At 59.1% G+C, this 49,496-nt stretch carries 39 protein-coding genes; 15 read left to right on the forward strand and 24 right to left on the reverse strand.

Annotated features, from left to right (window positions below):
* Window positions 1–641: 641 nt before the first annotated feature.
* From ACODR9_RS21650 to recC, 12 genes are all read right to left on the reverse strand, one after another.
* Window positions 642–872: a helix-turn-helix domain-containing protein gene (locus ACODR9_RS21650; RefSeq protein ID WP_488812249.1), complete on the reverse strand. Its 231-nt coding sequence runs from the start codon at window positions 870–872 to the stop codon at window positions 642–644.
* A gap of 726 nt (window positions 873–1,598) precedes the next feature.
* Window positions 1,599–2,204: a recombinase family protein gene (locus ACODR9_RS21655; RefSeq protein ID WP_488812251.1), complete on the reverse strand. Its 606-nt coding sequence runs from the start codon at window positions 2,202–2,204 to the stop codon at window positions 1,599–1,601.
* Between the two features lie 117 nt (window positions 2,205–2,321).
* Window positions 2,322–3,059: a DUF5677 domain-containing protein gene (locus tag ACODR9_RS21660; RefSeq protein ID WP_488812253.1), complete on the reverse strand. Its 738-nt coding sequence runs from the start codon at window positions 3,057–3,059 to the stop codon at window positions 2,322–2,324.
* 684 nt (window positions 3,060–3,743) lie between these two features.
* Complete coding sequence (bfr, locus tag ACODR9_RS21665; RefSeq protein WP_488812254.1) at window positions 3,744–4,217, reverse strand: bacterioferritin; 474 nt, start codon at window positions 4,215–4,217, stop codon at window positions 3,744–3,746.
* 9 nt (window positions 4,218–4,226) lie between these two features.
* Complete coding sequence (bfr, locus tag ACODR9_RS21670) at window positions 4,227–4,697, reverse strand: bacterioferritin (RefSeq protein WP_159874858.1); 471 nt, start codon at window positions 4,695–4,697, stop codon at window positions 4,227–4,229.
* Between the two features lie 286 nt (window positions 4,698–4,983).
* Window positions 4,984–8,613 (reverse strand): ATP-binding protein, encoded by a 3,630-nt coding sequence (locus ACODR9_RS21675; protein WP_488812257.1) that lies wholly within the window; start codon window positions 8,611–8,613, stop codon window positions 4,984–4,986.
* Between the two features lie 661 nt (window positions 8,614–9,274).
* Window positions 9,275–10,156: an NUDIX hydrolase gene (locus ACODR9_RS21680; RefSeq protein ID WP_488812259.1), complete on the reverse strand. Its 882-nt coding sequence runs from the start codon at window positions 10,154–10,156 to the stop codon at window positions 9,275–9,277.
* 126 nt (window positions 10,157–10,282) lie between these two features.
* Window positions 10,283–11,998, reverse strand: coding sequence for an exodeoxyribonuclease V subunit alpha (gene recD, locus ACODR9_RS21685; protein WP_488812261.1), 1,716 nt, complete (start codon window positions 11,996–11,998; stop codon window positions 10,283–10,285).
* A complete protein-coding gene (locus tag ACODR9_RS21690; protein WP_488812263.1) occupies window positions 11,995–12,726 on the reverse strand; it encodes a substrate-binding periplasmic protein in 732 nt (243 codons plus the stop codon). Before ACODR9_RS21690 ends, recD begins: the two co-directional genes overlap by 4 nt.
* Window positions 12,719–14,203: a polyphosphate:AMP phosphotransferase gene (gene pap, locus ACODR9_RS21695; RefSeq protein ID WP_488812265.1), complete on the reverse strand. Its 1,485-nt coding sequence runs from the start codon at window positions 14,201–14,203 to the stop codon at window positions 12,719–12,721. The genes ACODR9_RS21690 and pap overlap by 8 nt, the downstream gene beginning before the upstream one ends.
* Window positions 14,204–14,311: 108 nt before the next feature.
* The gene (gene recB, locus ACODR9_RS21700) at window positions 14,312–17,875 is read right to left on the reverse strand and encodes an exodeoxyribonuclease V subunit beta (RefSeq protein WP_488812267.1); all 3,564 of its coding nucleotides are present in this window, start codon (window positions 17,873–17,875) and stop codon (window positions 14,312–14,314) included.
* Complete coding sequence (gene recC / locus ACODR9_RS21705) at window positions 17,872–21,066, reverse strand: exodeoxyribonuclease V subunit gamma (RefSeq protein ID WP_488812269.1); 3,195 nt, start codon at window positions 21,064–21,066, stop codon at window positions 17,872–17,874. Before recC ends, recB begins: the two co-directional genes overlap by 4 nt.
* Before the next feature lie 92 nt (window positions 21,067–21,158).
* On the opposite strand from recC, the gene ACODR9_RS21710 reads away from it, so the two are divergent.
* The 4 genes from ACODR9_RS21710 (at window position 21,159) to ubiT (ending at window position 24,106) form a co-directional block, all read left to right on the forward strand.
* Window positions 21,159–21,542 carry a SirB2 family protein gene (locus ACODR9_RS21710; RefSeq protein ID WP_488812271.1) on the forward strand — a complete coding sequence of 128 codons (384 nt, stop codon included), beginning with the start codon at window positions 21,159–21,161 and terminating at the stop codon, window positions 21,540–21,542.
* 145 nt (window positions 21,543–21,687) lie between these two features.
* Window positions 21,688–22,704 (forward strand): ubiquinone anaerobic biosynthesis protein UbiU, encoded by a 1,017-nt coding sequence (ubiU, locus tag ACODR9_RS21715; RefSeq protein ID WP_488812273.1) that lies wholly within the window; start codon window positions 21,688–21,690, stop codon window positions 22,702–22,704.
* A 51-nt stretch (window positions 22,705–22,755) separates the two neighbouring features.
* A complete protein-coding gene (locus tag ACODR9_RS21720) occupies window positions 22,756–23,685 on the forward strand; it encodes a U32 family peptidase (RefSeq protein WP_488812275.1) in 930 nt (309 codons plus the stop codon).
* Window positions 23,672–24,106 carry a ubiquinone anaerobic biosynthesis accessory factor UbiT gene (gene ubiT, locus ACODR9_RS21725; RefSeq protein ID WP_488812277.1) on the forward strand — a complete coding sequence of 145 codons (435 nt, stop codon included), beginning with the start codon at window positions 23,672–23,674 and terminating at the stop codon, window positions 24,104–24,106. Before ACODR9_RS21720 ends, ubiT begins: the two co-directional genes overlap by 14 nt.
* Before the next feature lie 69 nt (window positions 24,107–24,175).
* Here the strand turns inward: ubiT and ACODR9_RS21730 are convergent, their stop codons facing one another.
* Window positions 24,176–25,141, reverse strand: coding sequence for a LysR family transcriptional regulator (locus ACODR9_RS21730; protein WP_488812279.1), 966 nt, complete (start codon window positions 25,139–25,141; stop codon window positions 24,176–24,178).
* A 512-nt stretch (window positions 25,142–25,653) separates the two neighbouring features.
* Here ACODR9_RS21730 and ACODR9_RS21735 point away from each other — a divergent pair.
* From ACODR9_RS21735 to ACODR9_RS21765, 7 genes are all read left to right on the forward strand, one after another.
* On the forward strand, window positions 25,654–25,878 hold the full coding sequence (locus tag ACODR9_RS21735; RefSeq protein ID WP_488812281.1) for a hypothetical protein: 225 nt from the start codon (window positions 25,654–25,656) through the stop codon (window positions 25,876–25,878).
* Window positions 25,879–26,099: 221 nt separating this feature from the next.
* Window positions 26,100–26,891, forward strand: coding sequence for a LuxR C-terminal-related transcriptional regulator (locus ACODR9_RS21740; protein WP_488812283.1), 792 nt, complete (start codon window positions 26,100–26,102; stop codon window positions 26,889–26,891).
* A 326-nt stretch (window positions 26,892–27,217) separates the two neighbouring features.
* Window positions 27,218–28,573, forward strand: a complete 1,356-nt coding sequence (locus ACODR9_RS21745) for an aldehyde dehydrogenase family protein (RefSeq protein ID WP_488812285.1) — start codon at window positions 27,218–27,220, stop codon at window positions 28,571–28,573.
* A 69-nt stretch (window positions 28,574–28,642) separates the two neighbouring features.
* Window positions 28,643–28,858: a DUF485 domain-containing protein gene (locus ACODR9_RS21750; protein ID WP_488812287.1), complete on the forward strand. Its 216-nt coding sequence runs from the start codon at window positions 28,643–28,645 to the stop codon at window positions 28,856–28,858.
* Entirely contained in the window at window positions 28,855–30,408 is a 1,554-nt protein-coding gene (locus tag ACODR9_RS21755) for a sodium:solute symporter family transporter (RefSeq protein WP_488812289.1), read from the forward strand. The genes ACODR9_RS21750 and ACODR9_RS21755 overlap by 4 nt, the downstream gene beginning before the upstream one ends.
* A complete protein-coding gene (locus ACODR9_RS21760; RefSeq protein WP_488812291.1) occupies window positions 30,405–31,028 on the forward strand; it encodes a glutathione S-transferase family protein in 624 nt (207 codons plus the stop codon). Before ACODR9_RS21755 ends, ACODR9_RS21760 begins: the two co-directional genes overlap by 4 nt.
* A 22-nt stretch (window positions 31,029–31,050) precedes the next feature.
* Window positions 31,051–32,442 (forward strand): FAD-binding oxidoreductase, encoded by a 1,392-nt coding sequence (locus ACODR9_RS21765; protein WP_488812293.1) that lies wholly within the window; start codon window positions 31,051–31,053, stop codon window positions 32,440–32,442.
* A gap of 9 nt (window positions 32,443–32,451) precedes the next feature.
* On the opposite strand, the gene ACODR9_RS21770 is transcribed toward ACODR9_RS21765, so the two are convergent.
* From ACODR9_RS21770 to ACODR9_RS21790, 5 genes are all read right to left on the reverse strand, one after another.
* A complete protein-coding gene (locus ACODR9_RS21770) occupies window positions 32,452–34,302 on the reverse strand; it encodes a tetratricopeptide repeat protein (RefSeq protein WP_488812295.1) in 1,851 nt (616 codons plus the stop codon).
* Window positions 34,303–34,347: 45 nt separating this feature from the next.
* On the reverse strand, window positions 34,348–36,222 hold the full coding sequence (locus ACODR9_RS21775; protein WP_488812297.1) for a methyl-accepting chemotaxis protein: 1,875 nt from the start codon (window positions 36,220–36,222) through the stop codon (window positions 34,348–34,350).
* A gap of 433 nt (window positions 36,223–36,655) precedes the next feature.
* On the reverse strand, window positions 36,656–38,278 hold the full coding sequence (locus tag ACODR9_RS21780) for a 3-(methylthio)propionyl-CoA ligase (protein ID WP_488812299.1): 1,623 nt from the start codon (window positions 38,276–38,278) through the stop codon (window positions 36,656–36,658).
* 317 nt (window positions 38,279–38,595) lie between these two features.
* Window positions 38,596–39,120, reverse strand: coding sequence for a response regulator transcription factor (locus tag ACODR9_RS21785; protein ID WP_488812301.1), 525 nt, complete (start codon window positions 39,118–39,120; stop codon window positions 38,596–38,598).
* The gene (locus ACODR9_RS21790) at window positions 39,120–40,385 is read right to left on the reverse strand and encodes a sensor histidine kinase (RefSeq protein ID WP_488812303.1); all 1,266 of its coding nucleotides are present in this window, start codon (window positions 40,383–40,385) and stop codon (window positions 39,120–39,122) included. Before ACODR9_RS21790 ends, ACODR9_RS21785 begins: the two co-directional genes overlap by 1 nt.
* Window positions 40,386–40,514: 129 nt before the next feature.
* On the opposite strand from ACODR9_RS21790, the gene ACODR9_RS21795 reads away from it, so the two are divergent.
* Complete coding sequence (locus ACODR9_RS21795; protein WP_488812305.1) at window positions 40,515–40,904, forward strand: hypothetical protein; 390 nt, start codon at window positions 40,515–40,517, stop codon at window positions 40,902–40,904.
* A 186-nt stretch (window positions 40,905–41,090) separates the two neighbouring features.
* Here ACODR9_RS21795 and ACODR9_RS21800 read toward each other — a convergent pair whose 3' ends face one another.
* The 4 genes from ACODR9_RS21800 to ACODR9_RS21815 all read right to left on the reverse strand — a co-directional run bounded on the left by ACODR9_RS21800 (window position 41,091) and on the right by ACODR9_RS21815 (window position 44,047).
* A complete protein-coding gene (locus ACODR9_RS21800) occupies window positions 41,091–42,455 on the reverse strand; it encodes an ATP-binding protein (RefSeq protein WP_488812307.1) in 1,365 nt (454 codons plus the stop codon).
* A complete protein-coding gene (locus ACODR9_RS21805) occupies window positions 42,452–43,114 on the reverse strand; it encodes a response regulator (RefSeq protein ID WP_488812309.1) in 663 nt (220 codons plus the stop codon). The genes ACODR9_RS21800 and ACODR9_RS21805 overlap by 4 nt, the downstream gene beginning before the upstream one ends.
* Before the next feature lie 2 nt (window positions 43,115–43,116).
* Window positions 43,117–43,692 carry a cytochrome b/b6 domain-containing protein gene (locus ACODR9_RS21810; RefSeq protein ID WP_488812311.1) on the reverse strand — a complete coding sequence of 192 codons (576 nt, stop codon included), beginning with the start codon at window positions 43,690–43,692 and terminating at the stop codon, window positions 43,117–43,119.
* Window positions 43,693–43,777: 85 nt separating this feature from the next.
* On the reverse strand, window positions 43,778–44,047 hold the full coding sequence (locus ACODR9_RS21815) for a PepSY domain-containing protein (protein WP_488812313.1): 270 nt from the start codon (window positions 44,045–44,047) through the stop codon (window positions 43,778–43,780).
* Window positions 44,048–44,220: 173 nt separating this feature from the next.
* Here ACODR9_RS21815 and ACODR9_RS21820 point away from each other — a divergent pair, with 173 nt between their 5' ends.
* Together ACODR9_RS21820 and ACODR9_RS21825 are read left to right on the forward strand one after the other, a co-directional pair.
* A complete protein-coding gene (locus ACODR9_RS21820) occupies window positions 44,221–45,162 on the forward strand; it encodes a UDP-2,3-diacylglucosamine diphosphatase (RefSeq protein WP_488812315.1) in 942 nt (313 codons plus the stop codon).
* The gene (locus ACODR9_RS21825; RefSeq protein WP_488812317.1) at window positions 45,150–46,187 is read left to right on the forward strand and encodes a glycosyltransferase family 4 protein; all 1,038 of its coding nucleotides are present in this window, start codon (window positions 45,150–45,152) and stop codon (window positions 46,185–46,187) included. The genes ACODR9_RS21820 and ACODR9_RS21825 overlap by 13 nt, the downstream gene beginning before the upstream one ends.
* A gap of 664 nt (window positions 46,188–46,851) precedes the next feature.
* On the opposite strand, the gene ACODR9_RS21830 is transcribed toward ACODR9_RS21825, so the two are convergent.
* On the reverse strand, window positions 46,852–47,856 hold the full coding sequence (locus ACODR9_RS21830) for an isocitrate/isopropylmalate dehydrogenase family protein (protein ID WP_488812319.1): 1,005 nt from the start codon (window positions 47,854–47,856) through the stop codon (window positions 46,852–46,854).
* 461 nt (window positions 47,857–48,317) lie between these two features.
* Here ACODR9_RS21830 and ACODR9_RS21835 point away from each other — a divergent pair, with 461 nt between their 5' ends.
* Window positions 48,318–49,100 carry a ferredoxin--NADP reductase gene (locus ACODR9_RS21835; RefSeq protein ID WP_488812321.1) on the forward strand — a complete coding sequence of 261 codons (783 nt, stop codon included), beginning with the start codon at window positions 48,318–48,320 and terminating at the stop codon, window positions 49,098–49,100.
* 157 nt (window positions 49,101–49,257) lie between these two features.
* Here the strand turns inward: ACODR9_RS21835 and ACODR9_RS21840 are convergent.
* A partial coding sequence (locus ACODR9_RS21840; RefSeq protein WP_488812323.1) for a hypothetical protein occupies window positions 49,258–49,496 on the reverse strand: 239 nt, incomplete at its 5' end.

Genomic DNA, 49,496 nt, shown 5'->3' on the forward strand with positions numbered 1-49,496 from the left:
ACCTAAAGAGAGTACTAAGGGTATCTTTAGGATATCTTAGTTTGAATCTTACCGGAGACACCCATCCCCTTAGTGTGGGTTAATGGTCCTTCCGCCTCCTAGGCAGGTCCCTTAGGATGTCTCTATATTATAGGTGAGCGTAATTCTTCAGACCTCAACGAGGCACAGGAGCGATCAGGGAGGAAAATGCAGAAGAGGCTATTCGCAGAGCTACCGCAAGGCGTCTAGCATGTGACTGTGAGCACCACGCAGCGTCCTGCACAGCCTCACTTGTAATTACTGGCAGCGTTGCCAGAAGAGAGAACAGCGTTGATTTCGAGAGGGGGCGTGTATTGCCACCATGGTCAAGGGATGCGATACCCGTAAGGATGTCATCCAGTGCCATAACCTCCCTTAGGTTTCCATCCTGTTTGAAGTACGAAAACCCCAGGTATCCCTCAAGGTGTTCACAAACCACACTATTGTCATGCTGCTTTGGTCGGCGAGCCATGTGACTCCTTTCAGATTACGATCTTGTCTACCCTTAGTGTGGGTTAATCGCAAATCAAAAAGAATCATTTAAATTCAACAAGTTACACAACACATCATCAAGTAAATTTCATTCCCACATGTAGCTCTAGAAATGCACAGGGAAAATAAATTTAGCCAGTCCTAGCTACTTGATCACCGAAGCAAAGCAACTCTGAGGGAGGCACACCCAAAGCATCAGCAAGGCGGCAGATGTTTACCAGAGCAATGTTCCTCTGCCCTCGCTCAACACCACCTAAGTAGCTTCTTGCCACCCCGGACTCAAGCGAGAGTGTCTCTTGGCTCCATCCTTTCGCCTTTCTTAGCTGCGCCAGCCTTTTGCCAAATTCCTTTTGCACATCCATGGATCACCCCCACCAAAGAAGGATGATGCTAGGCAGTAGGCTACTATGAGGCGACGCCCTATGAGTGACAATTAGGAGTAAATGATGCTAGAGTATTGTCACTGATAGTAGCCAACAGACAGACTCACAAGCCACTCGCTCACAGAAAGGGCAGCAAATTGTTTATTACGATTGCTTTAACGATGGGGTATCTGATAGCAATTAATGCATGGGTTGAAACTCAAGTTCGATCCAATATAGGAGCCGGTTATGCAAACTCTACACTAGGTTTACTTTCATCAATGGGGGGACTGGGAAGCTGGGCGTGCACCCTACCTGCAGCATATTTCTACGCAACTTCAGATTATGATAAAAATCTTTGGGATGGACTAATATTTATCCTTTGTACATTCGGCGGTGCCATTCTGGCTGGATTAATAAAGTTCCGCACACTATCGTACTTAATCAGCCCCTTCGTACTCTTTACAAACACTACTCTGGTCTATGTCACATATTCCATGAGCAGATAACCCCGTTACAGATATTAGAAGGGCGCTAGGTCAACTTGACAATCCGAATGACGCCAGGGAGATAACCTCAAGACCTTCCACAAAAAAATATGAGCAACTCTCTCTGTTTCATTCCGACTCGCATCATTCAACCCTGTAGGGACAAGCTTTTGAACATCTCGCAGGCCAGCCTCAATAACTACCAGACAGAATGGTCACAAGTTATCCCAGCGATAGACTAAGCGCGTGATGCCTTCAGCGCCCTCTTCACGCTGCTCTCACCGATGCCGAAGTGTTCTGCAGTGGCCTTGATTGTGGCACCAGTCTCAACCTTCCATGCAGCTACAGCAGTGTCATCCACAGACTTGGGCCTACCAGTGTAGCGGCCTTCAGCCTTGGCAAGCTGGATGCCTCTGCGCTGCATCTCCTTGCGGTTCACATAGTCCACTTCACCTTGTGCAGCCATGAAGGCCAGGACAGCATCACGGGTCGCCTTGGCAATTGGATCATCAGCGGCACCATCAAATACCATTCCATTCATGGTGCATCTCACGGTCACCCCACGCTGCATGAGCACCTGCATAGTGTTGTGCAGTTCATCATAGCGGCGGCTGATGCGGTCAAGCCAGCGTACATAGAGGGTATCGCCACGACGCAGTGCAGCCATCACCTTGGGCCACTCTGGGCGGTCTGCGGGGGCTACGTGGTAACCGGAGACACCTTCATCGAAGAAGCAGTCATCACAGCCCAGTGCCTCAGCCTCTACTCGTTGCTGGCTGCTGTTCTGCTCACTGGTAGATACACGACCGTAGTAGATGGAATGGCTGCTGGTATGGGATGTCATGGTGTTTTGACCCTAGTCCAAAAAGTAATAGGGCCAATATTATTCAGTCCAAAATATGAAGTCAACCCTAATGGACCCTATTTGGACCATATTCAGTCCAGTCCCACAGGGTATACCTTATGACTCGCTTTGGGATGGTGCAGCGCCCATGCTGGTAATCAGCTGGATGCACTGATGCAAGCAGGTTTTCGTATGGCTCAGCAGGGATACGGTGGACTCATCCGCGACAGGTGCGAAACGCAGAGTCCCCAAGGGATATGCCCCTGCATAGTCCAGTGCAGATAGCGTGGCATGTGCACCTTGGCGTGATAGGTCTCGATAAACGGTTTGGTAATAAATGAGTAATTCTCCTCTATTCGCCAGTTGATACACATCGAACTTCTCTGGTTCCAATACCTTGGGATAGTTGTGGATCGCTTCCAAGTCAGAGGAGGAGAACAATGTGTTCACGTGATCCCCAAGTTTCTTTAGCTCTGCACGGATCGCGTTGACCTGCTTCTCTTCCTCTCGCTCATCAACTTTGCATAGCTCCTGAAAGTAGTCCGGTTGCTTGAACAAGGCTGAAGATAGGAAAAGGTACTCATATGCTGACCTTAGTGTTGAGGCTGCAGGTATGGGCATGCCCTTTTCACATAGAACCACTGAAGCCTGACAGCAAGTGATGCACTGGCACAAAGAGGTAAGGGCAATCTGAATGGCTGCGGATGGCACAGGCAGAGCCGTACCTAGAAGCTGCTTCATGGCGACCATGGAGGAGACGTACACTGGGCCAAGCGCCTCACTGAAGTCTCCCCTGATCTGGCTTGTCACCTCGGTCAGATCGGACAGAAAGCCAAGTTCACGAAAGTTATCCATAGAATTTCCCTTGCCGTATGTAGTGAGTGAGGCCCCCCCAACGGGGGACATTCGCATCCAGCGCAATCTCGAAGTGGCCTCTCAGAAATTTTTACTGGAATTTTTGACCTGTTTCCACGTTGTGTACCTATTTGTGTACCTAGACGTGTACCTACTGAATCACTACAATCCAGCAGAAATATCAATAACTTACAATAACAAGGATGTCGATCTGTGTACCTAATTCCGAAGCTGAAGGTCACAGGTTCGATCCCTGTCGGGTGCGCCAATAATATCAATAGCTTAATAGTAAGTATTGAGTAAGTTCTTTCTAAATAATCTCCCACACACCCTCTCCTGGGACCATTTTTCAACTTACTGCCCTTCTACTCTTGGCAGCCATACAGCTACGTATTTAAATCTGTCTCCGTTTTTTAAGCTAATCCGACTCCTCCTAGCACTCTTCCAGCTACATCCGATAAATAGAAAAGCGTGGCACAACTGTTACAGCGCCATCAGTCTTGCTTAGCATAAGTGCTGCCAGTTCCGCACCCACACCTATATCCATGCATGTTGTGAGCCTGGCTTTTACGCGGCCAGAGAACCCAACTGACAAATAAAAACAGCCGACGTGCAAGGCATGCAGGCCGACTGTGGCATCTTCATCAGGCCGCCGTCAGCGCATGAGTGCGCTGCGGTGCCGCATCAGGACTGGATCTGGCTTTGCAGGTAGTTGGCCAGACTGACATCCTTGATCAGGCTAAGCTGCGTCTCCAGCCAGTCGATGGTTTCTTCGCAGTGCTCCAGCAGCTCCTGCAGCAGCTCACGGCTGACGTAGTCCTGCTTTTGTTCGCAATGGGCAATGCCCTCCACCAGTTGCGGGCGCTGTACTTCTACTTCGTAGCGTAAATCACTGCGCAAGCATTCTTCCACGGTTTCGCCGATGTGCAGCTTGCCCAGGTCTTGCAGATTGGGCAGTCCTTCCAGAAACAGGATGCGTTCAATCAGCTCGTCGGCCTCTTTCATCACCCGGATAGACTGTTTGTACTGATAGTCGTTAAGCCGCTCCAAGCCCCAGTTGCGGAACATGCGCGCATGCAGGAAATACTGGTTGATGGCGGTCAGCTCGTTACGCAGCACATGGTTGAGCAGCTTGATGACGGTTTTGTCTGCTTTCATGAATATTCCTTACGCCATCTGGCTTTGCAGGTAGTTGGGCAGGCCGGTCAGCTCGATCAGCCGCAGCTGTTTTTCCAGGAAATAGGCATGATCCATTTCGGTATCATCCAGCTGGACAACCAGCATTTCCCGGCTGACATAGTCTTCCGCCTGCTCGCACTGGGCAATGGCTTTTTTCAGTTCGCGCGTGACCTTGTACTCCACCGCCAGGTCGGACTTAAGCATTTCTGGCACGGTGCTACCAATTTGCAGGGCTTCACGCTTGCTCAGATCTGGCTTGCCTTCCAGAAAGAGGATGCGCTGGATGATGGCCTGGGCATGTTCGCGCTCGTGAGCGGATTCGTGCAGCGCTTTTTCAGCCAGCTTCTGCAAGCCCATATCGGCATACATCTCGCCATGCAGCAGGTACTGGTCGACGGCGGTCAACTCGCCTGCCAGCAGGGTATTGAGCAGATCAATAATGTCTTGTTTGCCTTGCATGTGGATAATCCTTCCAATCGTTGTAGGTGACAGCACCGCGAAGTGGCGGGGGTGGATACGGCATCATAGCCCGGTCGGCGGGCCTCTTCGCGGCCTTAATGCGTCAAGATGAAGTGTAGCGGCGATGACAGTGCGCTGTGCATGGCCGCTACATAATCAATTTTGCATGCCGGCGTTTACCGTTATTTTCCAGGTGGTTTTACCCAGTCAGCCTAGCCGGAAAATACTGGAATGTAAGCCATTTTCGCAGGGTTTTACCACGCGGGCATCTACCATGCGCAGCGGCTCAGGATAACCGTGGGCTGCCCATCTGGCGCACCAATACGGCCTGTAGCGCGGAAACGGCCGTGTAAAGCGCCTGAACCAGCGGGTGCTGCTCGCTGATGTCCTCATGCTGACGGCAATAATCTTCCAGCGCCTGGCAGCTATTGATCAGCTGGCTGGCGTTGATAATGCGGGCAGCGCCCTTGATCTGATGCGCCACACGGGCAATACCGGCGGCATTGCCCAGCAACACCAGGGACTGCAACGACTCCATATCATCTCGCAGGCCCTGCAACAGGTGTTCCAGCAACTGCTGCAGCTGCTCGTCTTCCATGAAGGATAATTCATCCAGGCTATAGCTGATGTCGCCTTCTCCAGCCACTTTATTGTCGCGTCCGTTCATATGCTGTTGCAGACAGGCACGCAGACCGGAGAGGCTGATGGGCTTGAACAGGCAGTCGTCCATGCCGGCAGCGCGACAGCGCTCTTTTTCGTCAGGCAGGGCATTGGCAGTAAAGCCAAGCAACAAGATAGGCGGACGCTGTTCCTGTTCCTCTTGCTGGCGAATCGCCTGCGCTAGTTGGTAGCCGTTCATCTCTGGCATGTTGCAGTCGGTGAATATCACGTCGAAGCTACCCTGTTGCCACATCATCAGCCCTTCCCGGCCATGTGGTGCCACTGCAGTCTGATGCCCAAGGTAGCGCAGTTGCTGGGATAGCAGCAGTCGGTTTGCGGCATTGTCGTCCACCACCAGGATGCGCAGCCTGAGTTTGTCGGCCTGCGATTGGGCGACTCCGGCATCCGGAGCGGCTGGTTCGACATAGGGATGATCGGATACCGGCAAGCGCAATTCGATGTCCAGCCGGGTTCCATCATAGGGTTGGCTGCTGAGCGTAAGCGATCCTTGCATCATTTCGCACAGCGTTCGGCTGATAACCAGTCCCAGCCCGGTACCGCTGTGGACATTGCGCGCCACACCCCGCGCCTGGCCGAAGGGCAGGAACAGTCGCTGCTGATCTTCTTCGGAAATACCAATGCCGGTATCGGTAACCCGGATTTGCACCAGCAGTTGCTGATCCGGCAACACGCTCTGGCGGACTCGCACCGTCACGCTGCCCTGGGAGGTAAACTTGATGGCATTGCTAAGCAGATTGGACAGAATCTGCTTGAAGCGCAGTGGATCTAGCATGACCTGCCACTGCACCGGGGTGACCGGATCAATATCCAGAAACAGGCCCAGCTGCTTTTGCCGTGCCAAACCATCAAAGATGCGTACCACAGAGTTGGCCTGTTCCAGCAGATTGCATGGTTCCGGGTTCAGGCTCAGGTGTCCGGATTCGATGCGGACGATGTCCAGAATATCGCCAATCAGCCCCAGCAAGCCCTGTGCCGAATCATATGCCACCTGCAGCGAGGGCTGGTCTACCACGCCATGGTCGGCTTGGCGCAGGGCCAGTTCCAGCATGCCGATCACGGCGCTCATCGGCGTGCGGATTTCATGGCTCATGGTGGCAAGAAAGGTGGTTTTGGCCTGGCTGGCCTTGTCCGCCTGTTCTTTGGCGGCTTGCAGTTCTTCAATCAGCTGGCGACGCTCGCTGATGTCTATCCAGCCGCAGATGACTCCACGGATTACCCCTTCAGTATCCCGGAACGGTTGTATCCAGTGAAAGGCCGACACATGCTGCCGGTTGAGCATGACCTCCCGGTCACGCTGAATCGGCACTCCGTACTCGATGGCAAGTTGATAATCCTGTGCCAGTGTGGTGCGGGTCTTGTCATCAATATCGATAAGGCTGCCAATATTGTCACGATGGCTCATCGCCTCTTCCCGCGTCAGGGCCAGCGCTTGCAGATAGTGTTCGTTACAACTTAGCAATTGGCCTTTCCGGTCCAGCACATAAACGGGATAGGGTGTGACATCGATCAGCGTGGTCATGAAGTTGAGCTGGTCGTTCAGGGCCTTTTCTGCGGTTTGCCGTTTGGCAATCTGCTTGCGCAAGCGGTTATTCCACACCAGTGAAACCAGCAGCAGAATACTGGCCACCACGATAACCAGATAAATCAGGCCCAGGCTGTAGTCATACCAGCTCTGATTACTGGCACCAACATTGGTACGCCAGCGTTCGTTGAACAGGTTATCCAGGTTTTCCGGACCAATGCTGAACAGGGCCTTGTTGATGATGGAGCGCAGGATGACTTCATCCGGCTGCATGGCCAGCGACAAGGCATTGCTGGGCAGGCCGGTGATGTTGACTTCGCGCAATTTGCCATTGAACAGCAAGGGCAGGTAATAGCGGCTGTTCATGGTGGCCACCAGTGCCATGTCTGCCTTGCCGTTTTCCACCATGTCAAAAGCAGAAACCGGGTTGTTCACTTCCTTGAAAACAGCCCCCGGCAAAACTTTTTCCCACCCCATGCTGGCAATCAGCCCCCGGCTTACCGCGATAACCTTGTTGCGCAGGTCGGATACATCCCTGGGTGCATCGGTATTGACCCGCACCACCAGATTGTATGAAAGCGGTGTTACCGGCTCAGACTGCAACAAGCTATTGTGGCTGCCATGAACGGGCACAATCGCCAGATCCGCCTGGTTATGCAGCATCAGCTCCAGGGTATTCTCCAGCGAGTGGGACTTCCTGACTTCCAGACGTACACCAAGACGCGGCGCAATCAAATCCAGCAGCTCGGCGGTTGCTCCGCGCCATACGCCCTGATCGTCAAAGAAGGAAATCGGTGCCAGTGTATGACTGGCGGCCACGCGCAAGACCGGATGTCGTTTCAGCCAGTCCCGCTCTTCTACGGTGAAGGCAATGGGAAACGCGTAGGGCTGCAAGAACATGGCCCCACCGCTCCAGCGCTGGATCAACTGCTGTTGCTGCTGCTCTCCCAATTGCCCCAGTACCTTGTCCACCACGTTTTGCAGCCGGCCTTGAGTCTGGGCGATGGCAAACGACCAATTGCTGTCCCAGCGTGCGCGCCGGATGATGCGCAAGTCATCCACCAGGCTCTGGTTAGCTTCATAGTTGACTCCGGTGGCATCCCCCATGAACAGGTCGATCTGGTGAGCCTGCAGTGCAGCCAATCCTTTGGCTACCGAGTCGAAATAAGCCAGGTCTGCTTCGGGATAGATCTCCCGCACCAGCTTGGGAGGATGGTATAGCGGACGCATGCCGATGCGTACCTTGTGCGGATTAGGCTCTTCATACCCCACCATGATTGGCATATCGCGCAGATAGGGTTTGCTCAGCCGCATTTTGTGAAGCTGCAACTCGAAGGGCGTAACGGCACTGACCAGATCAATCTCCCCCCGGGCAAGCGCCTCCAGAGCTTGCTGGCGGCTGGCATAGTGGAGAACCTGCGGCTTCAACTTCAGTGTGCGGGTGAGATAACCGAAAACATCGGCACTGACCCCCTGGAATGTCCCACTTGCGCTGCTGATATCCAGAGGCGGCAGATCCCTGGCAACCCCCAGTCGCAGACTTGGCCGCGACTTCAGCCATTGCTCATCGTCCTCAGTCAAACCCGGGCTGCCAAGAACATTCAGTGGCCATGCCTGCAACGACAGTGGCTGTGGGGCAAGCACTGCAGCAGCCATGGCAGGAATGGCGAGCAGACAACACCACACGATGAACCCGCGTAAAAATAAGTGCATGAATTTCCCGCTGCCTATGGGGTGAAATACCCCTGTCTGTTTTTATCCATCCATGTGCCGTAGCCATAAAACCTGGGGCTATGCGAGCAGAGAGGCCAGATTGCCTCTCACTGGCCGCTCTGCAGAAGATACGTGGACGCTAGTATTTTTCTAGCAAACATCTTCTGAAGAGTATTGGTGAAATTTCCCAAAAGAACTCAGCATGACTTTTAGACAGTTGCATTTTGATAGCGGAACATGATGGGTACTACCGAGGGCGAAATCAGGCGCGGCTAGCTTCAAAGAGGAAAAAAGCAGAGGCAGGAAATGATTTTCACAGGATGCTGCGGTGGCCTTATTGCTGACCTTCCACTGATGCCATTTTGCGGGTTCGGATATCCACTGCGCGGTGCATTTCTAGCTGGATTTCCTGTTTGTACAAGATACATCCGCTGTACTGCCTTACCAGCCTGGTCATGCCTGGCATGCCAGGGCTGCGCGCATCAACGCTGCTTCCGGTTCAATCAGGTGTCATCAGTACACAGTATGGCTGTTTATTCAACTTTAACTACTTATGCGTACATTTTATTGCATGATGCCAGAAAATACCGCGACGCAGAAAGCAGACAAAGGAAAAGCCGGCAATGCCGGCTTTCTGGTTATCGGTGCCACAGGAATTCTGTCAGCGCTGCGCATGGATGGCGTGGTTCAGCGGGTAACGGACCGCTGCCATTGCCATGGCAATCTCGCTTTCACGCTCCGCCCAGTAACCCAGCCGCAGCAGGCAGTCGATTGCCACCAGCGCAGCATCAATCATGAAGCGCTCGGCCACCAGCAGCGCCTCAACCTCCGCCAGTGACAGGCAAACATGCTCGGCCACTTCGCCATCCTGATTACACGGCTGTTCGCTGCCGGACAGCCACAGGTCGTAGACATGCAGCCATTCGCGATGCAGGCCACGTTGTACCGGTCTTTCCGCCAGCAGCAAACCGGTTTGCGGCAGCAGCTCCAGCCTGTCGGCCGGTATACCGGCCTCTTCCCAGCCTTCACGCTCCAATGCCAGTTCGATAGATTCGCCAGCGGCAATTCCGCCGCCCATCAGGTTGTCCATGCGATTGGGGTCAACCGCCTTGTCCGGGCTGCGGCGGCCTACCCACATTTTCACCTCACCGGCAGCGGTGCGGGTCAGGCCATTCAGGTGCACGGCGCGGCTGGTTAGCCCCAGCGGGCGAAAAGCGGCGCGCTCCAGTTCAAACAGGGGGGTGGAGTCTGGAAGAAAGGCAGTGAAGTTTTCATTACGCCAGCCATTGAGCCAGCCGGCAGCCTGCCAGCGCCGGGCGGCCTGGTTCAACTGGCTGCTGATGGCGGCATAGTCACCGGCCACCTTGCAGATCAGTCCTTCTGGCTGCAAACCGAACAAATCTGCTTCGTTTTCCAGCAAACGCGCCAGCCAGGGCTGGTTGACACAGCCCATGTGCTGCGTACCGATCAGAAGCGGGGTAAATGCACTGCGATCGAAACGGGTGATCTTGGCCAGATACCCCAGAACTCCATCCACTTGCATGATGACTCCGAACAGACTGCCTATTGCGGGAAGGCGCCATCATAGGATGCAGAACCGGTTTTGCCCAACTTTTTCAGCATCTTGCGTGCCAAAAACGAATATTCCATTTGGAAGTGTTGCAGAAATTCACCTGCGCACAGCACCCAGCAAATCAGCCAGCCCGGAATGACGCTCCGGTGCCAGTTGTACGGCATGGGTCCAGACCGCATCGCTGCCGGCGACGGCAAAGCGGCTGCGCGCGCGGGTAATGGCGGTGTAAATCAGCGCCCGGTTAAGTACCGGTCCGGGGCTGGCCGGCAATTGCAGCCACACCGTATCAAACTCCGAGCCCTGGCTTTTGTGGACAGTCATGGCAAACACGGTTTCGTGCTGTGGCAGACGGCCGGGCGCAAACTCGCGCCAACTACCATCGGCGGCAGGAAAAGCCACCCGCAGGCCCTGGGGACGCTCCACGGTAAAGCCGATATCGCCGTTGAACAGGCCGACGCCGTAGTCATTGGCAGTAATCATCACCGGCCTGCCGGCATACCAGTCGCGCTCGGCCTGCTTGCGCCCCTGCTGTTGCAGCAGGCTTTCCATGCACAGGTTCACCTGTGCAACCTGGCTGCGTTCGGCGGCCAGTAGCATGAAGCGGGAAAATGCCGCCTGTATTTCATCCAGAGGCCGGCCTGCCGCAATGGCATCCAGATAAGGCCGATGTTGTTGCCACAACGCGCTCTCTGCCAGCGCCTGCAGCTGCGATATATCGGCATATTGGCCTGCCTGCAGCAACTGCAAAGCAGGCAAAGCGGCACCACGGTTGACCAGACCGGCCAAGGCACCGATGCCGGAATCCGCACGGAAGCGGTGGCTGTGCGTCAGCAACACCACACTATCGGCCAGTGCAGCAATTTTCCCTTCATCAGGCGGCAGCGCACCGGCACCGGCCTGTTCCATCCAGGCCCGCGTTGCCGGCAGATAGGCAAGCTGGCTGCACAAATCGCCCAGCACCGCACCGGCATCCACCGAGGCCAGTTGGTCGCGATCGCCCAGCAAAATCAGCCTTGCCTGTGATGGCAGCGCTTCGAGCAGACGCGCCATCATGGCCAGATCAATCATCGAAGCCTCGTCCACCACCAGCACATCCAGCGGCAAGGGCTGACCGGCATGGAAACGCGCCTGCGCCGCACCAGGCCGCAGGCCCAGCAAGCGATGCAGGGTTTGTGCCTGCTGCGGCAGCTGGTTGCGCACGGCGTCGGCCACTGGCAGCGTGTCACGGGCGCTGCGCACCGACTCGCTCATGCGTGCGGCAGCCTTACCGGTGGGCGCTGCCATGGCCATCACCAGTGGGCGTTCGGCCAGCGTGGCCAGCATGGCCAGCAAGCGCACCACGGTGGTGGTCTTGCCCGTTCCCGGCCCGCCAGAGACCACCAGCAGCCTTTGCCTGGCGGCCAGTGCGGCGGCCTGTTTTTGTCGATCCGGCTGCAGGTTTTGACTGGCGGGAAACAAGGTATCGAGCACCTGCCCAACCTTAGCCGCATCCTGTGGCAAGGTGGCGGAAGCCAGCTGAATCAGGCGGCGGGCCAGGTTTTGTTCGTCAAACCAGTGATGGGCAAAGTATAGGCGGCCAGCTGCATCCAGGATGAGCGGGGCATAGCTGCCCGGCGCGCCCAACAAGGGCGAGGCTTGCAGATTCCGCCGCTCTGGGCGGTGGGCGATGGGCAGACAAACATGACCGGACTGGTTGGCTGCGGCCAGTTCGCTCACCAAGGCCAGGGTGTTGTCATCCAGTGACGGATCCAGCCGCAAAAACAGCTGTGCCAGCTGGGATGGGAGCACTGCTTCGCTGACGGGCTGATTCATCCGCGCTGCTTTTGGAAAATGGCCTTGAGCTTGCCATTGGCTTGTAACTGGCTGATGGCCCGGTTAAGGGCCGGTACCCAGTGGCGATATTGCGGGTGAACCCGCAGCATCACCGCTTGCACGCTGATCATGCCACCCGGTTCGCAGCGCAATTCTTCCGGCAGCATGCCCAGCCGTTCAACCTGACGCCGCTCCAGCACCACGGCTTGCAAGCGGCCCAACCGCAACTTGCCCAGTGCTTCGTTTTCACCTTGTGACAGCTCGTAGCGCACGCCATTACGCTGCAGGTCGGGCTCGAATGCCACCAAGGGCTGCCCTTGCAACAGGCCGATCGTTAGGCCGTGCATATCCTCCAGTGTGCGCGCGGCTCGGCTACTGCCGGTGCGGGTGCATAGCTGGTAGTCCAGCGTGCCGATGGACTGGGTATAAAAACCGCCCACCGGCGACAGGCTGCGCCAGGCGGGATTGACCCCTACTTCCACATCCAGCCTAGCGATTTCAAACAGCTGCTGAATGCGCATCGCCGGGTAGTATTCGATCTCGAAACGCACACCGCTGAGCTTGCCGATCTGCTCCAGCGCCTCGCGGTAGATACCTGCCATCGGGCTGTCCGGCATGAAATTGTAGGGACCAGCATTGTCCACCACCACGCCTGCCCGCAGATTCACCTCGGCCGCCTGCACCGGAGACAGCAGCAGGCAGCACAGCAGCAACAGGAAACTACGCACCAAGCCTGGCCTCCAGCGCCGCGCAGATGGTGCTGAGCACCTTGATGCGGGCGTAATATTTATTGTTGGCTTCCACCAGTGTCCACGGCACCTTGCTGGTGCTGGTGCGATCCACCATATCGCTGACCGCCAGTTTGTAGGCATCCCATTTTTCACGGTTGCGCCAATCTTCCTCGGTAATCTTGAAGCGCTTGAAACCGGTTTCTTCGCGCAGTTTGAAGCGGGCCATCTGTTCTTCATTGCTGATGGCCAACCAAAACTTGAGCACGATGGCCCCGTTTTCACTGAGCTGGTGCTCGAAGTCATTGATTTCATAATAGGCACGCATCCAGTCTGGTTCGCGGGCAAAACCTTCCACCCGTTCTACCAGCACGCGGCCATACCAGGTACGGTCAAAAATGGTGATGCCGCCCTTGCCCGGCACCCGGCGCCAAAAGCGCCACAGCCAGGGCTTGGCGCGTTCTTCCTCGGTAGGCGCGGCCACCGGAATCACCCGGTAGCTACGGGCGTCCAAGGCCTGGGTAATGCGGCGGATGGTGCCGCCCTTGCCTGCGGCATCATTGCCCTCAAAGGCCAGCACCAGCGAGTGATTGCGGAAGCGCTCGTCGCGGGTCAGGCTGTTGAGCCTGCCTTGCAGTTCCGCCAGCCGCTTCTTGTAGTCGGCCTTGTCCATGTTCTGGTTCAGCTGCAGCGTGTCCAGAATCACCTTGTCGTCGATCGGTGCCAGCAGCGGCGGCGCTTCGGATGCTTCCACCACATGGCCGTTCTGGCTCATGCGGTTGCGAATGGCCTGCAGAATGGTCTGGCCCACGGTCAGGCTACGGAAATTGGCGTCCTCGCCATCCACCACAATCCACGGCGCGTAGGCGGTGTTGGTCAGGCGAATCATGTGCTCGCCGTATTTGCGGATGGTGTCGTAGCGCTCCATATTGGCCTTGTCATCCGCTGTCACGCGCCAACGGGTGGCCGGGTCTTTCTCCAGCTCTTTCAGACGCTTGCGCTGCTTGTCCTTGGTCAGGTGGAACCAGAACTTGAGAATCAGCGCACCATCCTGACTGATCATGCGTTCCAGCCGCATGATGTCGAAGATTTCACGATCGAAGGCATCATGGTCGATCTGCTCGTACACCCGGTCGAACAAGGCATCGGAATAGTAGGAGCCAAAGAATATGCCGATACGCCCCTTGGCCGGCAGTTTCTGCCAGTAGCGCCACATCCAGGGCCGGGCGCGTTCTTCGTCGTTGGCACTGGAAAACGCCACGGTGTCGATCAGGCGTGGGTCCAGCCATTCGTTGATCAGGTTCATGGTTTCGCCACGGCCTGCGCCGTCAAAACCGTGGATCAGGATCAACACCGGAAAATCGGCCTTTTCCTTCAGGTCGTACTGCACATCCAGCAGCGCTTCGCGCAATACCGGTACTTGTTCGCGGTAGCGATCCTTATCGATGGCATGGCCGATTTCTGCCGATTCAAACATTCCTGCCTCCTGGGCTGACCCGCAGCCATTATGCGATCCTGCCGCACAGGGCAGGTCTGATCTTTAGCAGTCTACTCTATGCCAATGGCAAGGCAATGCCCAGCATTCTCAGCACAGCAAAGCATCCAGCGCTGCCAACAAACTGGCCGAGGGGCGGTCGTGCCACACCCCCATGCCGGGCTGTCCCATGCCGCGCAGATACAGATAGCGCACACCGGCAAAGCGACTGGCAAAATCCTGACCACGGGCGGTGAAATACCGTTGCAGGGCCACGCAGTAAATCAGGTATTGCAAATAGTAATGCTCACGCGCCACTGACTGCAGCAGCAGCGCAGGGGCGTAGTCCTCGGCCTGGTTACCCAGGTGATTGGACTTGTAATCCGCCAGATAAAACTGGCCACCCGCTTCGAATACCAGGTCGATAAAACCTTTGAGATAGCCATGCACCGTATGGAAATCCAGCCCGGCAGCCGCCTGGCGCAAGGGCTCGGCCAGGCCGTGGGCAGGATCGGTCAGCACCGCGCGCAGACGGGCCACATCCAGTTGCTGCACCGGCAGGGTGAATTCCATTTCCACCAGCCGTTGTCCCGGCCTGACGGCGGACAGGCGCACGCCGGGATCAAGCTCGGCATCCAGCGTCTGGCGCAGCAGTTGCATGGCGGCGGCTTGCCATTCTTCGGCAAAGCCGTGTCGGCGCAATTGTTCGGCCACGGGTGCATGCAAATCGGCATCAGTCATGCCGAAGTCAATGTTCTCGAACATGGCATGCAGGCAAGTACCGGCCCGCGCACCACGCGGAAAGGCAAACGGGCTGTCGGCCGCTACGGCCTCATCCGGTTCCTGGGCCAAGGCCATCTGGCTGCTGTCGTGGTCTGGCCGCTCGGTGGCCTTGCTGGCCTTCCCATGGGTGAGGGAGGTAAAGCTGGCTACTCGCCACGGGCTGTAAACCGTCCGCAAGAACAGGCGCGCACTATAGTCCTGCTCTGCCTCCTGCGCCAGAGGCAATGGATTCACGTCTTGCTCCAGCACCCGCACCGTTAGCGCCTGTGGCAGCGCTTGCTGCCATTGTTGCAGCTGGCTGGCCAGTTGGGCGGCATTGAAATCCAGCTCACGCAAGGCAGGTAGATCAGGACATTGCTGCGCATGCAGCAGCCAGGACAGCGCGGCGGTCTGCATGTCCTTCACCCAGCCCCAGGCCAGGTATTGCCGATGCTGGGCACGCGTCAGCGCCACATACAGCAGGCGTAGTTTCTCCGCCAGCATTTCACTGGCGGCTTGCTGGCGCACTGTGGCATCGGCCAGCACATCCGGGGCCAGCATGGCCTGCTCATTGGCGCGGTAGCGCCAGAAACTGGTATTGCGGCGCTCCAGTGCGCCATCCCACAAATAGGGGCAGAACACCACCGGGTATTGCAGGCCTTTGGAGGTATGGATGGTGACGATTTTCACCAGCGCGGCATCGCTCTCCAGCCGCAGCATGGCGTCCTCGCCTCCCGCCGGACGGGCCACCCGGGCTTCCAGCCAGGCCAGCAAGGGGGCCATGCCGTGGCGGCTGTCGCTTTCGCTTTGCAGCAGCTCGGCCAGATGCGACAAATTAGTCAGCCGCCGCTCGCCATCCGGCAAGGGCAGCAGGCGCAGGGCCAGTTGCTCGCGCGCCATAAACTGCCGCCAGGCACGCATAAAGCCGTGTTCCAGCCAGTACTGGTGGTCGGCGGCATTAGCCAGCAAACGGGCCTCCCAGCGCGCTTCGTCTTCCACATCGGCCAGCAGGCGGGCAGCATCCAGGCCGTACAGCTCGGTCACCAGTGCAATCCGCAGCCGGCTTTCGCTGGCTGGTTCGGCCCAGGCCCGCAACAGCGCCAGCATGTCGGCAGCTTCGCGACTGGCAAACACGCTTTCCTGCGTGAGTGCGACACTGGCAACGCCACGCTCGGCCAGGGCCTGGCGCATTTGGTCGCCCTGACGGTGGGTGGATACCAGCACGGCAATATCGCCGCCACGCAGCGGACGACGCTGGCTATTCTTGATGATGGCGGCCCGGTCTTGCCCGGCCAGCGTCAACAGGCGGGCGATTTCATGGGCACAGCCCTGCTCGCTGGCACGGGCCGCACTGTCCTTGTTGAGCGGCTTGTCGCCTTCCACTGGCTGCCACAGCAGGGTGAAGGCTGCGTCGTCGTCGTCCACCTCCAGCACGGCGCCGGAGCTGGGGGCCGCATGGACCGGCTGGTAGCCAATATCATCCAGCAGAAATGGCCGGCTACGGCTGAACAGCTGGTTGACGGCGGCCACCAGCGGCGCATCGGAACGGCGATTGGTGTCCAGTGAATATTGCTGCGCCGCCGGGGCATCGCCACGCGCATCCAGATACGCAAAGATATCGGCACCGCGAAAGCTGTAGATGGCCTGCTTGGGGTCACCCACCAGAAACAGCGGGCGCTGCTGCAGGGCAAAGCAGTGGCGGAAGATATCGTACTGGATGGGGTCGGTATCCTGGAATTCGTCGATCAGCGCCACGCGAAAGCTGCGCGCCACGGCAGCCGCCAGTTGCGGCCCCCCCTGCGCATCGGCCAGGGCATGGCCAAGCTCGGTGAGCAGGTCGTCAAAGCTGCGCACCCGCTCCTGGCTGCGGCGGCGGGCCAGTTCGGCATTCACCCAGCTAATCAGCTCCAGCTTGAGCCCGGCCAGCGACAGCTGCAGTTGGGCCAGATAGGCATCCCAGGCGTCCAGCCAGTCGCCGATACGCTGGAACAGCGCATGTTCGGGCGCGACAAAGCCTTTCTTCATGCCCTTGGCCAGCGCCGCCGGGGTCAGCCGGGTCAACTGCTTGAGGGCGTCCTTGCCAAGAACCGGCAGGCTGTCCGGCTCTGCCAGCCACTGCTGCAGTTCGGCCAGGCTGCGTTCCAGCTGGGCCGGGCTGTGACTGGTGGCCTTGAAGCCCTCGGTAGCCAGCAACAGATCAAACCCGGCCTGCATGGTGGCCGGGTCGGCGGCCAGTGTGTGCCAATGCTGTTGCACCAGCTGCAGTGCCTGCTGCAGATCGTGCGCACAGGGCTGCACCACCTGCAGGTAGGGCTTGGCCAGCCAGGGGCGGATCTCCGCCAGCCAGCCATCCGGCGTTTCACCGGCTTCGGCCAGTACCTGCGACAGCAAGGGGCTGGTCACCACACGCTGCCGCCAAAAATCATCCACCACTTCCACCAGCAGACGGTCGTCGTCACTGACCAGCTCTGCGGCAAAGGTTTGTCCGCTTTCAAAAGCGGCGTCGGTCAACACGCGCTGACAGAAACCATGGATGGTGTAGATGGCGGCGGCGTCAAAACCGCTGATGGCCGCCAGCAGCCGCTGTATCGCCAGATCTCGCCCGCTACCCGGCCTAAAACGGTCAGCCAGCGCCTGCAAGAAGGGGTTGTTTGTCGGCTCGCCCTGCAACACGGCGAGAAAATCACTCAGTTGCTGGCGCAGGCGTTCGCGCAGCTCGGCGGTGGCGGCCTTGGTGTAGGTCACCACCAGCAGGCTGTCGATGCCCGGCGGCGCTTCGCCGTCCACGTCTTCTAATAGCAAACGCAGGTAAAGCGCGGCGATGGTCCAGGTTTTGCCGGTTCCGGCCGAGGCTTCGATCAGATTGACGCCAGCCAGCGGGCAGTTGAGTGCGTCCAGTGCTTGCAGACTCATGCCTGCCCCTCCAGCCTGGCCACCAGCGGCAGCAACAGGGTTTGTGCCAACTGGGCGAACAAGGGATCGGCCAGTGGGTCCAGATGACGGAACACCAGCCGATTGACCGGTTCTTCACACTGCGGGGTGGCAAAGTCAGCAACAAAGCTGGGGTCCCACTTGTCCAGTGCCTTTTCCAGCGCCAGTTGCGGGGCATCGTCTTGCTTGTACAGCTGCTCGGCATAGGCCCAGCTGGTACGGCCAAAAAATGGTAGCGGCTGTTGCTGGCCTTGCTGCCAACGCACCACCCAGGCTTCCAGCAGAGCGGCGGCATCCGGCTCATCATCCAGCCGATAGTGGCCGCTATCGTCATACAGCACAGACTGGCAGGCAATGCCCGCCGGGCGGGTGGCGCACAGCAGCAGGTGGGTCAGCCACCATTCCAGCCGTTCGGCGGCATTCATCTTGCCAATCACCAGCCTGATTTGCCCTTCAGGGCGCAGCCCGCCCAGCTCCCCGGCCAGCGTGGTGCCATGCAGGGTGAGGCTGATGGGCAAGGGGGGCAATGTGGCTTCGGTCAGCACGGCAGGCAGGCGGTGCGCCAGTCTGGCGGAGCTGGCGGTTTCGCTGTTCAGCCAGGCCTGGCCCAGTTGAGCGGGCGGCAACAAGCCCGCGCCCACCAGACGCTGGCGCACCGGCGCTACCGGCTTGCCTGCCAGCATGCGTTCCACCAGCTGGGTGCGCAGCGTGCGGCTGGCATCGCGATCCACACTGAAGGGTTCGCGCACCGGCAGCTCTTCTGCCTCGCCATGCAAGCGGATGGCCAGGCGCTCGGCCAGCCAGGCGCGCGGTGGGTTTTTCCAGAAACGGATAAAGTCATTTACATGCACCACGCTACTGGTCTGCAGCAGCGGCAAGGCACTGGCAAACGGCTGCGCTTGAGCAGGCGGTGCCGCCAGGGCGGCGGCAAAGCTGGGGTCGAAGCTGGCGAGGCGTGGATCTCTGCCGTCGTAGCTGCGGGGTGAAAAGGGCTGCAAGGGGTGACGCACCAGTAATTGCTCCGCTGCCTCATCGCCACACATAGCCTTAAAGCAATCCAGCAGTTCGGCCACCAGTGCCGAGGGCGGCAGTGGCTCGTTATTGCGGGCGGACAGGCCGACATAAGACAGATACAGCCGCTGGCGGGCCGACAGGATGGCTTCCAGAAACAGGTAGCGGTCGTCAAAGCGGCGCGAACGGTCGCCACGGCGCGGATGCCGCGCCACCAGGTCGAAACTGACCGGGCGCTCGTCGCGTGGATACGCCCCATCGTTCATGCCAATCAGGCACAACACCCGGAAGGGAATGGAACGCATCGGCACCATGGCACAGAAGGTAATGCCGCCAGACAAAAAGCCCAGCGGCGAGGCCATGGTGAGCTTGCGCTGCAGCCAGTCGCGCAGCACCTGCAGGCTGAAGGGCTGGGCAAAGTCCGCCATGGCGGCATCTTCCACCAGCTCTTGCAGGGCATCGCGCACCACCTCCAGCGCCAGTTCGCCCTCATCATCCACGGCAAACAGGCGATCCACCGCCCGCAGCAGGCGCTCGGCCCAGCCGCTGGCATCCGTCGGGCTGGCCCAGTTATTGGCCAGTTCGTCCAGCACCGCATAACAGCTGGCAAAACGGGCCAAGATCTCGGCCAACTGCCCACCTGCTCCGCCCTGCGGCAGCAAGCCGGTAAACAGGCCGCTGTCGTCCCCCGCCATGGCCGCTGGCAGGATGCTGCCCAGCAACAGGCGGTCCAGCCCCCAGCGCCAGGTAAACAAAGGGTCGGCTGGCAGACCCAGCGCCGCCTTGTGGGCGGCATCACGCCCCCAGCGGATGCCGCTTTGCCTTACCCAGTCCTGAATGAAGGGCAGGTCTTCAGCCTGCAGGCCAAAGCGTTGCAGCAGGGCCGGGCTATCCAGCAAGGCCAGTACCTGATCGGCGGCAAAGCGTGAATCCAGCAACTGCAACAGCGTGCCGATGGCCGCCAGCAGCGGCTCTTCGCGCTCTACCTGCCGGTCGGCAATGGCATAGGGCAGGCTGGGTGCATCGTCGCGCTTGCCAAACACCGCGTCGATATACGGTGCATAGCTGTTGATGTCCGGTGTCAGCACAGCAATGTCGGCGCTGCTAAGCGTGGGGTCGTCGGCCAGCATGGCCAGCAGCCGGTCTTTCAGCACTTCCAGCTCGCGCATGGGGCCATGGGTGGTATGCAGCTCCACCGAGCCGTCATCCACCACCAGCCACTGGCCATCCTCGCTCGGCATCTGCAATTGCAGGATGTCGCGCTGCAGGCGGGCCAGCAGCGTGTCCCCGGTTGGCGCGGCAAACAGCGGACGGGCATCCAGTTCGGCATCGGCGGCAATCAGCTCAAAAAAGTCGCGCCCCTGCTTGCCTAGCGAGGCCAGCAGCGGGTGGCCTTCGGTGGCAAACAGATCGCCCTTCTCACGCAGCTTGAGCTTGCGCCGGTTATCGACAATATCGCCCCAGTAGGCTTCACAGGGGTTGAGGGTGAACAGGCAGACGTCGGTCAGTTCGGCCAGCCGCTTGATCAGCGCCAGATACATCGGTGCCAGGCTGGCAATGCCGAACAAGGTAATGCGTTCCGGCAGATGCTGCGGGCGCAATTCGGCAAAAAATTCGTCCAGCATGCGTACGCGGTGGCGGCTGGGGTCTTGTGCCGCCAGTTGCTGCCACAGCGCCGCCTGCCAGGCTTCGTCATCGCCCAGATCCAGCCGCTCCCCCGCCTCCCAGGCGCGAATCCAGTCCGGGCGGAATACCAGGTATTGGTCGAAAATGTCCGCCACCTTGCCCGCCAGCTCGAAGGCGGCGGCCTCGCCACCAGCGGCATAGCGCTGCAAGGGAGCAAATACCTCGCCTTGCAGCGTGGGCAGCAGTGCCAGCAGCCGCCAGCTCAGCACTTCTGGGCTGAAGGAAGATTTGCGCGGCAGCTCCGGCATCACCCGCTGCATCAGCCGCCAGGCAAAAGCAGCGGGCAGCACAAAATCGATATTGGCCGCGATGCCGCACTGTTGCGCCAGGTCCAGCGTCATCCAGCGCCCCATGCCCCGGCTTTGCACGATCACCGTTTCGGCAGCAAACGGGTCGCTCAGCGGCTGTGCCTGCAGCATGGCGGCATACAGCTGACCCAATTGCTCCAGACGATTGGACTGATAGAGAAAAAGCATGGCAGGAACGCTGATGAAACGAAGGCTTCAGTGTACCATCAGCCTTTGGCCGTCATCATCCGATGCTGAAGGCATAACCGCCAGGAAAATGCATGAGCACCTATCAGATTCTCAAACACGCCCACATGGGCATGGCCTATCTCACCATTACCCTGTTCGCCCTGCGTGGCGGGCTGATGCTGGCCGACAAACAGCAAATCCTGGCCAGCAAAGTGCTGCGCATCCTGCCGCATGTGATTGATACCGCACTGCTGGCACTGGGCATCACCCTGGTAGTGGCAGGCGGCTGGCCGCTGCTGCAAACACCGTGGCTGCTGGCCAAGATAGCCGGCCTGCTGGCCTATGTGGCGCTGGGCACCGTCGCGCTGAAACGCGGCCGCACCAAGCAGATACGCAGCATCGCCCTGCTCTCTGCGCTGCTGGTGGTGGCGTATATCGTACTGGTGGCCAAGAGCAAGCTGGTGCTGCCGTTCTGACCCGGACTCCCGGATAAGGGACGGCCTGCGCCGTCCCCGTCACTCCTTACTTTCACCCCCCATCCAGCGGCTTGACCCAGAACAAGTCCAGCGTTGCCCTGCTCTGCTAATGTCTGGCGGTTTCAATTGCTGACAACATGCCATCATGCCTGCCACACGCCCCCTGCCGGAGCTGGTTTGTCCGGCCGGCAGCCTGCCTGCCCTCAAGGCAGCCGTGGACAACGGTGCCGACACCGTCTACCTCGGCCTGAAAAACGACACCAATGCCCGCAACTTTGCCGGGCTGAACTTTGATGACCGCACTGCGCGCGACGGCATCAATTACGCGCACCAGCATGGCCGCAAAGTACTGCTGGCCATCAACACCTACGCCCAGGGCGGTGACATCAGCCGCTGGCACCGCGCCATCGACGAAGGTGCGGCACTGGGGGTAGACGCCATCATCCTGGCCGATATCGGCCTGATGAAGTATGCGCGTGACCGCTATCCAGACCTGCGCCTGCACATGTCGGTGCAAAGCTCGGCCACCAATTACGAAGCCATTAATCTGGCACAAGAAATGTTCGACATCCGCCGCGCCGTGCTGCCGCGCGTGCTGACGCTGGATCAGGTCAAGCAGGTAATCGATCACACCAATGTGGAAATCGAGGTATTCGGTTTTGGCAGCCTGTGCGTGATGGTGGAAGGCCGCTGCCTGCTGTCCAGCTATGCCACCGGCGAATCGCCCAACAGTCATGGCGTGTGCTCCCCGGCCAAATTCGTGCGCTGGGAACATGGCCAGCAAGCACTGGGGGCAAGGCTGAACGGCATTCTGATTGACGAATACCAGCAGGGCGAACCGGCGGGCTATCCCACCTTGTGCAAGGGGCGCTTTGAAGTGGAAGGCGACACCTATTACGCACTGGAAGAACCCACCAGCCTTAATGTGATGAGCATGCTGCCGCAGATCATCGACATCGGCGTGGCCGCCATCAAGGTGGAAGGCCGCCAGCGCAGCCCGGCCTACGTGGCACAGGTTACCCGCACCTTGCGCGAGGCGCTGGATGCTGCCGGGCGGGAACACCAGCGCTTTGCCGTCAAACCGGCCTGGACCCAAGCCCTGTCCAAACTGGCGGAAGGCCAGCAGCAGACGCTGGGTGCCTACAACCGGCCCTGGAAATGACATACCGTGCGCCGGCAGGCCTGCCTTGCCGGCCCCACAAGCAGGCCTGATATGAAAACATTGCAACTGACACTGGGCCCGGTCCTGTTTTACTGGTCCCGCGACGATATCCTGCGCTTTTACAGCGAAGCGGCCGACTGGCCACTGGAAACCATTTATCTGGGCGAGGCGGTTTGCTCGCGCCGCCAGCAATTGCGCGGCCAGGACTGGATCAGCCTGGGACGGGAGCTAGCCCAAAGCGGACGCCAGGTAGTGCTGTCCAGCCAGGCGCTGATTGAAAGCGAATCTGACTTGCGCCGCCTGCGCAAGCTGGTGGAAAACGGCGAACTCCAGCTGGAAGCCAACGATCTGGGCGCTGCCCGGCTGGCGCAACAACAAGGCCAGTCCTTTGTCGCCGGCCATCACCTCAACATCTACAACGCCGACACCCTGGCGCTGATACAGTCGCTGGGCGCGCGGCGCTGGATTCCACCGGTGGAAATGGACCGCGACACCCTGGCGTCGGTACTAGGACAGGCCGCCCTCAATGGTGTGCAGATCGAAACCGAGCTGTTTGCCTGGGGCCGGCTGCCACTGGCCCTGTCTGCCCGCTGTTTTACCGCCCGCCACTACAATCTGTCCAAGGACGACTGCCAGTTCCGCTGTATGGAACACCCGGACGGGCTGCGCCTGAATACCCGCGAGCAGCAGGCTTTCCTCACCATCAACGGCATCCAAACCATGTCCGATGGCTGCCAATCCTTGCTGCCACACCTGGCCGACATCAGCACCATGGGCGTGACAGCCATGCGCATCAGCCCGCAATGGCAGCACACCGCCAATGTAGTCAGCGGCTACCAGCAGGCCATCGATGCCATCACCGCCCAGCAAGAACCCGTGGCGGACCTGAGCCCGTATTCCGACAGCCGGCTGGTTGACGGCTACTGGCGCGGTACCGCCGGCATTGCTGCCATAGGAGAAACCCACCATGCGCATTCCTGACCTTACCCTGCCGCCCAGCCTTGCCAGCGTCCTGGGCAAGCTGCCCAGCACACCACCTTGCTGGGCACTGGTTACCACCCTGAACCAGCTGAAAAAGCGCGATATCCTGCCGGTGGACATGAGCCTGCTGGCTGGAAACAACTTCGAAGTGCACATTCTGGATGCCGACATGCGTCTGCACTTTGTCGCAGACACCGAGCGCTTCAGCGTAGGCGGCACAACCGAGGAGCCCGATCTGCGTCTAAGCGCCAATCTGGCTGACTTTGCCCGCATGATGCTGCGCGAAGAAGACCCGGATACCTTGTTCTTCAATCGCAAGCTGATCATCGAAGGCGATACCGAACTGGGGCTGATCGTGAAGAACCTGCTGGACAGCGTGGACTGGAGTACCACGCCGCTGCAGCGCTTCATGGCGGTATAAACCGCCCGGCACCGGCAAACAAAAAGCCCGGCATCTCGCCGGGCTTTGTCATGCAGTAGCGGCGGAGTCTCAGCTCATGAGCTGGGCAGCAGCCTTGCGCTTGGCCGACAGATCCAGACCCGGCAGATCCGCCATGATGTCCGGGTGATCCGCCAGTTTTTCCACCACAAAATCCACAAACACACGGGTACGCGGCGCGATGTGGTCGCGATGCGGGAAACAGATGTAAATGGAACGCTCCAGCGACACGACATCGGTCAGCACCGGCTCCAGTTCACCACTGCGAATCAGGTGCACCACCTCGTGCCCCGGCAACTGCGCCACCCCCATGCCCAGACGCGCCAACTCGCACACCGCCTCCATCTCGTTCAGGGTATAAGTACCGGTCACTTCCAGCGGGATACGCTCGCCACGACGGTCGAATTCCCATTTGTACAAACGACCGGAAGTCGGAAACTGGAAGTTGATGCAATCATGATTGCTCAGCTCCTCCGTGCTTTCCGGGCGGCCATTCTTGTCCCAGTACTCGGGCGAAGCCACCACATACTGCGGAATCTGCGCCAGGTTGCGCGCCACCATACGGCTGTCCGGCATCATGCCGATACGCACGCCGACATCGTAGCCGTCTTCGATCAGGTCGCTGAAATGGTCATCCAGGCCAAAGAACACCCGTACCTTGGGATAGCGTTCGCAGAACTCACCCATGATGGGGAGAATGAAACGCCGCCCGAAGGAATTAGGCATGCTCACGCGCAAATGCCCGGCCGGTTCATCACGGCTGGCCTTGAGCTGGTTGATGGCCGAGTCCAGGTTGTTCACCGGCCCACGGCACTGGGCATAGAAACGGCGCCCATCTTCAGTCAGCGTCAACTGCCGGGTAGTACGGTTGAACAGGCGCACTTCCAGCTCCTGCTCCAGTCTGGCAATGCTTTGACTGATGGCCGCCGGGGACACCCCCAGTTTTCTTGCAGCATCCGAGAAACTGCCATTCTCGGCGGTGGTCATGAAGACCATCAAGGCTTTTAAAGTATCCATAGCTGAAACGTTCCCTGAGCGGCATTAAACCCATGCAGCTGACTTGATGTAGGACATCCCCGCCCCAGCCACACGATTTGCCAGCTTCATTATTAAGTAGATCTTCTTTAAAAAGCGTACACCAGTTCCAGCGAATAATGAAGTTTGACTTATGTTTCTGGCCTTAAATACCAGCAATCTGTTTCAAATTTCACAAACCGGTGTCGCGGCTATCTGTACAAGACAAAAAAACCATTCATTTTCAAAAGCTGACAGAGCATTGCCAATGTCATGTTATACCAGTTTCAACAGGTAGCATTCCATGCCGGAAGCGCCACATAGGCCAAGGAGCTGGCCTTACGGACAGACGGCAAACAACATCAGACGTATTGCTTGCGCAAGGCAAACCAGGGGTCAGGTTGTCAGCACCGGTGACTCAATGATCAATATTGTGCAAACAGGGCATAAAAGAAAGTTTCACCTCAAACCATCCGCGCAATGCACAAGCCATCCGCCATACCAGCATCACAGTAATGTCCTACACCACCCACCATCTTGCCTCGACAGCACCTGGCATGACCATGTCCTTTATCAAGACAGATCGCCTTGCACCCCATGACAAGACATCAGCAAGCAGCGTAACGATCCTGACCGCCATCACCCGTCACTCAGCGATCTCAAGGAAAACAGAAAGACAAATACGTAGGAATCCGCTCTGGAGGCAGGAAAATCCAACGCAAATTGAGAGAAATTTCTGACAAATCTTATGGACCACGAAGAAATTACTTATTCAGCATGCCGATCGCTCTACTTGGTGTGTTGGCTACTGGTTTCGCTTGCCAAGTGCTTAATAAACTCCAGACCAACCAGCACTGCGATGGAGTCGGGCACGGTCACCTTGCCGCTGCTTCATGAACCACGCTGGAACATTGCAAGCAGATCACCGCCCTGGCCACCCGACAATCAAGGTCCTGTCATCATGCATAGCAAGCTACCCTTTGCCCAGCCATTACCTGGCAACCTGACTCCTGCCAGTCAGAAAACCCTGCTGGAATGGATACACAACGCAGGCCAGATAGAAACCGAGAACGAATTCAAACTCTATCTGGATCATCTGCAATCCCAACTGCCCACCAAGCACATGGTCATCACCCTTGGGCGCATCAACCAGCACCAGCAATTGCAGCGGGTGGAAAAAGTGGTGAACGTCAGCTTCCCGGAAGACTGGGTCGAACACTACATGAGCCACAACTACATCAGCTGCGATCCGATATTGCGCTCGGTAATGGGACAGGGCCCCATCCACTGGGCCGACAAGTTCTCCCGTGCCAAAGGACTGCAGGAAAAACAGTTCATCCAGGAACTCAACTCCATCGGCATGGGAACCGGCGTCAGTTTCAGCGCCTTGTCCGAACGCCAGAACCTGGTCTGCGTACTATCCGTTTCCGGCAGCGAGATCGGCAAGGATAGCCAGTTGACCGAAATGCTCAACAGCCTATTGCTGCATCTGCGGCAGGCAGCAGGTCGCGTGGCCAATCTGGCACCGGCGGCACCGGCCACCATGCCGCTATCGCAACGCGAATTCGATATTTTCCACTGGATGAGTCATGGCAAGACCAACTGGGAAATCGCCACCATTCTTGGCATCAGCGAACGGACGGTGAAATTCCACGTGGCCAACATCATCCGCAAGCTCAATGCCAACAATCGCACCCATGCCATCGTGATTGGCCTGCAACTGGGGTTAACCACGGTGGCTGGTGTGACATGAGCCGCTGGCAAGATGGCAAAACACGCCTTACAGCCAGTAACCTCGCAGCCAGCTTGCAGCTAGAATCGCCTCACCAATTGCGCTGCCACTGTGCAAAATCAGTGCAAGCGCATGCGGTGCTTCAATCTGCAAGTCTCTTCTTGATTGACCCATGCACTCACCTGAAATATTCGGCCCCGTTAATACGGGGTCTTTTTTTATCGTCTTGCCCTCAGCTATCAGTCGTCAGCCAGGCACAAAACCGGCAATCACCTGACAAGACCCTGTTACAAGCCGGGGCGATTTGTTACAGTCGCTGCTCTTGCTGATTCCTTTGCCTGCCGGCCATGAATGCCTTTACCAGTTGCAACCCTGCCACCGCCGAGGTGGTGTTTACCCGTCCGGGCTGGAGCCGGGACCGTCTGGATCTCGCCCTCTCGCAGCTTAAAAATGCACAAACCCGCTGGGCCGCACTATCCGTATCGCAAAGAGCGGAGCGCATGCTGCAACTGGCCATGCAACTGGAGGCCAAGCGCGAAGAGCTGGCCGCGCTGGTTACACTGGAAGTAGGCAAGCGCACGGCGGAATGCCTGGCCGAGATCGACAAGTCGGCCCAGTTGATTCGCTACTATGCCGAACTGGCACCAACTCTGCTGGCACCACAATCCATTCCTACCCAGGCCAGCCAGAGTGGGGTGGCTTTCGAAGCGCTGGGTTGCGTACTGGCCGTCATGCCGTGGAATTATCCGATCTGGCAATTGCTACGCTTTGCCGTACCCGCGCTGATGGCAGGCAATACCTGTCTGGTCAAACCCGCACCATCGGTGCCGCAATGTACTCAGCGCCTGCTGGAGCTGGTTCATGCCGCCGGGCTGGATTGTCTGGACATTGCCTGGATTGATCACGATCTGGTGGAGGAAGCCATCCGCCGTAGCGACGCCGTGGCCTTTACCGGCTCCACCCATACCGGACGCATCATCGCCAGTCTGGCCGGCAAGCATCTGAAAAAGACTGTACTGGAGCTAGGTGGCAGCAATCCTTTCATCGTACTGGCCGATGCCGATGTCGAGGCCGCAGCACAGGACGCAGTCAACTCGCGCTTCCGCGATGCGGGCCAAAGCTGTAATGCCGCCAAGCGCATGATCGTGGTACCGGAAATTGCCGACGCCTTTGTCGCCGCCTTTGTCGCAGCAGCCAGCAAACTGCAACCGGGGGACCCGCGCAACCCGGCCACCACCCTGTCACCGCTGACGCGGGCCGATCTGCGCGAAGCGCTGCATGCCCAGGTGCTGGATGCCTGTCATCAAGGCGCACAGCTGCTATTGGGTGGCCAGTTGCCGCCCGCAGCAGGGTTTTTCTATCCGGCCACGGTGCTGGATCATGTCAGCGAGCGCTGCCGCGTCTACCACGAGGAAGTATTCGGCCCGGTGGCCAGTATTCTGCGCGCCCGTGATGAAGCCGATGCCATCCGGCTGGCAAATGACACGCCATTTGGTCTTGGGGCATCCATTTATACTGCCGACACGGCCCATGGCTGGGAACTTGCGCGCCAGCTGGAAGTGGGCAGCGTATTCATTAACCGGCATACCAGTTCTGACCTGCGCCTGCCATTTGGCGGGGTAAAGGCGTCGGGCTATGGCCGCGAACTGTCCGAGTTCGGCCTGTATGAATTCGTCAATGTCAAAACCTACTGGCAGAAATAGCTGCACAACCGGGGCGTCTGGGCCAAAACCGGCCCGCTCCCCCTGCCTCCCCTCATGATCTGTACTGCAATGAAGCCCTTCACTTCCCTCACCCGTGCCGGCGGCCTTGCCGTGCTGGTACTGGCAGCCTGCCTTGGCTATTTTGCGCTGATTACCGGTGCACCAGCCTGGATGGCCGGCACGCTGGCAGGCTGGCCACGGTCGATACTGCTGGCCCTGCTGCTGTTTGCCCTGTTTTTCGCCGTCACTTGGCTGCACATCCGTGCAGCAGACAGAAAGCCATGAGCATGTCGGCTGCCAGCGTTTTTTTCCTGTTGTTTGTCACCACCAGCCTGTTGCTGACCTGGCGGGCAGCGCGACGCACCCACTCGGCCGCAGATTTCTATACCGCTGGCGGGCAGCTGCCCGCCTGGCAAAACGGCTTGGCTCTGGCAGGCGACTACCTGTCAGCCGCCGCCTTTCTCGGCGCCATCGGCATGTATCTGGGCCAGGGTTACGATTCGCTGGTGTATGCCGTCGGCACGCTGGCCGGCTGGCCCTTGCTGATGCTGTTGCTGGCCGACAAGCTGCGCACCCTGGGCCGCTATAGCGTGGCCGATGTACTGGCCAGCCGCTTTGATGACCGGCGGGTACGCCTGATGAGCATCATCAGTTCGCTCACCGTCACAGTGTTTTACCTGATCGTGCAGCTGGTTGGCGCAGGCAAGCTGCTGCAACTGCTGTTTGGCCTGCCCTATCTGGCCGCCGTGCTGCTGGTGATTGCCTTGATGGTGCTACAGGTAGCCCTGGGCGGCATGCTGGCCACCAGCTGGGTGCAAATGGTCAAGGCAGCATTGATGCTGCTATGTGCCTTGCTGCTGGCCGTTGGTGTGCTGCAACGCTTTGATGGCAGCCCGGCACAGCTGTTTGCCGTCGTGGGCCGGCTGGATCATGGTGCGGCCTTGCTACCGAGCAAGGTGCTGGCTGATCCAGTGGATGCCCTGTCGCTGGGCCTGGGGCTCAGCCTGGGCCTGCTGGGACTGCCGCATATACTGATGCGCTTTTTCACGGTAAGCGATGCCCGCGCGGCACGCCGCTCGGTGGGCTGGGCAACCGGATTGATTGGCTGTTTTTTCCTGTTGAACATCATCATCGGCTACGGTGCGCTACTGCTGGTGGCACCGGATACCCGCTTTCACGATGTCGCAGGCAAGCTGCTGGGGGGTGGCAATATGGCCGCACTGCACCTGGCCAGCCTGCTGGGCGGCCCCTGGTTGCAGGCCCTGATTGCGGGCGTGGCCTTTGCCACCATTCTGGCAGTGGTCGCTGGGCTGGCCATGGCCGGTGCCAGTGCGGTCAGCCACGATCTGTATGCCCTGTGGCTGTGCCACGGCAAGCCCGATCCGCGCCGTGAGTGGCAGTTGTCCCGGCTATCCGTGCTGCTGCTGGGGGTGCTGGCCGTGCTGCTGTCCACACTGTTCCAGAATTTGAACATTGCCTTTCTGGTGGGGCTGGCGTTTGCCATTGCGGCTTCCAGCAATTTCCCGGTATTGCTGCTGGCACTGAACTGGCGCGGCCTGAGTCCACGCGGTGCGCTGGCCGGTGGCTATGGCGGCATGTTGGCAGCCCTGTTGTTCATCATCACCGGCCCCACAGTCTGGGTCGGCATGCTGGGACAGCACAGCGCGCTGTTTCCCTATGCCAACCCGGCTCTGTTTTCGGTTCCGCTGGCCTTTGCTGCTGCCTGGCTTGGCTCGCAAGGGCGGCCCGCAGCCAATACCATTGACGCACCGGCGTCAGGCGCAGACACTGAGCCCGCCGTCCGATCAACATCGCAACAAGACATAACGACATGACCACTCTCACCCTGTACGGCAACTGTTTTTCCGGACATAGCTACAAGGTTCGCCTGGCACTGATGCTGGCGGATGTTTCGCATGATTACATGCATGTCGATCTGGCACTGCCGCGTGCAGAGCGGGCAGAAGACTTCTGTGCCGTCAGCCGCTTTGGTGAAGTACCGGTACTGGTGGCAGATGGCACCCCGATGTGCCAGTCCAATGCCATCCTGCAATGGCTGGCCGACAGCTATGGCCGACTGGATGGTGCTCCCGGAGAGCGCCAGCTGGTGCGCGAATGGCTGTGCTGGGAGAGTAACCGCATCGGTTTTTCCCTGCCCAATCTGCGCCTGGCGCGCAAGTTCTTTCCGCAGCCGGTTGAGGTGACCAGCTGGCTGGAACAACGGGTGCGTGCAGATCTGGCCGTGTTGGACCAAACACTCAGCCAGCATGCCTATCTGATTGGCAGCACCCCGACCATTGCCGACCTGTCAGCCAGCGCCTATTTGTGGTGGCTGGCAGATGCCGGGCTGGACATTGCCGCCTGGCCACACGTTGCCGCCTGGCTGCAACGCATCAGCCAATTGCCCGGCTGGCAGCATCCGGACGAACTGATGGCTGCCGGGATTCCCGACTGATCAGAACCGGAAGGAAAATGCCATGCCCGATCTGCTCGCCGACCTGGCCGCTATTGTCGGCTGCGGTCATGTGCTGACCCTGCCGCAGGACACAGCCCCCTACACGCTGGACTACCGCCGCCGCTATCAGGGCCAGCCGCTGGCCGTGGTGCTGCCCGGCAGCACGGCAGAAGTAGCCGCGCTGCTGCGACTGTGCCAGCAAAGGCAGCTGGCCGTGGTGCCGCAAGGCGGCAATACCTCTACCTGCGGTGCGGCTACGCCGGATAGCTCGGGCCACCAGTTGGTGATTGCCATGCAGCGGATGAATCGCCTGCGTGCCATTGATACCGACAACAACAGCATCACGGTGGAAGCGGGCATGACACTGGCCCGGCTGCAACAACTGGCGACAGAGGCAGGCCGCCTGTTTCCGCTGTCTCTGGCCAGCGAGGGCAGTTGCCAGATTGGCGGCAACCTGTCCACCAATGCCGGCGGGCTGGCGGTTTTACGCTATGGCACCATGCGCGAGCTGACACTGGGGCTGGAAGTCGTACTGCCGGACGGCCAGGTATTACATCAACTCTCCGGCCTGCGCAAAAACACCAGCGGGCTGGACGTGAAGCAGCTGTTCATTGGGGCAGAAGGCCAGTTGGGACTGATCACCGCCGCCACGCTCAAGCTGTTTGCGCAGCCCAGCGCCCATGCCACCGCCTGGCTGGGCGTGCAGAGCAGCCAGGCCGCCATTGCCCTGCTGTCGGCACTGCGTCAGGCCTTTGGCGACCGGCTGACTACGTTTGAAATCATGTCGCAGCCCTGTCAGCAACTGCTGGAAAAATACCACCCGGGCCAATTGCCCTTCATCCAGCCCTGGGCGGTACTGGCAGAACTGTCCGACAGTGGCGATAGCCACAGCCTGCAGCAATTGCTGGTGGACTGGCTGGCCACGCAGGATCTACCCGATGGCGTACTGGCGCACAGCGAGGCGGACAGACAGCAGCTATGGCAGCTACGCGAAGCCATGTCGGAAACCCAGAAGCGCGACGGCCCCAGCATCAAGCATGATATCGGCCTGCCCAGCTCCGCCATTCCAACGTTTCTCGCACAATGTGAGTCCGCGCTGACCACAGCTTTTCCAAGCATACGCATCATTGCCTTTGGCCATGCCGGCGACGGCAACCTGCATTACAACATCAGCTACACCCGGCCCGATAACGCAGAACTGTTCGCCGATGAGGCCAGCGTCAACGCCATTGTCTACGACCTGGTGTATCGCCTGCAGGGCACGTTGGCGGCAGAGCATGGCATCGGCCAGCTCAAGGGACACTGGTTGCACCGCTATCAGGACCCGGCAGCACTGCAGCTGATGCACAGCATCAAGCAGCTGCTGGACCCGCACGGCCTGATGAACCCGGGCAAGTGGCTATCCCCACCCTGAGACTTCCGCTCAGGCCAGCTGGCTAGCCAGCCGGGCAATAAGTTCGGCCCAGTCGCCCGGCTGCGACTGGCGACACAGCCGCACAGCGGGATACCACGGGCTGGCCTCACCCTGCCAACCCCAGCGCCAGTCGGTGTGACAGGCCGACAGCAATAGCCAGCACGGCACGCCCAAACTGCCGGCCAGATGCGCCAACGCGGTATCCACCGTCACCAGCCCATCCAGCCCGGCCAGTACATTGGCCGTTGCCGCCAGGTCATCCAACCCCTGCTCACCTGCCACCAGCGTAGGCCAAGTGGCCAGCCATGCCTGCTCTTCCTCCTCAACCGGCAATTGCAGGCTGATCCAGTTAATACCAGGCAAGGCCAGCAAGGGAGCCAGCAAGCGCACATCTGGCAGGGAACGATGATGGTCGCAGGGATGGCGCGCATGGCCGCGCCACACCAGCCCCAACCGGCGCGGACGATCTGTCGGTGGCAATGCAAGCCTGGCCTGCAGGGAGAAATGCGCCGGTGGCGTGGCAGCGGGGTCTGGCCCCAGCCAGCGCGGCAGACTCATGGAAAACACATGGTAGTCATGTGCTGGCACCGCCATATCCAAGCGGTGCAAGGGCAGGAACGCAACCGGACAGTGCAGCGGCATGCTCTGAAACAGACGGATCAGCTCCGGGCGGCATACCACGCTCAGTCGCGCCGCCGACAAGCAGGGCAGATAGCGGCAGAACTGCAATGCATCGCCCAGTCCCTGCTCAAACCACAGCAGCAGATGCCGTCCGGCCAGAGGCTCGCCTTCCCAGCGCGGTGATGGCAGCGTGGGCAACCCGCCACGCAGCGGCAGGCGCTGCAAGCGGGCATCCAGCCCCTCCCAGCCAGGGTTCCAACGCCCCAGTGCCAGGTATAGATAAGCCAGATTCTGTCGAAAGCGGGGCTGCTCCGGTGCCAGCTCCACCGCCCGGCGCATGGCGGCTTCGGCCTGCTCGGCATCGCGCAATTCACTGCAGGCCACGCCCAGTGCATCATGCAGCGGCGCATGCCGGGGATGCTGGGCAATGGCTTGCTGCAATAGCGCCAGGGCGGCGGTGGCATTACCCTGCTGCAACAGGCCATTAGCCTGGTTGAGCAGTAAGTCGGGCGGCGGGGCCGCCTGCAACAGGGCGCGCTGCAGCAGGCTGGCGGCCTCATCCCAGCGCCGTTGCTGCTGGTAGATCACGGCCAGATTGTTCAGTGCTTCTGGATGCTGCGGCGCCTGCTGCAAGATCCGCTCCCAGCAGGCGCGGGCCGCTTCATTCCGCCCTTGCTGCTGATAAAGATTTCCCAGTAGCGCATGACTCGCCAGGTCATCCGGCTCGTGCTGCAACTGCGTCTGCAATAATGTTTCCGCCTCTGCAAGCCTATCGGTCTGCGACAGCAACAGGGCCAGGTTGTACCGTACATCCAGCCCGTCCCGACGATGGGCGGTGGCCTGCAGTGCCTGCCGGTAACATGCTTCCGCCTCAGCCCGCTGCCCGGCTTGCGCCAGCAAGACCGCCAGATTGCCCAGACTACCTGCGTGCCCGGGCTGCAGGCGCAACGCCGCACGGTAGTATTGCTCCGCTTGCGTGTGCTCTCCCCGCTCGCCGTACAGGCAACCCAGGTTGTAATGGGCATCAACCACCGTTGGGTCCAGCTGCAGCGCCTGTTGCCAGCATTGTTCAGCCAGGGACTGCCGTGCCAGCCTGGCAGCACAGACACCCAGCAGGGTCCAGATCGGCGCATTATCCGGCTCCGCCTCCAGACAGCGCTGCGCAGCCTGCAAGGCGGCGGGCAGGTCCTGTTCCGCCAGCAGCGTGGCGGCACGCAGTGCCAGCGGTGACAACAACATCTGCTCCTCCCTTATCCTGCCAGCCGAGCGCCCATGGCGGCCATGCTACAGCCGGAACTTGGCAAATTCTCCATTCATCTGCCCCGCCTTGCCAGCCAAACCCTGCAGGGTGTCACTGGCCTGCTGCAGCATGGCGTCGTTTTCCAGCACCCGGCTGTTGATCTGTTCCGAACTCTGCGCAATCAGGGTGCTTGCATTATGCTGCTCCTGGGTGGAATGGGATATTTCCGACATTTTTCCAACCACTTCCAGCATGGAATTCTGGATGGACTGAATAGTCGCCACCGCTTGCTGGGTAAGCAGCACGCCATCATTCACCACGGTCACCGTTTGCTGTACATCGCCCACGGCTTTGCCGGTTTCGCTGCGGATGGCGGTTACCATGCCGGCAATCTGCACCGTGGCCTGGGCGGTACGTTCGGCCAGCTTGCGCACTTCATCGGCCACCACGGCAAAGCCACGGCCCTGCTCACCGGCACGGGCGGCCTCGATGGCGGCATTGAGTGCCAGCAGATTGGTTTGATCGGCAATATCACGTATCACCTCGGTAATGCCGGAAATCTGCTGCGAACGCTGCTCCAGCGCCGCCAGCATGCCCTCCAGCGCGCATACCGACTGCACCGTCGTTTCCATGCCCTCGGCCAATTGATGCATACCCTGAGCACCGGACTCCAGCCCCTGACCGGTGGCGGTGGCCAGTTGATCGGCCTCACGGGCGTTATCCGCAATATGCGCAATGCTGACGGTAATCTGCTCCAGGGTGGCGGCATTGGAGGAGGACATGTCGGAGATGCTGCGGGCGCGTTCAGCCACATCCAGCACCTGGCCGGAAACCTGCCCTACCCCTTGCACCACCCCGCTGGCATCGTCGCGCAGGCCACGAAACAGGATGGCCAGGTGGCTGACAAACTGGTTGAACGCCTCGGCGGTGGCTGCAATTTCGTCCTTGCCCTGCAGTTGTAAGCGCAAGGTGAGATCACCCTCGCCATGCGCAATGTCCTGCATGGCATTTTTCAGCGCCACCAGCCCACCCAGCATGCGTCCCAACAACACGCTGGCCAACGGAATGAGCAGGGCAAAAACCAGCACACTCAGACCGGCGACACTCAGCAGCAAGGTATTGAGCGGTGCCAGGATGGCATCGCGGTGCGTGGCCAAGCCAATCAGCCAGTCGCTGTCGGGAATCCGCTGCACCGACAGCAGCATGTCCTGGCCATCCAGCGCTACCCGCTGCAGGCGGTTGCTGCTTGCCAGCTCGGCCAGACGGCTGCTGGTTAGCTCTGGTGCCAGCTGGCTGATGGGTTTGAGCGTCAACCCGGCCTGTGGGTGGGCCAGGATGGTGCCCTTGCCATCGGTGATGAAGGCATAGCCATTGCCGCGTACCTGTAGGGACAACACCGACTTCACCAGGCTGTCGACAAATACATCACCACCCACCACACCCAGTGTCCGGTCTGCCTGACGGATGGGTGCCGCCACGGTAATGGTCAGTTTCTTGCTGGCTTCATCCACATAGGGCTCGGTCACCACCGCCTTGCCTGCCGTCACGGCTTGCTGATACCAGTCGCGCGTGTTGACCTTGTAATCGGCGGGCGCAACCCAGTCATCGGAGAACACCGAGCGCCCATCGGCATAGCCTGCGTAATTGACATTGAAACCAGCCCGCGCCCCTACCTTGAGAAAACGCAACGCGTCTGCCTCGCCCGCCGCGCTGGCCTGAGCCGTGATCTGCTGTTTCTTGTCATCCAGCCAGGTCTTGACCACACTCCCCTGGCCTTTCAAGGCGGAATCAAACTCGTAATTCAGGCCGCTGAGTATCTCGCCTCGCATCTGGATGAACACAATCAGCACCAACACCAGGCCAAACAAGGCCATCAGCAAGGCATTGAAAGCAATCAGTTTGCTGCGCAAGGATTTCATGTTTCCCCCTTACCGGACGGGTGCCGGGCTTGTTTGACCATCATGACCGGGACTGGCTTGCTGTGCGGAACAACCGGCCCTTTCTCTATCTTCGCATTAAATTATGAAATACTTATTTACAATTTGATCCAGAACAGCAAAGACGATTTGCAGCAGGCAATGCCGCACGATGCAGCTGGCAAGGCGGCATAAATGACACAACGGGAACAGGCAAAGGCAAGTGCAAGCCCGGCGGAAAAATGGGTGCGGATGCGCAGGCAAAAAAAATCCCCTGAGGGTTCTCAGGGGCCAACACGAGGAAGAAACATCTGGCCGGGGTTACCAGCTCGATGCTTCGAGGGGCTAACACCACAAAAGACCTTGCGGCCTTCAGTGCGATGCACAATTTAGCGCAAATGCTCTATTCTGTCCATTCAATTCAGCGGCTTATCGCTTATGCCCACTGATAATCCTTGAACATTTCGCGCAACTTCATTTTCTGCAACTTACCGGTGGCGGTATGCGGCAGCTCATCCAGAAACACCACGTCGTCCGGCGTCCACCACTTGGCAATCTTGCCTTCGTAAAAGCCAATCAGCTCTTCGCGGCTGGCCGTGCTACCCGGCTTGAGCACCACCACCATCAGCGGGCGTTCATCCCACTTGGGATGCACCACCCCGATAGCCGCCGCCTCGGCCACCGCCGGGTGACCCACCAGAATGTTTTCCAGTTCGATGGAGCTGATCCACTCACCGCCGGACTTGATCACGTCCTTGGTACGGTCGGTAATCCTCATATAGCCATCGCGGTCGATAGTGACCACGTCGCCGGTATTGAACCAGCCATCTTCGGTATGACAATCATCCAGCTCGCGCTTGAAGTAGCGCGACAACACCCAGGACCCCTTCACCTGCAGATTGCCAAAGGCCACGCCATCGTTGGGCAGCGGTTTGCCTTCATCATCGACAATGCGGATGGCCACGCCGTAAATCGGCCGCCCTTGCTTGGTTTGCAAGCTGCGCAAGGTCGCCGTGTCACAACCATTGTGCTTAAACTTGGGTGTGCTGGTGGTGCCGCAGGGCGACAGCTCGGTCATGCCCCACAGCTGGCGCAGTTCGGCACCATGTTCGGCCAACTGCTCCACCATGCTTTCCGGCGCGGCCGAACCACCCACAATCACCCGCTTCAGGCTGTGGATCTTCAGATGGTTCTTCTGGCAGTGCTGCAACAGCATCATCCAGATGGTGGGCACACCAGCCGCCATGGTGACGCCTTCAGTCTCGATCAGCTCGTACAGATTGACGCCGTCCATCTTGGGGCCGGGCAACACCAGCTTGGCACCGTTCATGGTGCAACTGTAAGGCAGGCCCCAGCCATTGACGTGGAACATCGGTACCACCGGCATGATGGCGCCCTGGGCCGAGATATCCAGGCTGTCCGGCAGCGAACTGGCAAAGGCATGCAGCACGGTGGAGCGGTGCGAATACAGCACGCCTTTGGGGTTGCCAGTGGTGCCGGAGGTGTAACACAGGCTGGAGGCGGTGTTTTCGTCAAAATCCGGCCACTGGTAGTGGTCGCTGTGGCTGTTGACCAGATCCTCATAGCACAGCAGGTTATCCAGCGACGTCTCGCGCGGCATGTGGGCGCGATCGGTCAGCAAGACAAAATGCTGCACGGTGTTGAGTTCGGCGGCAATCTGCTCCACCACCGGCAGGAAGCTCAAGTCAAACATCAGGACCTTGTCTTCGCCGTGATTGATGATGTAGCTGATCTGCTCGGCAAACAGGCGCGGGTTGACGGTGTGACAGATGGCACCGGAACCGGAGGTGGCAAAGTAGATTTCGTAGTGGCGATAACCGTTCCAGGCCAGGGTGCCGACGGTATCACCATGCTGCACCCCCAGGCCGGCCAGCGCATTGGCCAGCTGGCGGCTGCGACGTGCGGCTTCGCGGTAGGTGTAGCGGTGGATCGGGCCTTCCACGGTGCGCGATACGATCTCGCTATCGCCATGGTAGGTTTCAGCATGTTGCAGCAGGGCGGAAATCAGCAGCGGCTGTTCCATCATTTGTCCACGCATCTTGTTCCCCTCTATTGTCGTGGTTTGTGAGTCCATCAAAAGACCATAGGCATTTTGGGGCATTTGCTCCAATCATATTTTCTGATGCCATCCGGAAAGACCGGCTGATGAAAACAGGGCTTTGCAGAAGCGGCACCGGCAGGTTTCCTAGCGCTTGCTTGGCAAAACAATCGTTAAAGCCCTGCCAGAGCAGGACTTGTGCATGACAAAGAGAAAATCCACAAGATAGGTGGAGAAATTACTGTAAAGCAATATGGAAACTTGCTTGCCAGTGACAATGAAAAAACCCGTCCGCCGAATACAACAGCTGATGCGTTTTAGCTTTTCACCGGTCGCTTGGCCAGCATGCGCTGCAAGGTACGGCGGTGCATGCCCATGGAGCGGGCAGTTGCGGAAATATTGCCGCCGTGTTCGTTCAGCACCCGTTGCAGGTGCTCCCAGGTAACACGCCGCAGCGACATGGGCTGTGGTGCCAGCGGCAGTTCCGGGTTGGCACTGACTTGCTGGAATGCCGCCAGAATGTCATCCACGGTGGCAGGCTTGGCCAGGTACTGCACCGCGCCCAGCTTGGTGGCTTCTACCGCCGTGGCAATGCTGGCATAGCCAGTCAGGACCACCACCGCAGCCTGCGGATAAAGCTGACGCAAGTCCGGTAATAATCGCAGGCCACTTTCGCCTTCCAGATTCAGATCCAGCACGATACGCCGTGGTGCCGCTTCCCTTTGTTGCAATGCCTGGCTGCCATTAACCGCGCATTCCACCTGAAAGCCCCGTCGCAGCAATGCCCGGGACAGAACCGCGCTGAACGCCTCGTCATCATCCACCAGCAGAAAATCCAGCATCACGCTTGCTCCTCCAGCCGCAGAGGTAATCGCACACAGGCATGCACGCCCCCCTCCGGCCTGTTTTCCAATGTCAGGGTGCCGCCCAGCCTGGCCAGCGTGGCATGGCTGAGCATCACGCCCAGCCCCATGCCGGCTGGTTTGCTGGAGGTCAGCGGTGCCAGACCGGCACGCTGCAACTGTGCCGTGGACAAGCGCCCCGACGGGTTGATGATGTCCAGCTGCAACAGTTCGCCATGCAGGGCAGCCGTTACGGTGAGCACGCCGCCGCCCGCCTCGGCTGCGTTATTGATCAGGTTGAAAAATGCCGGCCAGAAGGCAGCATCCAGCCGCACCAGCGGGTCCGGCCCTGGTGCTGCCTGCCAGTCCAGCTGTACATCGGGGCGCAGGCTACGCCAGCCTGACAACTGCTGTGCCAGCGTAGCAAACAGCGCCTGTGCGGTATCGGTCTGCTGCACACCCTGCTTCAAGCGGGACAGCGCCCGGGCACAGGCCACCAGCTGGGCCTGCATCAGGGAGAGATCTTCCTGCAAAGAGGCGTCGGCAGCATGCTGCTGCAGCAGGTCATCCACCAGCAAGGTAAGCGTATTGATGGGCGTGGAGAGCGAATGCGCTGCTCCCGCCGCCTGCATGCCCACGGCCAGCAACTGTTCGTCACGCAGCTGGGTTTCCCTGGCGGCGGCCAGGGCTGCTTCGCGGGCAGCCAGCTGACGTGCCAGCCAGGAGACAAAGCTGGTAATCAGCAAGGCGGACAGGGCAAAGGTCAGCCACATCCCAAGCAGATGCAGGGAAAACGCATAGGCAGCATCACTGCCCTGCAAGGGCCAGGGCAAATGCCAGCCAAACAGGGCGGCGTAGGCCAGCATGCTGAGCAAGGACAGGCTCCAGGCAAACAGTCCTGGGGACAATAAGGCAGCAAACAATACCGGCGGCAGGTAAAGCGAAGCCAGGGGATTGGCCGCACCACCGCTGAAGGCCAGACACTCGGTCAGCGCCAGCACATCAGCCAGCAAACCCAGCCGCAGCAATAGCAGAGGCGAAGCACCACGCTGCAGTTGTCCACCCAGCAGTTGATTGAACAAGGCCAGCGTTGCCAGTGCCTGCAACAGCAGCAGCCAGGGCAAGGACAGGCCGGCAGCGGCAAGCAGTAACAACAGTACGCCACCGGCAACCAGCATCAGCCAGCGCAGACGGGCAATCAGGCGCACGGCATCGGGCAGATCTGCCACCAAGCGTGAAGAGGAGGAAAACAATTGGGCCAGCATGGTCGACACTTTAGCATCCCGCCGCCCTGGCAGTGGCTGCGACATAATGCCGCACCGATATGGCTGCCTCGCTCGTCGCCATCGCGCCAGTCTGCTAGTCTTGCAAGACTTTTTGTCGAACACTGCCGGATGAAACATTTGAAACTTGCCGCCTGCGGCCTGATCCTGTTTATTGCACTGGGCCCGCTGGTGGGCCTGCTGGCCACCGGGGTGATGCCCATGTTGGCGTATATGCTGGGTGCGCTGCCGGCGGCACTGGCCGGCGTGCTGCTGGTTTTGCTGCGGCTGTCGCTGGAGGGCAGCATCAGCCACTGGCAGCAGGCCTGGCCGCGCTGGCGGCTATTGTTGCTGGCCGCACTACCCGGCGCACTCATCGGTGGTGTCATCACCCTCTACTACAGTCGCTGGCTACAGCCGGCACTGTACGATCCGGTATTCAATTACTATGTGGGCGCCATGGCTGGCGGGGTGTGCAATGCCCTGTACTGGCGATTGCCCAGCAGCGCTACGCAGGCCTGAGGCAGTCGTGTCTGAACCACGCGGCTGACACGCTGCAGCTGGCAAGCCGCAAAAAGAAAGCCCGCCTGGTCGGGGCGGGCAACAACACCTTGGAGTGTGTTCCGGCAGGCGCGGGCCTGCCAGCTTGTCTGGCACCAACAATACGCTGTCGAAAATGCCAGGCCAATGCGACAGATTGCCGCAGTGTCAGCTGAGCTTGCGCAGGCTGACCTGCAAGCCACCATGGTCTCGGTTCACCAGCGTCAAACCCAGGCCGTGCAAACTGGCAATGCGTTCGACAATGGATAATCCCAGCCCGCTGCCTGGCATGTCCTGCCCCGGCGGGCGGAAAAAGCGCTCATGCACCCGTGCCAGCCATTCGGGGGCGATGCCCGGGCCATCGTCCTGCACCAGGATTTCTCCTTCCGCCAGGACCAGCGCGATGTGTGCGCCAGCCGGGCAATAACGTACGGCGTTATCCAGCAGATTGCGCAACAGCAAGGTCAGCAAGGTGGCAGCTCCGGCCAGTGGCAGCACCGTCGGCGCGGCGGTTTGCCACACGATGTCCAACACCATGTTTTTTTCGGCAGCCGCGCTGCGTACATCCGCCATGGCATCACGGCTGACGGCAGCCCAGTCAACGCTCTGGCTGCTGGGCAAGCCTTGCAATGGGTCCAGCCGTGACAGTGCCAGCAGCTGCTCCACCAAACGCGTGGCACGCCGTATGCCTTGCTGCAACTGTTGCAAGGCATGCTGGCGACCGGCATCGTCCGGCATCAGCGCCATCACTTCAGCCTGCACCTGCAAGGCAGCCAGCGGGGTGCGCAGCTCATGCGCGGCATCGGCAGTAAAGCGGCGCTCGTGTTCCAGTGTTTCGGCGATGCGGGCAAACAGCGCATTGAGTGCACGCACCATGGGCAGCACCTCGCCCGGCACGTTCTCGGTTAACGGGCTGCTATCCAGCGCACTGCGTCGCCCAAGATCACTGGCCACCTGCTGCAAGGGCCGCAACCCTTTGCGCACTGCCCACAAAATCAGCAACAGCAGTACCGGCAACCCCAATAGCCAGGGCAGCAGCTGCCCTTCTATCACCTTGAATACCACTTCGTGACGCAGCTTTTGCCGCTGCCCCACGGCAACCAGTCGCGAACCATCCGGTGCCGGCAGATAAAATAACCGCCACTCGTCGCTATCATCATGTCCGCTGACGCTGTAGAAACCACGCCGGCTGGCATCAAAGCTGAAATGACGCCCTTTGCCGTCACTCAGCAACAGGTTGCCATCACCATTCCATACGGCAACGCCGATATCGTCATCTTCCGCTTCGCCACGATCACCGCCCCGAATCAGCTTTTTGGTCTTGGGCAGCAGCGGCAGCTCGTCATCGCCATGCTCGCCCATATTGACGATCAACAGCTGGCGAGCGAACAGGGTGAGCTGGGTATCGTACAGCTCGTCCACCTCATGATGCGCCACATAGACAGCCACCCCGGTCGAGACCAGCCAGATCAGCGGTACGGTCACCAGTAGGAGGATGGCCAGCCGGCGCTGCAAGGTGGGCTGGCGCGTCATACCGGATCACCCAGGGCATAACCCACACCACGCTGGGTGCGGATGAAGCCGGCGCCCAGCTTCTTGCGCAGATGGTGGACATACACTTCCACCGCATTGCTTTCCAGCTCCTGGCCCCATCCGTACAGCTTTTCCTCGATCAGGTCACGCGGCAGCACCCTGCCCTTGTTGGACAGCAGCAGCTCCAGCAAGGCCAGTTCGCGGGCAGTAAGTTCCAGTTGCCCATCATCCAGCCAGGCGGTGCGTGCCACCGGGTCAAGGCTGACCCGGCCATGGCTCAGGCGGTTGCTGGTCTGACCATGACGGCGACGAATCAGCGCCCGCAAACGCGCCGCGACTTCGCTCAGGGCAAAGGGCTTGACCAGGTAATCATCGGCACCGGCATCCAGGCCCTTCAGCCTGTCATCCAGTGCATCGCGCGCGGTCAGCACCAATACCGGGACATCCTGCCCGTTCTGGCGCCAGGCAGTCAGGATATCCATGCCATCCATGCCGGGCAGGCCCAAGTCCAGCACCACGGCATCAAAGGGCGCCGCCGACAGCGCCGCCAGCCCTTCCCGCCCCTGGCGAAACCAGTCCACCACAAAGCCTAACTGGCTCAGGCCCATTTTCAAGCCATCACCAATCAGCGGATCATCCTCAACCACCAGTATGCGCATGTTTATTTCCTTGCTTCCAACTCCGGCACGGCGGGCTCGCCGCTGTTCTGCGGCATGGTTTTTACCCCGGTCACCATGGCCTTGATCAGGTTGATGCCACCCAGCCGGCTCATCAGCAACGCCGCCAGCACATGCAGACCGACACTGCCGATCAGGATATTGGCCAGCGCCTCGTGCAGCTCCTGCATGCCGTCATCACCCCAGAAAGCATCGGTACCCAGCAGATAACCGCTGACACCCAGCCCCAGCACCAGTGCCATCAACCACAACATCATCAGGGCACCCAGCGGATTATGCCCGGCATGGGCGTCCAGGCGGCCCTGGCGCATGTCCTGCCAGTGTGCCTGCATGCGACGCGGCGTAGGAAAGAAATCGGCAAACCGGGCATGTCGGCTACCGACAAAGCCCCACACCACCCGCGACAGCACCAATGCCACTGCCAGATAACCGCTCCAGCGATGCGGGCCCTCGCCATCTTCCAGCACAAAATAATTGCCCAGCACACAGGCCGCCAGCGTCCAGTGAAACACCCGGACAAAACGGTCCCACACTTTGATTTCCTGTGTATTGTCAGCCATCAATCCATTTCCTTTCAGCCAGAGAACAGGCCGGCCCCTATCGGCAGCCGGCCTTCCCGTTCCGGGAATGCAGCCCGGCAGCAGCTTATTGCTGTACTTCGCTCTTTACCGGCTTGCCGGTCTTGGTGTCGAAGTAGATTTCCACCTTCTTGTCGTCCTTGTTCTTGCCATAGATTTCATAGCATTGGCCACTCACCTTGAACTTGTCGATCTTGTAGCCTTGGCCTTCCAGCTGTTTCTTGAAATCTTCCTGCTTGATCCATTCATTCTTGGGGTGGGTTTCACACTTGGCAGCAGCAAAGGCAGTGGGGGCAACGAAGGAAGCGAACAGGGCGCTCAGCAACAGTTTTTTCATTTCTCAACTCTCCAGGATTAAACCGGTTTATTCCGGCAGCAGGGCTATTTAAACGCAACAGTCTTAAACCCAACTTAACGCCGTCTTAGTCATCAGCCATTCACCAAAACCTCATCGTGCTGTCATCTGCCCCATGCAGCATGGCGCTATACCCATGGCAGAACGGACCTAACATGCAGCCCGACTCCGACCCTGGCAACAAACACCACTATCGCGCCATCTGGATTTCCGATGTTCACCTGGGAACCGCCGGCTGCCGCGCCGATCATCTGCTGGATTTCCTCAAGCACAATGAATCCGACTACCTCTATCTGGTGGGTGATATCGTCGACGGCTGGCAACTGAAAAAATCCTGGTACTGGAAGCAAAGCCACAACGATGTGGTGCAAAAGGTACTACGCAAGGCACGCAAGGGCTGCCAGGTGATCTACGTGCCAGGCAATCACGACGAAGCGGCACGGCATTACGCCGGGCTGGACTTCGGCGGCATCGCCATCCGGCGCGAAGCGGAACACACCACCGCCGATGGCAAACGCCTGCTGATCATCCACGGCGACGAGTTTGACGGGGTCATCCAGCACATCAAGTGGCTGGCCTATGTCGGGGATTCGCTCTATACCGCCATCCTGCAGCTGAACCGAGGCTTCAACTGGCTGCGCAAACAGCTGGATCTGCCCTACTGGTCACTGTCGCAATACCTTAAGCACAAGGTAAAGAATGCGGTCAATTTCATCAGTGACTTCGAAAAGATCCTGGCCGGAGAAGCCCGCCGCCGCGCCTACGATGGCGTGATCTGCGGACACATCCACAAGGCTGAAATCCGCGATATCGATGGCGTGCTGTACGGCAACAGCGGGGACTGGGTGGAAAGCCTGTCAGCCCTGGTTGAACATGCCGATGGCCGCCTGGAGGTGGTGTACTGGACCACCTTGCTGAGCCAGCCAGAAAAAACCAGTAGAAAAACCCGCCAGGCCACATCAGACAATAAACCCGCCTTTGACAACGAACCACCCCGCCCAGGCTGGCCCGTCACACCAGTCCCGGCCAGCAAACAGCAGCATGACAACAATCACCCGCTTTCCGACCCCAGCCAGGAGACCCCATGCGCATCCTGATCGTCACCGATGCCTGGCAGCCGCAGGTCAACGGCGTAGTCCGCACCCTCACCGAAACCAGCCGTGAACTGACGGCATTTGGCCATCAGGTGGAAATGATCACGCCGCTGGAATTCCACACCCTGCCCTGCCCCACCTACCCAGACATCCGCCTGTCCATCCTGCCATACCGCCAGGTAGCACAACGCATTGCCGGCCTGTCGCCGCATGCCATCCACATTGCCACCGAAGGCCCGCTGGGTCTGGCAGCCCGCCGTTACTGCCTGCGGCACAAGCTGGCCTTTACCACGGCCTATCACACCCGTTTTCCGGAATACATCGCCGCCCGCACCCGTTTGCCCCTCTCCATCAGCTATGCCTGGATGCGCCGTTTCCACAATGCCGGCAGCGCCACCATGGTCCCCACGCAATCCATCGCCGATGACCTGCGGGCACGTGGTTTCAACAAGGTAGTACTGTGGAGTCGCGGCGTAGATACCCAGCTGTTCACACCCGGCACACGGGAACGACTGGATGAAAGCCAGGCACCGCGCTTTGTCTATATCGGTCGGGTTGCGGTAGAAAAGAACATCGAAGCCTTCCTCAAACTCGACCTGCCCGGCAGCAAATGGGTAGTGGGCGATGGCCCCCTGCTACCACGCCTGCAGCGCGAGTATCCCGATGTCCATTTTGCTGGCGTATTTCCCCAAGCCGAGCTGGCAAGGTTCTATCGTGCTGCCGACGTGTTTGTCTTCCCCAGCCTCACCGACACCTTCGGCCTGGTTCTGCTGGAGGCCATGGCCTGTGGCACCCCGGTAGCCGCCTATCCGGTGGCCGGCCCGCGCGACGTAGTAGGCAACAGCGGTGCCGGGGTGTTGCATGAAGATCTGCGCCTGGCCTGCCTGGAGGCACTCAAGTTAGACCGCAACCACGTCCGGGCCGTGGCCGAGCGCTTTTCCTGGGCCGCAGCTGCCCGCCAGTTCGAACAACACCTGCACCCCAACTCACCGGAACGGGTAGCCATGCTCAAACCACAGGCCAGCTAAGGTCATGCGCAACAGGCGTTGCAAAATGGCTGCGTCTGCCAAGCCCGCAAATACAAGGCTTCAGCACATAAGCATCGCCGCAGTTCTTACATTGCAGAAAAAAAACTTGAGTAGAAACGGCAGCGGCCTATACTGAAGTCATTGAGCAACAGGGAGGGTTTGGGATGAGTCAACGGCCGGATTCCGACAACCTTGTTCACACCGGCGCTCAGAACCCATCACCTTTTCAGGTTTGATGGCGGGCAGCTCAGACTTGCCTGGGAGCGCAGCAAGCGCCCATTACGGATGCATCAGACGACAGGTTGTTGGTACGCCAGACACGAAACAACAGACTTTGCTAAAGCATGATGAGTAAACCGGGAAGCCATTCCCCTCTGCGCTACCGTAACAGGTAGCGGACATGATGTTACCGCCCAGACGAAACCGGGCAGCCATTCCGTAACATCAGTTGTTTGAGACTTATTCTGGTGCTGTGCATACAGCCTGTTCTTTGGTAAAACCTGTGCGCCTGCAGTCAGGACATCGTTGGCAGACATGTTCGGGGCCACACAGGGTGAAGATTTGTATGTGATGTTTGCGTTATCTCGCAAATCCTTCTTTTTAAGCATGCAGTGACACACCACAGAGGGCGGCCAGTCAAGCCGCCCTCTTTCTCGTTCTGGCCTTACCCCTGCTTCAACCGTTCTATCACTGCCCGTGCCAAATGCTGCGTGCTTACGCCAGGAGAAATGACATCCGGCGTGGCAATGCCCTCATCCAGGGTAGAACGCACCGCCAGTTCCACCTGCAAGGCAAGGTCGGCCCGCTGCCACCAGATGCGCAGCAACATGGCGGCACTGAGAATGGCAGCCAGAGGATTAGCAATGCCCTGCCCGGCAATATCCGGAGCCGAACCATGTACCGGCTCGGCAATGGCCGCCGTCACGCCCAAGTTCAGCGACGGTGCCAACCCCAGGCCGCCACCAAATGCCGCCACCAGATCGGACAAGATGTCGCCGTAGAGATTGGGTGCCAGCAACATGTCAAAACTTTCCGGAGACTGCGCCAGTCGCATGGCCGCAGTATCGACCAGCATTTCATCCACAAAAATTTCCGGATACTCCCGCGCCACCTCGCGGGCACAATCGCGGAACAGACCATCGGTGCGCGGCAGAATATTGGCCTTGTGGATGATCGTGATGCGCCGGCGTCCGGCATGCCTGGCCATTTCAAATGCGCTTCTGGCCACACGTAGCGAAGCGGTACGGGTAATTCGCTTGATGGCAACGGCAACTTCGCCATTGGACTGCTCATCCCCGACATACAGGTCTTCGGTATTCTCGCGGACGATGATCAGGTCTATGCCAGGACGGCAAACCGGCAAGGGTAGGCTGAGGGTGGGACGAATATTGGCATGACAGCCCAGCTCACGACGCAGCTGCACGATGGGCGAGCGATACCCCTCCACCAGTTGCATGGGGGAACTGACCGCCCCAAAGAATACGGCACCACAATCACGCGCGGCATCCAGCGTTTTGTCCGGCAGTGCCTTGCCGTGTTGGCAGAAAGTTTCCCAGCCGGCATCGGCAAATACCAGCTGCAAACCCGGCAGCACGGCTTGCAACACGCCCACGGCTACCGGCACCACTTCACGACCAATCCCGTCGCCGGGAATTACACACAGCTTCATCGCTTGCTCCGCTTTCTGTCCGCAGAACAGCAGATTGTACTCGCCACGGCATCCGCCATCTAAAAATAATGACAAAAGAATGCCGATCCAGCTTAGTTTCGTACACTGTCTGACAGCCGCGCCAAGACCGACAGCTTTATGCACTAGCTCAGCCAGCGATACAATTCGCTGATCTAAATCAACGCTTCACTAAGAACAAACAGGAATAAACACAGCGGAAAGAAATCGTTAGGGTTGCCCTATTCTTTAAGGTAACATCCTGTTCCAGTTGACTTTCCCGCCGCAAGACAGCCATAGCGTGCCAGACGCTGTTGCAGGCTTGGCGTCGTGGTGATTTGCTCATTATGTTGAATGACATAGTGAGAACGGCTAGCAATGTTTAGTCAAGTGTCCCTGAAAAGGGTAAAATCGCCGCAACCACTCATTCCTTGATTTCTTTTGGATAGCGAGCAGCAATTTATATGTCCTCCCCCAATCTGACCGCTGAAAAGGTATTGTCGGTTCATCACTGGAACGACACCCTATTCACCTTCACCTGCACCCGCGATGCCGGTCTGCGCTTCATCAATGGCCAATTCGTGATGATCGGCCTGGAAGTAAACGGCAAGCCGCTGATGCGTGCCTACTCCATTGTCAGCTCCAACTATGAAGAGCATCTGGAGTTCTACAGCATCAAGGTACAAGACGGCCCACTGACCTCCAAGCTGCAGCACCTGCAAGTTGGCGATACCGTGATGATCAGCAAAAAGCCCACAGGTACCCTGGTGCAAGACAACCTGCTACCAGGCAAAAACCTGTACCTGCTGTCCACCGGTACTGGCCTGGCACCGTTCATGTCCATCATCAAGGACCCTGAAGTTTACGAACGCTACGACAAAGTCATCCTGACCCATGGCGTACGCTGGGTAAGCGAACTGGGCTATCACGACTACATCACCAATGAACTGCCGGAAAACGAGTTCTTTGGCGATATCGTGAAAGAAAAACTGATCTACTACCCGACCGTTACCCGCGAGCCGTTCCGCAATCAGGGCCGCCTGACCGACCTGATTACCAACGGCAAGATGTGTGCTGACATCGGCCTGCCGCAGCTGAACCCGGAAAACGACCGCGTACTGATCTGCGGTAGCCCGTCCATGCTGCATGACCTGTGCGAAATCCTGAACGGCCTTGGTTTCAAGGAATCCCCGCGCATGGGTGAGCCGGGCGACTACGCTATCGAACGTGCCTTCGTGGAAAAGTGATTCCGCTTTTTCCTGGCAACAGACAAAACGCCATCCAGCAGGATGGCGTTTTTCTTTGCCTGCACGCCTCGCGCACTGACCGGGCGGAAACTGCAGACGCAAAAAAGGGAGGCCGAAGCCTCCCTTTACTTATTGCGAGCCAGACGCTGACGTCTGATTAGTTTGCTGCAGAAGCCGGAGCGGCTTTCTTGGCTGCGTGCTTTTTAGCGTGATGCTTTTTGGCAGCGTGCTTCTTGGCCGGAGCGGAAGCGTCAGCAGCTTGGGCTTTCTGTGCGGAAGCTTCTACTTTCTTGGCAGCGTGCTTTTTAGCGTGGTGCTTTTTGGCAGCCTTTTTAGCCGGTGCGGAAGCGTCAGCAGCTTGGGCTTTCTGAGCGGAAGCGTCTACTTTCTTGGCAG

The sequence above is a fragment of the Aquitalea sp. FG25 genome (genome assembly GCF_057809375.1).

What these genes read in the sequence shown, in the direction of transcription:
- ubiT (WP_488812277.1), top strand. Translation starts at nt 23,672, where the DNA reads ATGCGCATTCCTGACCTTACCCTGCCGCCCAGCCTTGCCAGCGTCCTG.
- ACODR9_RS21795 (WP_488812305.1), top strand. Translation starts at nt 40,515, where the DNA reads ATGAAACATTTGAAACTTGCCGCCTGCGGCCTGATCCTGTTTATTGCA.
- ACODR9_RS21780 (WP_488812299.1), bottom strand. Translation starts at nt 38,278, where the DNA reads ATGCGTGGACAAATGATGGAACAGCCGCTGCTGATTTCCGCCCTGCTG.
- ACODR9_RS21835 (WP_488812321.1), top strand. Translation starts at nt 48,318, where the DNA reads ATGTCCTCCCCCAATCTGACCGCTGAAAAGGTATTGTCGGTTCATCAC.
- ACODR9_RS21825 (WP_488812317.1), top strand. Translation starts at nt 45,150, where the DNA reads ATGCGCATCCTGATCGTCACCGATGCCTGGCAGCCGCAGGTCAACGGC.
- bfr (WP_488812254.1), bottom strand. Translation starts at nt 4,217, where the DNA reads ATGAAAGCAGACAAAACCGTCATCAAGCTGCTCAACCATGTGCTGCGT.
- ACODR9_RS21675 (WP_488812257.1), bottom strand. Translation starts at nt 8,613, where the DNA reads ATGCACTTATTTTTACGCGGGTTCATCGTGTGGTGTTGTCTGCTCGCC.
- ACODR9_RS21710 (WP_488812271.1), top strand. Translation starts at nt 21,159, where the DNA reads ATGAGCACCTATCAGATTCTCAAACACGCCCACATGGGCATGGCCTAT.
- ACODR9_RS21730 (WP_488812279.1), bottom strand. Translation starts at nt 25,141, where the DNA reads ATGGATACTTTAAAAGCCTTGATGGTCTTCATGACCACCGCCGAGAAT.
- ACODR9_RS21815 (WP_488812313.1), bottom strand. Translation starts at nt 44,047, where the DNA reads ATGAAAAAACTGTTGCTGAGCGCCCTGTTCGCTTCCTTCGTTGCCCCC.
- ACODR9_RS21785 (WP_488812301.1), bottom strand. Translation starts at nt 39,120, where the DNA reads ATGCTGGATTTTCTGCTGGTGGATGATGACGAGGCGTTCAGCGCGGTT.
- ACODR9_RS21755 (WP_488812289.1), top strand. Translation starts at nt 28,855, where the DNA reads ATGAGCATGTCGGCTGCCAGCGTTTTTTTCCTGTTGTTTGTCACCACC.
- recB (WP_488812267.1), bottom strand. Translation starts at nt 17,875, where the DNA reads ATGAGTCTGCAAGCACTGGACGCACTCAACTGCCCGCTGGCTGGCGTC.
- ACODR9_RS21810 (WP_488812311.1), bottom strand. Translation starts at nt 43,692, where the DNA reads ATGGCTGACAATACACAGGAAATCAAAGTGTGGGACCGTTTTGTCCGG.
- ACODR9_RS21660 (WP_488812253.1), bottom strand. Translation starts at nt 3,059, where the DNA reads ATGGATAACTTTCGTGAACTTGGCTTTCTGTCCGATCTGACCGAGGTG.
- pap (WP_488812265.1), bottom strand. Translation starts at nt 14,203, where the DNA reads ATGTTTGAATCGGCAGAAATCGGCCATGCCATCGATAAGGATCGCTAC.
- ACODR9_RS21745 (WP_488812285.1), top strand. Translation starts at nt 27,218, where the DNA reads ATGAATGCCTTTACCAGTTGCAACCCTGCCACCGCCGAGGTGGTGTTT.
- ACODR9_RS21765 (WP_488812293.1), top strand. Translation starts at nt 31,051, where the DNA reads ATGCCCGATCTGCTCGCCGACCTGGCCGCTATTGTCGGCTGCGGTCAT.
- ACODR9_RS21735 (WP_488812281.1), top strand. Translation starts at nt 25,654, where the DNA reads ATGTCCTACACCACCCACCATCTTGCCTCGACAGCACCTGGCATGACC.
- ACODR9_RS21820 (WP_488812315.1), top strand. Translation starts at nt 44,221, where the DNA reads ATGCAGCCCGACTCCGACCCTGGCAACAAACACCACTATCGCGCCATC.
- ACODR9_RS21805 (WP_488812309.1), bottom strand. Translation starts at nt 43,114, where the DNA reads ATGCGCATACTGGTGGTTGAGGATGATCCGCTGATTGGTGATGGCTTG.
- recD (WP_488812261.1), bottom strand. Translation starts at nt 11,998, where the DNA reads ATGAATCAGCCCGTCAGCGAAGCAGTGCTCCCATCCCAGCTGGCACAG.
- recC (WP_488812269.1), bottom strand. Translation starts at nt 21,066, where the DNA reads ATGCTTTTTCTCTATCAGTCCAATCGTCTGGAGCAATTGGGTCAGCTG.
- ubiU (WP_488812273.1), top strand. Translation starts at nt 21,688, where the DNA reads ATGCCTGCCACACGCCCCCTGCCGGAGCTGGTTTGTCCGGCCGGCAGC.
- ACODR9_RS21655 (WP_488812251.1), bottom strand. Translation starts at nt 2,204, where the DNA reads ATGACATCCCATACCAGCAGCCATTCCATCTACTACGGTCGTGTATCT.
- ACODR9_RS21775 (WP_488812297.1), bottom strand. Translation starts at nt 36,222, where the DNA reads ATGAAATCCTTGCGCAGCAAACTGATTGCTTTCAATGCCTTGCTGATG.
- ACODR9_RS21750 (WP_488812287.1), top strand. Translation starts at nt 28,643, where the DNA reads ATGAAGCCCTTCACTTCCCTCACCCGTGCCGGCGGCCTTGCCGTGCTG.
- bfr (WP_159874858.1), bottom strand. Translation starts at nt 4,697, where the DNA reads ATGCAAGGCAAACAAGACATTATTGATCTGCTCAATACCCTGCTGGCA.
- ACODR9_RS21760 (WP_488812291.1), top strand. Translation starts at nt 30,405, where the DNA reads ATGACCACTCTCACCCTGTACGGCAACTGTTTTTCCGGACATAGCTAC.
- ACODR9_RS21800 (WP_488812307.1), bottom strand. Translation starts at nt 42,455, where the DNA reads ATGACGCGCCAGCCCACCTTGCAGCGCCGGCTGGCCATCCTCCTACTG.
- ACODR9_RS21740 (WP_488812283.1), top strand. Translation starts at nt 26,100, where the DNA reads ATGCATAGCAAGCTACCCTTTGCCCAGCCATTACCTGGCAACCTGACT.
- ACODR9_RS21790 (WP_488812303.1), bottom strand. Translation starts at nt 40,385, where the DNA reads ATGCTGGCCCAATTGTTTTCCTCCTCTTCACGCTTGGTGGCAGATCTG.
- ACODR9_RS21830 (WP_488812319.1), bottom strand. Translation starts at nt 47,856, where the DNA reads ATGAAGCTGTGTGTAATTCCCGGCGACGGGATTGGTCGTGAAGTGGTG.
- ACODR9_RS21770 (WP_488812295.1), bottom strand. Translation starts at nt 34,302, where the DNA reads ATGTTGTTGTCACCGCTGGCACTGCGTGCCGCCACGCTGCTGGCGGAA.
- ACODR9_RS21680 (WP_488812259.1), bottom strand. Translation starts at nt 10,156, where the DNA reads ATGCAAGTGGATGGAGTTCTGGGGTATCTGGCCAAGATCACCCGTTTC.
- ACODR9_RS21650 (WP_488812249.1), bottom strand. Translation starts at nt 872, where the DNA reads ATGGATGTGCAAAAGGAATTTGGCAAAAGGCTGGCGCAGCTAAGAAAG.
- ACODR9_RS21720 (WP_488812275.1), top strand. Translation starts at nt 22,756, where the DNA reads ATGAAAACATTGCAACTGACACTGGGCCCGGTCCTGTTTTACTGGTCC.